Origin of the sequence: Achromobacter pestifer, from assembly GCF_013267355.1 — a bacterium.
In the GTDB taxonomy this organism is placed as follows: domain Bacteria; phylum Pseudomonadota; class Gammaproteobacteria; order Burkholderiales; family Burkholderiaceae_B; genus Achromobacter; species Achromobacter pestifer_A.
This window is the reverse complement of record NZ_CP053985.1, coordinates 2,366,030-2,422,067: the sequence shown is the minus strand read 5'-3', so window position 1 is coordinate 2,422,067 and position 56,038 is coordinate 2,366,030. Positions and strand designations below refer to the sequence as shown.

Below are 56,038 nucleotides of genomic sequence, written 5' to 3'. Positions count from 1 at the left end.
CTATCAATGGAAGTGGGGCTACGAATACCTCGACGGCTCGGCCACCGGCATCAAGTTCCTCTCCACGCTGTCGACGCCGCGCGCCCAGATCGAGAACCGCGAGCCCAAGGGCGAGTTCTACCTGATGGAAGTGGACAACCATCTGGTCGTCCCCGCCAACAAGAAGATCCGCATCGTGCTGACCGCGGCCGACGTCATCCACTCCTGGATGATTCCCGACTTCGGCGTGAAGCAGGATGCCATCCCCGGCTTCCTGCGCGACACCTGGTTCAACGCCGACAAGCCCGGGATCTACCGCGGCCAGTGCGCGGAACTGTGCGGCAAGGATCACGCATTCATGCCCATCGTCGTGGAAGTCATGGCGCAAGCCGACTACGACAAGTGGGTTGAAGACCAAAAGAAGAAGATGGCGGCAAACGCCGACGATCCCAATAAAGAGTGGACGGAAGCCGAACTGGTTGCCCGCGGCGAAAAGGTTTTCGCGGCGAATTGCGTTGCCTGTCACCAGGCCAACGGCAAGGGCATCCCGGGCAGTTTCCCCCCGCTCGACGGAGACAAGGTTGTTCTGGGCCCCAAGGCGGAACAGATCAACACCGTGCTGAAGGGCAAGCCCGGCACCGCGATGGCGGCATTCGGCGGGCAGCTCAACGATGTCGAAATCGCAGCGGTCATCAGCTATACGCGCCATGCCTGGAGCAATGCAGGCAAGGGGCAGGACCCGACGGTTCTACCGAAGGACGTGGCGGCTGCGCGCTGATTGCGCGCGCCTTGCCACACTCTCGTAGAACCGGTTCCGTTTAGTTAGAGATACCCTGCCGGCCCCGTCGATCGGGCCCGGCACTCAGCAGGAAGGAGTCCATCATGAGCAGCGTCACTGTAGACCACGTGTCGCCGGGCCACGGCCACGGTCACGATGACCACCACCACGCCATCCCCACCGGCTGGCGCCGCTGGCTTTTCGCCACGAACCATAAAGACATCGGGACGATGTACCTCATCTTCTCGTTCGTCATGCTGCTGGAAGGCGGCACGCTGGCGCTGCTGCTGCGCACCGAGCTCTTCGAGCCGGGCCTGCAGTTCTTCCGCCCTGAACTCTTCAACCAGTTCACCACCATGCACGGCCTCGTCATGGTGTTCGGCGCGGTCATGCCGGCCTTCGTGGGCTTCGCCAACTGGATGATCCCGATGCAGATCGGCGCTTCCGACATGGCGTTCGCCCGCATGAACAACTTCAGCTTCTGGCTGCTGCCGGTGGCCGCGATCATGCTGACCGCGTCGTTCTTCGTGCCTGGCGGCGCCACCGCGGCCGGCTGGACGCTGTACGCGCCGCTGTCGCTGCAGATGGGCCCGGGCATGGACCTGGCGATCTTCGCGCTGCACATCATGGGCGCCTCGTCCATCATGGGCGCGATCAACATCATCGTCACCATCCTGAACATGCGCGCGCCCGGCCTGACGCTGATGAAGATGCCGCTGTTCTGCTGGACCTGGCTGATCACCGCCTTCCTGCTGCTGGCCGTGATGCCGGTGCTGGCCGCCGCCATCACCATGGTGCTGACCGACCGCCACTTCGGCACGGGCTTCTTCAATGCCGCCGCCGGCGGCGACCCGGTCCTGTACCAGCACGTGTTCTGGTTCTTCGGGCACCCCGAGGTCTACATCATGATCTTGCCGGCGTTCGGCATCGTGTCGGCCATCGTGCCCGCGTTCGCCCGCAAGAAGCTGTTCGGCTACGCCTCGATGGTCTACGCCACCGCTTCGATCGCCGTGCTGTCCTTCATCGTGTGGGCGCACCACATGTTCACCACCGGCATGCCGGTGACGGGCCAGCTCTACTTCATGTACGCCACCATGCTCATCTCCATCCCGACCGGGGTGAAGGTGTTCAACTGGGTCGCCACGATGTGGCGCGGCTCCATGACGTTCGAAACCCCCATGCTGTTCTCGATCGGCTTCATCTTCGTGTTCACGATGGGCGGCTTCACCGGCCTGATCCTGTCGGTGGCCCCGATCGACATCCAGGTCCACGACACGTATTACGTGGTCGCGCACTTCCACTACGTGCTGGTGGCGGGCTCGCTGTTCGCGCTGTTTGCCGGCGCCTACTACTGGGTGCCCAAGTGGACGGGCCGCATGTACAGCGAAAAGCTGGGCAAGCTGCACTTCTGGTCGACGCTGATCTCGTTCAACGTCACCTTCTTCCCGATGCACTTCCTGGGCCTGGCAGGCATGCCGCGCCGCTACGCCGACTACGCCGGCCAGTTCACGACGTTCCACCAGATGGCCACCATTGGCGCGTTCTGGTTCGGCCTGTCGCAGCTGATCTTCCTTTGGGCGATGGTGCGCTGCTACAGGGGCAAGGGCGACGTCGCCTCGGCCAAGCCGTGGGAAGGCGCCGAAGGCCTGGAATGGACCGTGCCGTCGCCGGCGCCGTTCCATACTTTCGAAACCCCGCCCGAAGTGAAGTGAAGCAGCCTTTCATGTTCCAGGTAGCACAGCAATGACACCCGAGCAGCGCCGCCGCAACAAGATCGCAGGTCTGGTCCTGCTGGTTTTCGTCATCGCCGTGTTTGCCTGGACCGTGCTGCGCGGCTCGGCCCTGTTGTCCGGCGTTGCCGTCAGCTAGGCGCAGGCCATGAGCGACGATCTCCGCGAAACCTCTCAGCGCAAGCTGAGCTTCCTTCAGACCATGAAGGCGGTGGCGTGGGGATTCTTCGGCGTGCGCAAGGGCGCGGGCCACCGGGAAGACGTCGCCAAGCTCAACCCGGTCCATGTGATCGTGGCGGGGCTGCTGGCAGCGGCCATCTTCGTTACTGTGCTGGTATTAATTGTGCGTTGGGCCGTTTCCAGCCTGACTTGAATCACTTAATTCTATAAATCTGTACCAGGGAGAAAGCCATGAGTGCAAGCCACTCGGTTCAAGGTAAAGAGGCACCGTACTACTTCGTGCCCGCCGATTCGGGTCATCCCGTGCGTACGGCTGTGGCGCTGCTGTTCATGGGCCTGAGCGCCGCGGCCTGGATCAACGGCGTCAGCTGGGCCAAATGGACCCTGCTGGGGGGCTTCATCGGCCTGATCGTGGTGTTGTATTACTGGTTCGGCGACGCCATCCACGAATCCGAGATCGGCCTGAACAGCAAGCGCATCGACGGTTCCTACCGTTGGGGCATGAGCTGGTTCATTTTCTCGGAAGTCATGTTCTTCGCGGCGTTCTTCGGCGCCCTCTGGTACACGCGCACCATCACCACGCCGTGGCTGGGCGACATGGATCACCGCCTGATGCTGTGGCCCGACTTCCAGGCGGTGTGGCCGAACTTCGGCCCGGCCGGCGTGGTCGAGCACTTCCAGACCGTCGGCCCCTTCTGGCTGCCCACCATCAACACCGCGCTGTTGCTGAGCTCCGGCGTCACGCTGACCATCGCCCACCACGCACTGCGCGAAAACCATCGCGGCAAGACCATTTTCTGGCTGCTGGCCACGGTCGTCCTGGGCTTCCTGTTCGTGACCTGTCAGGCGTACGAGTATCACCATGCCTACACGGAACTGAACCTGAAGTTCAATTCGGGCGCGTACGGCTCGCTGTTCTACATGCTGACCGGCTTCCACGGCTTCCACGTGCTGCTGGGCGCGACCATGCTGACGGTCATCCTGATCCGCCTGATCCGCGGCCATTTCACGGCCGATCATCACTTCGGCTTCGAGGGCGCCGCCTGGTACTGGCACTTCGTGGACGTGGTGTGGCTGGGCCTGTACCTGTTCGTGTACTGGTTCTGAGCGTTACGCGGAACAAATGAAGCGCGCCAGTTCTTGTGCGAGAACTGGCGCGTTTTACTCATCTGTGATCGTCATGCATTGCCGGGAACCCGCAGCCCGGATGCCTATCTAAGGCCTGTGCTTTCGATCCAGCCCATGTGGTGGGCGAACAGCACGAACAGGAACAGGGCCACCGATAATCCGATGCGCACCGTCAGCGCGTTGACCGTGCGGCTGGTGGTTCCCTTGTCCCGCATCAGGTAGACCAGGGCCGATGCCAGACTGGCCAGAATCCCGATAAAGGCCAGGACGACGAAAACGCGCATGGTGGTCTCCGGACGAATCAGAGTAGTTATTGTAGAAATATGGCCCGACCGCATTCAACCCGATACACGGTAGCCGCCTTGCTGTTGCTGGGTGTCGCCGTTGTCATCCTGGCATCGCTGGGGCAATGGCAATTGCGCCGCGGCGATGAGCGACGCGCCATTCTGGCCGCTATCGAAGCGGGCCGCAAGCAAGCGCCGCTGCCCTTGACCCCGGCCACCGACCCTGCCGAGATGACCGCCTGGCGTTCGGCCCAGGCCAGCGGGGTCTGGCTGCCGCAATTCAGTGTACTGCTGGACAACCGCAACCACGACGGCAAGCCCGGCTACTGGCTGGCCACGCCGCTGCTGCTGGACGCCGATGCGCGCCGCGCCGTGCTGGTGTTGCGCGGCTGGGTCCCGCGCGTCATGGGGATCCAAGGGCAGGGTCCCGCGCAGCCGCCGCTGCCCGCCACGCCCGAAGGGCCGCAGACGGTGACGGGCGAGCTGTCGCCGCGCGTGCCGCGCCTGTTCGAGATCTGGTCGCTGGGCGGGTCGGAGCAGTCCGCCTTGCCGGCGTCGCTGCCCGTGGCTGGCGACGCCTTGCCGCAGGTGCAGAACCTGCCGCTGGACGCATACGCCAAATCCACTGGTCTGACCCTGTTGCCCACGGTGCTGTCGCAATCGGCGGGCAACGCGGACGACGGCCTGGTGCGGGACTGGCCGCAGCCGTCCGTGGACTTCCAGCAGAACACGTCCTACGCCGTACAGTGGTTTGCCTTTGCCTCGATTGCCGCCGTTGCATGGCTGGTGGTGCTGGGGGGCGCCATCCGGCGCATGCGGCGCGCGCAGAACGCGCCCGGCGCCTGACCGGGACGCCGACTCTTAACCCGCAAGACGACAGGATACAAAGTGGCTCGCGACCTTTCCTCTACCAAGCCCGCACGCAAGCGCTCCTTGATGCCGATGCTGCTGGTGTTCCTGTGCTCGCTGGCGCCCATCGTCGCGGCGGTCGTGGTCTACATGAATCCGCAGTGGTGGCCCGACGAATCCAGCAATTACGGCACGCTCCTGAGTCCGCAGCGGCCCATGCCCGTGGCCGAGGCATTGCGCCTGACCACGCTGGACGGCCAGCCTTTCGACCTGCAGAGCCTGAAGGGCAAGTGGCTGCTGGTGGCCGCCGATGGTGGCGCCTGCCCGGAGAGCTGCGCCCGCAAGCTCTTCATCGCGCGCAACAGCCACGCCAGCCAGGGCAAGAACGTCGACCGGCTGGCACGCGTCTGGTTCATCACCGACGATGCGCCCGTGCCGGACAAGGTGCTGGAAGCCTACAAGGGCACGGTCATGGTGCGCGTCAATCCCGACCAATTGGCGCGGTTCCTGCTGGCGCGCGATACGGCCGCGGGCCAGCCCGGGCTGGAGGCGCCGATCTGGGTGATCGACCCGCTGGGCAACTTGATGATGCAGTACCCTGCCGAGGCCGATGGCGTGAAGGTGCGCAAGGACATCAGCAAGCTGGTCTACAGCTCGAGAATAGGCTAGGCCGCGGGCCGGCATGGTTTTAATGCGCCGCGCGTGGAGCGCGCGGCGCTGCAGATTGGATGTTTATGGAAATCGAACGCATCAAAGCGCGTTATCGCAAGCTCGTCTTCTTTACCTGGTTCCTGACGCTGGACCTGATCATGTTCGGCGCCTTCGTGCGGTTGACGGACTCCGGCCTGGGCTGCCCCGACTGGCCCGGCTGCTACGGCAGCGCGACGCCGCTGGGCGCGATGGGCGATATCCACGAAGCATCGCAGGCCATGCCTTTCGGCCCGGTCACCTTGTCCAAGGCCTGGATCGAAATGATCCACCGCTATGTTGGCACCATCCTGGGCATGCTGATCATCGGCATCGTCTACATGGCCTGGCGCTACCGCAGCCAGCTGGGCCGCTCGCCCAGGTTGGCGGTCGTGACCCTGATCGCGGTCTGCGTGCAGGGTGCGTTCGGCGCCTGGACCGTGACCCACAAGCTGATGCCCGTCGTCGTGACCGCGCACCTGGTGTTCGGCCTGTCGGTGCTGGCGCTGATGACTTGGCTGTCCGCGCGAGAACGTCCGCATCTGGCCGTGGCCGCGGCGGCCGCGCGCTGGAAGCCCTGGGTGGCCGGCGGCTTTGCCCTGCTACTGGTGCAGGTGACCCTGGGCGGCTGGGTCAGCACCAATTACGCCGCGCTGGCCTGCATGGATTTCCCCATGTGCCACGGCGCATGGGTGCCGGAAATGGATTTCCATGGCGGCTATTCGATCATCCGAGCCCTGGGCGAGCTGCCGTCGGGCGAGATGATTTCCCAGCCGGCGCTGACCGCGATCCACTGGGTCCACCGCAACTTCGCCTTCGTGGTGTTCCTGTACCTGGGCATACTGGCCTGGCGCCTGCGCGCCGAGCCTGGCCTGCGCGGCCCGGCTACGTTGATGCTGGCGCTGTTGGGCGCGCAGTTGCTGACCGGTCTGACCACGATCTTTTTCCAGTGGCCGCTGTTGATCGCGGTGCTGCACAATGGAGGGGCCGCCGGCCTGACCCTGGCCGCGGTGGTTTTGATGGTGCGTTTGTCCACAGCTGGACGTGCGCCCGCCGGGGGCTACGGCCCCAATTCGGTGCGCGTTTAAAATAGGGCCCACTATGACCAGTATTGCCGCTCCTCAGCCCGGATTGTTCCGCCAGTATTTCGTCCTCACCAAGCCGCGCGTGACGCAATTGGCGGTGTTTTGCGCCGTGATCGGCATGTTCCTGGCGGCGCCGGGCATTCCCGACATGCGCCGGGTGTTGTTCGGCACCCTCGGCATCTGGCTGCTGGCCGCGGCCGCCTTCGCCATCAATTGCCTGATCGAACAGGAAATCGACGCCCGCATGTTGCGCACCGCGCGCCGCGGCACCGCACGCGGCACGATTTCGGCGTTCCACGTGCTGAGCATGTCCGGCCTGCTGGGCGGCGCCGGCATGTTCGTGCTCTATCACCTGGTCAACCCGCTGACCATGTGGCTGACCTTCGCCACCTTCGTGGGCTACGCCGTCATCTACACCGTCATCCTCAAGCCGCGCACGCCGCAGAACATCGTCATTGGCGGCCTGTCGGGCGCCATGCCGCCGGCCCTGGGCTGGGCCACCGTGGCGGACTCGGTGCCGGCCGAGGCCTGGATCCTGGTCCTGATCATCTTCATCTGGACGCCGCCGCACTTCTGGGCGCTGGCGCTCTACCGCAACCACGACTATGCCAAGGCCGGCCTGCCGATGCTGCCGGTTACGCATGGCAACCAGTTCACGCGTCTGCACATCCTCTTGTACAGCGTGGCGCTGGTCGCCACGACGCTGCTGCCCTACGCCATCCGCATGAGCGGCGAGCTCTATCTGCTGTCGGCGCTGGCGCTGGGCGGCATGTTCGTTTCCTACGCGTGGCGGCTGTACCGCGCCTACAGCGATGAGCTGGCGCGCAGCATGTTCCGTTTTTCCATACTCTACCTGGCGCTGCTGTTTGGCGCCCTGCTGGTGGACCACTGGGTCGGCCTGCTGCGCTGATCCCCTGGAGGTTGTCGATGTCCGTGTTTTCCACCAGCCGCCGGCTGGTTCTGCGCCTGGGCGCAGCCGCCGCTGTCACCGCCGCCCTGGCCGCCTGCGGCGACAGCAAGCCCGTCTTCAAGGGCAGCGACATCAGCGGCACCCAATTGGGCCGCGCCATGGAGCTGGTCGACTACAACGGCAAGACGCGTCAGCTGTCCGATTTCGCCGGCAAGGTAGTGGTCGTGTTCTTCGGCTTCACGCAGTGTCCGGACGTGTGCCCGACGTCGCTGGCCGAGCTGACCGAAGTCATGAAGAAGCTGGGCCCGGACGCCGACCGCGTCCAGGTGCTGCTGATTTCGGTGGATCCCGAGCGCGATACGCCCGAGGTCCTCAAGCAGTACGTCACCGCCTTCGATCCGCGCTTTCTGGGGCTGACCGGCACGCCGGACCAGGTCAAGAAGGCCGCCGCGTCCTTCAAGGCCTATTACGCCAAGGCGCCGACCAAGGACGGCAGCTACACCATGGACCATACGGCCGCGTTCTACCTGCTGGACGGCAAGGGCGAATCGCGCGTGCTGGCCAATAACAACATCGGGGTGGAAGCCCTGACGCAGGACATCAAGGCGCTGCTCAAGGGCTGATCGGACGGTCGCCCTGGCTTACTTGCCGGCGGCGGCCCAGCCGGCCAGCGCGGCGCGGGCCGGCTCGCTCAGTTCTGCGACGGGGATCTCGCGCCGGTGCGCCATGATCATCAGCGCGTAAGGCGTGGCCAGCGCGGCAGCCTCGGGGCACAGGCGGGATTCGTCACCCACCGACGGCGAGATATTGCGCCAGTAGTTGATGGCCTGTTCGAGCTGGGGCAGGGTAATGGGATCCATCCGCCTATTGTCCACGAATGGGAAAGGCTGTCCACCGGCCCGCGTCCTGCAAAGAAGCGTCACCATCGCAACACGCCGAAACCGTGCCCGGGTGCTATACCACTGCCGGTTAGTAACGATGGAGCATCGTCATGAATACATCCGCCAAAATTGAATCCACGCGCCGCGCCATCCATCCCCTGGTTGCCGCGGCCGCAATCGCCGTCATCGTCATGTGCACGGTGGGCGTGGCCGCCGTGATGGGCTGGCTGCCCTCGCCTTCGGCCAATCCGCATGCCGACGAGCCGGTGGCCGAGGCCGGTCCGGAAGGCGCCAATCTGGCGCCCGCGCCGCAGGCCGCCATGCCGCCCGCACCGGCCCAGCAAGGGGCGCAGGCGTCCGCCGCGCCGCGTCCTCAGGCTCAGACCCAGGCCCAGCCGCCTGCGCCTGCCCAGCGCCCTGCGCCTCAATCGCCCGCGCCGCAAGCCTGCGCGAGCTGCGGCGTGGTGGAATCGGTCCGACAAGTGCAGGTACCCGTCAAGGACAATAGCGACCACCTCATCGGCACCATCGGCGGCGGCGTGGTCGGCGGCGTCGTGGGCAACCAGTTCGGTGGCGGCAGCGGCAAGACGGCCCTGACCGTGCTGGGTGCGGTGGGCGGCGCTTTGGCAGGCCGTGAAGTTGAGCGTAATATCAGACAGCAACAAACGGTGACGCACTATGAACTCACGGTGCGCATGAATGACGGCAGCACGCGCCAGTTCCGCAGCGCGCAGCCGTTCGCTTTTGCGTCCGGCGATCATGTGCGCGTGGAGAACAATCAGCTGCTGCGCGGATGATCCCGCCTGCCGGCGACCATCATATGTCTTAGGGGAGACCAGGAATGAGCGACCAACACACGAACCCGTTCGTTCTGCCCGGCATGGGCCAGCATTCCGACCTGTCGGGCAACCCGCTCCTGGCCAGCATGGAAATGATGCGCCAGGCCTGGGCGGGCCTGACCGGACCTGGAGGCCTGGCCAGCAGTCTGCCCATGGCTCCCCCGATGAACCTGGAAGACCTGGACCGCCGCATCGCCGAGTTGCGTTCGGTGGAAAGCTGGCTGCGCATGAACCTGTCCATGCTGTCCGGCACGATCCAGGGCATGGAGGTCCAGCGCTCCACCATCAGCACGCTGCGCGCCTTCGTGGATAGCGCGGCCAATCTGGACATGGGCGCCTTCCAGGACAGCGGCGCGGCCTCGCCGCTGGAAGTGGTGCTGGGCCTGAAGCCCGGCCCCAAGTCCGCAGCCAAGGCGGCGGCTTCCGGCCCAGCCGCCGAAGGCGGCAAGGCCAAGGGCGATGAGGCCGCTGGCGCCGCGGGGCAGCAGCAATCTGCCGCGCCCGGCATGAGCGAGCAGATGGGCGCCGCGGCGCAATCGGCTTCCAAGGCCTGGTGGGACCTGTTGCAGCAGCAGTTCAACCAAATCGCCACCGCCACCGCGGCCTCCATGCCGGCGGCGCCTGCCGCTCCCGGCGCCGATGCCAAGCCCAATCCCAAGCCGGGCGAGTCCAAGGCCGCGGCCGCGACCGCGGCCAAGGCGTCCAAGCCGGCGGCCCGCAAGTCTGCGGCGCCCCGCAAGGCCGCCAAGAAAACCGGACCGGACGCCAACTAGCGGCGGTCCTCTCTTTAAATCGTCGGGCGAGACAGCCGCAAGGCTTCTCGGCCGCCACTCAACATACTGGAACTTATGCTTAACGTAGTAATTCTTGCCGCCGGACTGGGTAAACGCATGCAGTCCGACCTCCCCAAAGTTCTGCACACGCTGGCCGGCAAACCGATGCTGGGCCATGTGCTGGACAGCGCGCGCCAGTTGAAGCCGGCGCGCATCGTCGTCGTGGTCGGCCATGGCGCTGACCGCGTCAAACAGGCTTACGAAGGCCAGGCAGACCTGCATTTCGTGTTGCAGCAGCCGCAGCAAGGCACCGGCCACGCCGTGCAGCAGGCTGTGCCGCTGCTGCTCGAAGGCGATGGCAAGGATGACGTGACCCTGGTGCTGTATGGCGACGTGCCGCTGGTGCAGCCCGAAACCCTGCAGCGCCTGCTGGCAGCGCGCGGCGCGGGCGCCGCCGTGCTGACCGAAGTGTTGGATGATTCCACCGGCTACGGCCGCATCGTGCGCGATGCCAGCGGCAACGTGTGCCGCATCGTCGAGCACAAGGACGCCTCGGCCGCCGAGCGCGAGATCAAGGAAGTGAACACCGGCATCCTCACCGCGCCGACCGCGAAGCTGAAGGACTGGCTGTCCCGCATCGATAACAACAACGCCCAGGGCGAGTACTACCTGACCGACGTGGTCGGCCTGGCGGTGGTCGACGGCGTGGCGGTGGGTGCGGCCCAGCCGGGCGCGTCCTGGGAAACGCTGGGCGTGAACAGCCGCGTGCAGCAGGCCGAACTGGAGCGCCGCTGGCAGGCCGAACAGGCCCGCCGCCAACTGGAAGCCGGCGTCACGCTGGCCGATCCGGCGCGCTTTGACGTGCGCGGCTCGCTCACCTGCGGGCGCGACGTGTTCATCGACGTGGGCTGCGTGTTCGAAGGCCAGGTGTCGCTGGCCGACGGCGTGCGCGTCGGCCCGCATTGCGTGCTGCGCGACGTCAGCGTCGGTCCGGGCACCCATATCGAGGCCTACAGCCATCTGCAGCAGGCGCAGGTCGGCCGCGACGCGCGTGTCGGTCCCTATGCGCGCCTGCGTCCCGGCGCCGAACTCGGCGACCGCAGCCACGTCGGCAACTTCGTCGAGATCAAGAAGAGCGTGCTGGGCGCAGACAGCAAGGCCAACCACCTGGCCTACATCGGTGACGCCGACATCGGCGCACGCGTGAACGTGGGCGCGGGCACCATCACCTGCAACTACGACGGCGTGAACAAGCACCGCACCGTCATCGAGGACGACGCCTTCATTGGCTCGGACACGCAGCTGGTGGCGCCGGTGCGCGTCGGCCGCGGCGCCACGCTGGGCGCGGGCACCACCCTGACCCGCGACGCGCCGGCCGAGAAACTGACGGTGTCGCGCGCCAAGCAGCTCACTGTTGACGGATGGCAGCGCCCGGTCAAGAAATCGTGACGGGGCAGAGCGGAGAGGCGCCGGGCAACGGCGCCAAGCCCGCCGCCCCTGACGGTCTGCCTACGCCGCGCCGCTATTGGGCGGCAGCCACGGTGATGACAGGCATCAGCCTGTCTGTCCTGGACACCACCATCGCCAACGTGGCGCTGCCCACGATCGCCGTCGACCTCAACGCGTCGCCGGCCCAGGCGGTCTGGATCGTGAACGCCTACAACCTGGCGGTGGTGATGATGCTGCTGCCGCTGTCGGCGCTGGCCGAGCGCATCGGCTTTCGCCGCATGTTCACCTTCGGCCTGATGTTGTTCACCCTGGCCTCGCTGGGCTGCGCGTTGGCCGGCACGCTCTGGCAGCTGACGGCGGCGCGGGTGTTCCAGGGCATAGGCGCGGCATCGCTGATGTGCATGTTCGGCGGGCTGGTGCGCAACATCTATCCGCTCAAGCTGCTGGGACGCGGCATCAGCATCAACGCCACCACCGTGGCCATCATGTCGGTGCTGGGGCCGACCATCGGTTCGGCCATCTTGTCGGTGGCGCCCTGGCCCTGGATCTTCGCCGTCAACCTGCCGATCTGCGCGCTGGCGATGCTGGGCCTGCGCCATCTGCCGGAAGTGCCGCGCAACGACGTGAAGCTGGACTGGATCAGCGCCCTGCTGTGCATGCTGACCCTGGGCGTCTTCATTTCGGGCGTGGACATGATGGGCATGGACCTCTTGCGCGGCATCGGCCTGGTGGCGATCGCCACGGTGGTCGGCTTCGTGCTGGTGCGCCGCGTCGGCAAGCAGCCGGCGCCGCTGGTGCCGGTGGACCTGTTGCGCATCCGTCCGCTGGCTTTTGCGGTGGGCGCCTCGGCCTGCACCTTTGCGGCGCAGATGGCGTCCTATGTGTCCCTGCCGTTCTATTTCCAGCAGGTGCTGGGCCGGCCCTATCTGGAAGTGGGCATGCTGATGGGCGCCTGGCCCGTGGGCACCGCCATCATCGCCCCGCTGGCGGGGCGGCTGTCCGATCGCTATTCCGCCGCCACCCTGAGCGGCATAGGCGCCGCCGCGATGGTGGTCGGCATGCTGTGGCTGGCGGCGCTGCCGGCCACGGTGTCGAACTGGCCCATCGTCGCGGGCATGTTCGTGGCGGGGATGGGTTTCGGCTTCTTCCAGACGCCCAACAACCGCGCCCTGCTGTCGGCCGCGCCCCGTTCGCGCAGCGGCGCGGCGGGCGGCCTGCAGGCCACCACCCGGGTATTCGGCCAGAGCTTCGGCACGGCGCTGGTCGCGATCGCGTTCAGCATCAGCCTGGCGCATGGTCCGGGCCTGGCGCTGGTGCTGGGCACCATTTGCGCCGGGTTGGCGGTGGTGGTCAATACGGTCCGCTTCAGTAAGCTGCGGACCTAGGGCGGTCCCGAGGGACCGCCTTTGCGGCGCCGGCGGGCCCGGGCCCCGGCCGCTTCTATAATGACGGCCGGCGCCGGGTTTCAGTCACCCGGCGCAACGATTACCTATTTTGAAGGCGTTCAGGCATGAAGATCACGGTCGTGGGTACCGGTTACGTGGGGTTGGTGTCGGGGGCGTGCCTGGCCGACATGGGCAACGACGTCATGTGTCTGGACGTGGACGCGGCGAAGATCGCCCTGCTGCGCCAGGGCGGCATCCCCATCTACGAGCCCGGCCTCGAAGACCTGGTGCGCCGCAACGTGCAGGCGGGCCGCCTGCATTTCACCGACGACGTCGCGCAGAGCGTGGCCTTCGGCGACGTGCAGTTCATCGCCGTGGGCACCCCGCCCGGCGAGGACGGATCCGCCGACCTGAAGTACGTGCTGGCCGCCGCCCAGAACATCGCGCGCCATATGACTTCGCGCAAGCTGATCGTGGACAAGTCCACCGTGCCGGTGGGCACGGCCGACAAGGTGCGCGCCGTGGTGACCCGCGAACTGGCCGCGCGCGGCGTGGACATTCCCTTCAGCGTGGCGTCCAACCCCGAATTCCTCAAGGAAGGCGCCGCCATCAACGACTTCATGAGCCCGGACCGGGTCGTGGTCGGCGCGGACGACGACTACACCATCGGCGTCATGCGCCGCATCTACGAACCCTTCCAGCGCACCCACGACCGCTTGATGGTCATGGACGTGCGTTCGGCCGAGCTGACCAAGTACGCCGCCAACGCCATGCTGGCCACGCGCATTTCCTTCATGAACGAAATGGCGAACCTGGCCGAAGCGCTGGGCGCCGACATCGAACAAGTGCGCCGCGGCATCGGCGCCGATCCGCGCATCGGCTACCACTTCCTGTATCCCGGCGCGGGCTACGGCGGCTCCTGCTTCCCCAAGGACGTGCAGGCGCTGGTCAACACCGCTGCCGAGAACTCCCTGCCCATGCGCGTGATCGAGGCCGCCGAGGCCGCCAACCACGCGCAGAAATTCCGCCTGTCCGAGAAACTGGTCGCGCGTTTCGGCGAAGACCTCAAGGGCCGCAAGATCGCGCTGTGGGGCCTGTCCTTCAAGCCCAACACCGACGACATGCGCGAAGCGCCCAGCCTGACCGTCATTGCCGAACTGACGCGCCGCGGCGCCGAGGTGCGCGCCTATGACCCCGTCGCCATGCACGAGGCCGCCCGCGCGCTGGCCGGCAAACCCGGCATCAGCTTCGCCACCGACATGTACGACGCGCTGGACGGCGCCGACGCGCTGCTGATCGCGACCGAATGGAAGGTCTTCCGCGCGCCCGACTTCGACCGCGTCAAGGCCCTGCTCAAGACGCCGCTCATCATCGACGGCCGCAACCTCTACACGCCCGCGGATGTGCGCGGCCTGGGCTTCGAGTACTCGGGCATCGGCCGCGCATGAAGATCCTGCAGCTGAACTTCGAGAAGGGCTGGCGCGGCGGCGAACGGCAGACGCTGTATTGCATGCGCGCGTTCCGCAAGGCCGGCCACGACGTCGAAGTGATGTGCCGCGAAGGCGCGCCGCTGGCCGAGCGCGCGCGCCAGGAGGGCTTCGTGGCCCATACCTGCCGCAACGTGCCCGGGCAGCTGGCTTTCCTGGCCGGCGCCGGCCGCTATGACATCGTCCACGCCCAGACCGCCAACACCATTACCTGGGCGGTCCTGACCAAATGGCTGCACCGCCGTCCGGTGGTCTTTTCCCGCCGCACGTCCTTCGTGGTCAAGCCCGGCGACGAATGGAAGACCGGCTTCAAGTGGCGCCACGCCGACCTGTTCGTGGCAATTAGCGAGATGGCCGCCGGCGAGCCACGCCGCCTGGGGATCGAGCCCGTCATCATCCGCAGCGCCGTCGAGCCGCACCAGATCAACGCCGAAAACGTCGCCAACCTGGTGCGCGAATTCGGCCTGACCGGCAAGAAGGTCATGGCGACGTCCGCTGCGCTGATCCGCGACAAGGATCCGGTCACCCTGGTGCGCGCCGTGGGCGAACTGGCCAAGACGCGCCGCGACTTCGTGTTCCTGCACTTCGGCGCGGGCGGCGACCGCGAACAGCAGGCCAAGGACGAGGCCCGCCAGCTCGGCATCGAGGACGTCTACCGCTTTGCCGGTTTCCGCAAGGGCGTGGAAGACTTCTACAGCATCCTCGACGTGTTCGTCATGAGCTCCGAGGAAGAGGCCCTGGGCAGCAGCGTGCTGGACGCCTTCCTGCAGCGTGTGCCGGTGGTGTCCACCGACGCCGGCGGCCTGAAGGAAAGCCTGGCCGACGGGCGCGGCGTGCTGTGCGCGGTGGGCGACTTCCAGGCCATGGCGCAAGGCATGGCGCGCTGCCTGGACGACGCGGCCTTCCGCCAGGAAGTCACCGAGCGCGCCTACGAATACGTGCGCAACGAGCATGACGTGCAGAAAATGGGCAACCGCTACCTGGCGCAATTCGAACGCCTGACCGCCCGCCGCTGATCCATTTCGGCGCCTCAGGCCCGCAGGTCTATCCGGGTCTCGAACTTGGCGCGATGCACCGAGAAGAACGTGCGCACGTTGCGCACATTGGCCTGTGCGGTAAAGGCCCGGTGCACCAGCGCGTGATAGGCCGGCATGTCCTTGACCTGCGCGATCACCACGAAATCCGGTCCGGGCGACACCCGGTAGCACTGCAGCACCGCGGGCTCGGTCAGCATGCTCTGCTCGAACGCGTCCAGGCTTTCAGCGGCCTGCACGTCCAGCGTGATCTCGACGATGGCGGTCAGCGTGCTGCCCAGCTTCTCCGCCGACAGGATGGCCACCTGCTTGTCTATCACCCCTTCGTCCATCAGCCGGCGGACCCGCCGCAGGCAGGTCGGGGGCGAGGCATGTACCCGCTGCGCCAGATCCTGGTTGGTCAGCGAACTGTCTTCTTGTAACTGTTCAAGAATGCGCCGGTCCAGATCATCCAGCTCGGGCAGGGGAATTTGTGTGTTTTGCATGATAAATTTCAAAAAACACGTATTGGAGAAATATTATTTAATCACATTCATGTAAGGGAATTAACTTCCATTTCTTGTCTTAGAAAGAAATCAAATTTCTTGCGGGGACGAGCACAATGCGTCGGTACACGAACTTACCGGAGCACTCTCCTATGTGCGGCATTGTTGGCGCCGTCGCCCAGCGCGACATCACCCCGATCCTCGTTGAAGGCCTCAAGCGCCTTGAATACCGCGGCTACGACTCCTGCGGCGTCGCCGTCTACGCCGACGGCCATCTGCGCCGCACGCGCAGCACGCAACGCGTGGCCGAACTGGCCGAACAGGTTGCGCAGGACAAGGTCAGCGGCTTCACCGGTATCGCCCACACCCGCTGGGCTACCCACGGCGTGCCGGCCACGCACAATGCCCACCCGCACTTCTCGCACCTGGGCAACGACGAGCCGCGCATCGCGCTGGTCCACAACGGCATCATCGAGAACCACGACGAACTGCGCGCCGAGCTGCAGGCCGTGGGCTATGTCTTCGAAAGCCAGACCGACACCGAAGTGATCGCGCATCTGGTCAACCACCTGTATGCCGGCGACCTGTTCGAAGCCGTGCAGAACGCCGTGCGCCGTCTGCATGGCGCCTACGCCATCGCCGTGTTCTGCCGCGACGAACCGCACCGCGTGGTCGGCGCGCGCCAAGGCTCGCCGCTGGTGGTGGGCGTGGGCCAGAACGAGAACTTCCTGGCTTCCGACGCGCTGGCCCTGGCCGGCACCACCGACCAGATCATCTATCTGGAAGACGGCGACGTCGTCGACCTGCAGCTCTCGCGCGTCTGGATCGTGGACGCCAACGGCAAGAACGTGGACCGCGAAGTCCATACCGTGCACGTGCATACCGGCGCGGCCGAACTCGGCCCCTACCGCCACTACATGCAGAAGGAAATCTTCGAACAGCCGCGCGCTGTCGGCGACACGCTGCAAGACATCGAAGCGATCACTCCCGAACTGTTCGGCGACCAGGCCTACAAGATCTTCAAGGACATCGATTCCCTGCTGATCCTGGCCTGCGGCACCAGCTACTACGCCGGCCTGACCGCCAAGTACTGGATCGAGTCCATTGCCAAGATCCCCGTGGCCGTGGAAATCGCCAGCGAATACCGCTATCGCGACAGCGTGCCCAACCCGCGCTCGCTGGTGGTCACCATCTCGCAGTCCGGCGAAACCGCCGACACCCTGGCTGCTCTCAAGCACGCCCGCTCGCTGGGCATGGAAAACACGCTGACCATCTGCAACGTGTCCACCAGCGCCATGGTGCGCGAGTGCAAGCTCTCGTACATCACGCGTGCCGGCGTCGAGATCGGCGTGGCGTCCACCAAGGCCTTCACCACCCAGCTCACCGCCCTGTTCCTGCTGACCCTGGCGTTGGCGCAGGTGCGCGGCCATCTCAGCGAAGAGCAGGAAGCCGAACACCTGAAGGCGCTGCGCCACCTGCCCGTGGCCATAGGCTCGGTGCTGGCCCTGGAGCCGCAGATCATGGCCTGGGCCGATCGCTTCGCCTCCAAGGAAAACGCCCTGTTCCTGGGCCGCGGCATGCACTACCCGATCGCCCTGGAAGGCGCGCTCAAGCTCAAGGAAATCAGCTACATCCACGCCGAAGCCTACCCGGCCGGCGAACTCAAGCACGGCCCGCTGGCCCTGGTGACCGAGCACATGCCCGTGGTCACCATCGCGCCCAAGGACGAGCTGCTGGAAAAGCTGAAGTCCAACATGCAGGAAGTGCGCGCCCGCGGCGGCGAGCTCTACGTTTTCGCCGACGCCGACAGCAAGATCCAGAGCGCCGAAGGCATGCACGTGATCCGCATGCCGGAAAACTACGGCAAGCTCTCGCCCATCCTGCACACCATCCCGCTGCAGCTGCTGTCGTACCACACGGCCTGCGCCCGCGGCACGGACGTGGACAAGCCGCGTAACCTGGCCAAGAGCGTGACGGTCGAGTAAGGCCGGACAGCCGCAGCAGTATCAAGCAAAAGCCCATCCCGCCCGGTGGGCTTTTTGCTTTTGGGGCGGTGAGTGTGCGAATACTTACTTGTGCGGCGGGCGGAGTCAGTCTTTGTTATTTCTGAATAATGACTGTAGCCAGGCTGTTTGGGAATATGACATTGCCTCGGGCTATTAATAAATAACCCCGCGCCAATATTATGTTTTTTCATTTTTGTTAAACCGGACCAACAAAAACCCTTTTATATATTTACTAACAATCTCATTGGCAGGCCATGTTGCGGTTTGTGTAATGAATGTAATTGTTTGAGGGATTTCCCTGGGTTTATTGCGACGAATTCGACTTAATTGCACAGCAATAAAAATATTTAGAAAGAATTTTGCTGTTTGCCCCCTATACGATTCGTTGGCTCGCAGCTAGGTACGTTTATTCAAGTATCTAGCTGTAAATATTCTTAAGCAATACGCCCGCCCGAACCGGGGCAAACATATTCGATTCCGCATCGATTCCATGTCCCCCCGGGCGTCAATTTCTAGTGTCTTCGACACGACGAAACCAGTGAGGTCCCCCGTGGTAAAGAGAATTGCAGTGTGTGGCCTTGGATATGTCGGCCTGCCCGTAGCCGTCGCATTTTCCAAGCGCTTTGATGTCATCGGCTTTGATGTGGACAAGCGCAGAATCGCACGGCTGAAAGAGGGTGATGACTGGACCGGCGAGATCGAACGCGACGTGTTGCTTGCCTCCCCCATGCAGTTCACTGACCAGGTCTCGGAACTGGAAGGCTGCGATTTCTTCGTGGTCGCCGTCCCGACCCCCGTGGACGAAAGGAACAACCCCGACTTTTCCCTGCTGGTGCGCGCCTGCCGCTCGATCGGCCCCGTGCTGCGTCCCGGCTGCATCGTCGTATTCGAATCCACCGTCCATCCCGGCGCCACCGAGGAAATCTGCGGACCGGAGCTGGAGAAAGTGTCCGGCCTGCGCTGCGGCGTCGATTTCAAGCTGGGCTACAGCCCCGAGCGGATCAATCCGGGTGACCGCGAACATCCGCTGGAGAAGATCGTCAAGATCGTGTCCGGCCAGGACGAGGAATCGTTGGAAGTCATCGCCGGCGTCTACGAGCAGATCATCGACGCGGGCGTGCACCGCGCTTCCTCCATCAAGGTCGCCGAGGCGGCCAAGGTGCTGGAAAACACGCAGCGCGACATCAACATCGCGCTGATGAATGAAATGTCGAAGATCTGCGATCTGGTCGGCATCCGTACCTCGGAAGTGCTGGCGGCCGCGGGCACCAAGTGGAACTTCCTCAAGTTCTCGCCCGGCCTGGTGGGCGGCCACTGCATCGGCGTCGATCCGTACTACCTGACGTCCAAGGCGCAGGAGCTTGGCTACCACCCCGAAGTCATCCTGTCGGGCCGCCGCATCAATGACGGCATGGCCAGCCACGTGGCCTCGCGCATGGTCCAGACCCTGGCCCGCAACGGCCGCCTCAACGCCACGACCCGCGTCGGCATCCTGGGCATGACGTTCAAGGAAAACGTGCCCGACATCCGCAATTCCAAGGTGGTCGATCTCTACAACGCCCTGGGCGCATACGGCATTACCCCGGTCGCGTGCGACCCGATGGCCGATCGGGAACAGATGGAGCATGAGTACGGCATCAAGCTTGTCGAGCGCGACCAGTTCCGCGACATGGATGTGCTGATCCTGGCGGTGCCGCACCGCGAAACCATGGACACCTTTTGGGACGACCTGCCGACGCTGGTCAAGAGCGACGGCATGGTGTGCGACCTGAAGTCCGTGCTCGACAGCAAACGGCTTCAGTCCGACCTCCTGTACTGGACTCTGTAAGTTCAGGCTCACTATCGATCACTAGAGGAGAGCCTCCGAATGGCTGCTTTTACCACCGCTCCGATTGGAACCTGCCGCATCCATACGCCGCTGCGCGATGCCGTGGGCCGCTACCCGATCAAGCTGCAACTCGGGCGCAACTACGGCTTCGTCCACACCAGCGCCGAGGCGCTGCAGCAGGCGCGCTTCATGTTCGGCCAGGGCGATATCCCTACCGACGTCCAGCCCGTGATCTTCCGGCCTTCGAATGGCGAGCAGGCGCGTAAAGGCGCCCACAAGCCGGCTGACCTCTACGTGGTCGAACTGTCCTCGCGCAAGTTGCTGACCATAGACGGCTATCCCATCCAGTCCAACTATCTGGTGCGCTATTTCAGCGAATTTTTCGCCGACCGCACGCGCACCCGCATGTTCTGGTCCATGGCGCATGCCGACCGCCTGGCCGAACGGCGCGCCTTGCTGGATCAGGACCCGGTCTTCAAGGGACTGTCCGCGGAAGACCGCGACCTGCTGGCCCGCATCGTCAAGCGCGACCAGACGGACGAGGAGATCGAGCAGGAAATGAACCAGCTGGTCGACCTGCTGGGCCGCGACAAAGTGGTGTTCGTCACGCACGTCAACGCCATGACGCCGGACAACGCGCCCATCGAACAGCGTCAGCAGCTGATCGCCGCGGTGCTCGCCAGCGCGCAGCGCATTGGCGTGCCTTGCTACGACCCGACGCTGCTGATGAACAAGATCGGTCAGGCCGAAGCGATGGAGGACGGCGGGCTCGACCTGACCCACTACACGCCGGCCTTCGCCGAACGCCTGTGCGGCGAATGGTTCAAGACCTACATGCGTCCGCGGATGGACGCCTCGACCACGCAGCCTGCCGCGCCCAAGCTTGCCGCCGACGAAAGCGCCGACCGCATCGAGAAGCTGTGGGACTCGGGCGAACTGCGCGAAGCCTCGCGCCGCGTGCGCGAGGTATTGCGCCGCCATCCCGGCCTGCCGGACCACACGCTGCTGTTTGCGCGCATCCAGCAAGAGCTGGGCGACTATGAAGGTTCGCTGGCGCTCCTGGGCAGCGCCGATGGAGCCATGGCGTCCGGCAGCAAGGCCGAACAGATCCTGATGCGCAACCAGTTCAAGCTGGGACGCCATGACGTGGCGTACTCGCTTGCCGCCGGCTTGTTGGGCGATGAAATCGAAACTTCGGAAATCGTGCGCATCGCGGCGATTTCCGCTGGCCAACTGGGCTACGTGGACGAGACCCTGGGCAACTGGAAGCAGTTGTTCCGTATCTCCTCCCCGGAAGACGCAGTTGCGGTGGAAGCCGCCGACACCGTGCTCGCGCTGCTGCAGGCCAGCGGCGACATGGAAGCCGCCATACGCTGGGTCCACGAGGTTCGCGCGGCCATGCCTGCGTACGGCCGCGGTTTCGCCATGCTGTGGCGCGACCGCCTGCTGGCCGGCGACCGCGCTGGGTTGCGCAACCTGGCGTCGGAATCGCCGGCGCTCAATGAGGTCGATGCGCTGGAACTGGTCAAGGAAGCCTCATGGCGCGGCTGCATCATGGCAGCCGCCACGCTGGCGGTCTCGAGCAAACTGGCAAGCAGCGAGCAGGAAGAAGCGGCTGCCTGGCTGAATGCGCAATCGCAGGCATGGGCCGAAGAAGGCAATCGCGCGCTGGAAGAGGGACGCCTGCGCGATGCGGCGGAACGCATCTGCGCGCATCGCCTGCTCACGCCCGATGCGCTGGCCGGCGTGCGCGCGCAGCGCGCGTTTGAACGCGCCATGCGCCTGGGCGTGCGGGCCGCGCTGGTCGCGGGCAATCACAAGGAAGTCATCGACCTTACCGATATCGCGCTCGACACGCAGATCGATTTTCCCGAGCTGCATGCGATGCGCGGACGCGCGGCCGATGCGCTGGGAGACAAGCAGACCGCCATGCGCCACCTCGAACAGGCCGCGGCGGGCGATTCCACCTCGTTCAGCACGCAGCTGCACTTCGCACGGGTCGCCTTCAATGGCGGCTGGTACGGCGAAGCCATCGACGCCTACAAGACGGTTCTGGGCCACGAGGGCGCCGACCAGGGCGCCCGCGACGAGGCCGAGCGCCAGCTTGGCAGGCTCGGGCCGCGCGCGATCCGCGGCGCCCGCGAGATCCTGTCCGCCGGCGATCACCAGGCTGCCTGGAACCTGCTGGACCGCGTGGCGCAGTCCTGGCCCGCCATGACCGAAGTCGACCATGAGAAGCGCCGCATCCTCGCCGTGCTGTACGCGGAATCGCGTGCGCTGGATCCTGCGAGCGCCACCGAGCGCCTGGCCCTGGGCGAGCGCATCGTGAAGCTGGTGCCTGACGATCCCATCGGCCTGCGCCTGGCCGCCGTGGGCGCCATGCGCCTGCACCGCTTCGAGCAGGCCCTGCCGTACTGGCGCAAGCTGCAGGAACGTTCCGAGAATCCGGCGCAGTTCGATCACTACATCCAGCGCTGCCAGGTGTGGATCGAGAAGATCAATCGGAGGAAGGCAGCATGAATCCGCCACTGACTACCGAGAGTGCGGAGGCTGCATCCGACCTACAGGCGGTGCAAGCCCAGTTGGAAGAGATCGTCACGGCGTCGGTGCGGGTTCAAGTCGCGCAGGAGAATCTGCCCCGCGCCCAGGCGCTGGCGTGCGATCACCTGGCAGACTCGAAGGTCCGCTTCCTGCTGCTCAGGCTGAAGGAAGCGGCGGGCCTGAACGAAGGCATGGCCGGGCAGTGGGCCACGCTGCTGCAAGAGTGCCCGGACGACTTTCTGATCGTCCGCTACTGCGCGACCCGGCTGGTGAAGGAACGGCAGATCGATGAGGCCTTGTCCCTGGTCGACCGCCATTTGCCGCCCTCTACGCAGAACCCCGACCGCCTATTCGCCCGGGCCAAGCTGCTTAGCGACATCCGTGCGCACCAGCAGTCCGACGAACTGTTTCGCCGGCTGATTTCGGAGAACACCGATCGCAACATGCGCGTCGAGTTCGCCAAGCGCCTGCGCAAGCGCGGGCTGCTGGCCGATGCGTTCGACGCGATCGCACCCGTCATGAAGCACTTGACGCCGGGCAGCAAGGCGGCGGAACTGGCCAACGACCTGGCCAGCGACTACGCCTTCTACCAGCGCTTTGAATCCGAAGAGGGGTTGGTGGGCAAGGATGTCAGGATCGTGTCGATGAAGCATGCGATCCTGCACTTCCGCGACCGGAAGATCGCCGAACATTCGACGGAGAAGCCGGTTTCCGTGGCGCTCGTGACGGGCAGCCTCGGCCCTGGCGGCGCCGAACGCCAGCTGACGCGGCTGGCGGGCGAGCTGACCCGCCTGGCGGAGTCTCCCGAGCGCCGGCCGGCCGATGTCATCATGATGCCGAAGAAAGTCGAAGTCATGGTGAAGCAGCACACCGAGCCCGCGGGCTCCACCAAGAAGCAGGGGCTTGATTTCTTCCTGCCCGTGCTGGCGAAGGCGCAGATACCGGTCACGGAGATCAACAAGCTGCCGGCGGTGTCGGTGTCCCATCAATCCGTGCCGGAGGGCAGCCTGAGCCGTCTGCTGGAGCAATTGCCGCCTCCGGTTCACTACGGCGTGACGCGGCTGACTCCCGTGTTGCGGGAGAACCCGTTCGACGTGGTGAGCCTGTGGCAGGACGGCACTTGCCTGTTCGGCGCGCTGGCCGCGCTTCTGGCCGGCGCCCCGACCATCCATCTGGTCTTCCGCGGACTGCCGCCGAACATCCGCAAGGACCGCTTCCGCGAAGAGTATCCCGAGCTGTACCAGGCCCTGGCCTTGGTGCCTGGGGTGGTTTTCGTCAGCAACAGCTGCAAGGCCGCGGAGGCCTATTCGGAATGGCTGGGCATCCCGATCACGCGCTTCCATATCCTGTACAACGGCGTGCCCGATCTGTCGACGGATGCGTCGGCCGTGGATGAGGAAAAGTGGCAAGCCTTCCAGGAAAGCACGAACGACGCCACGGAAACGATAGGCGGCGTGTTCCGCCTCGAGCCGGACAAGCGGCCGCAGCTGTGGATCAAGCTGGCGGCCATGTACCTGAAGGACCGTCCGCAAGCGCGCTTCGTCATCGTGGGCGATGGACGCCTGCGCGAAAACATCGAGGCCTTGGCCGAAGAGCTGAGCGTGACGGACAGGCTGTTGCTGGTCGGGCTTTCCAACCACGTCGGCTATTGGTATTCGCAAATGGATGCCAGCGTCCTGCTGTCGCGCTACGAAGGCTTGCCCAACGTGCTGATCGAAGCCCAGCTCGTGGGCGTGCCGGTGATCTCGACCCCTGCCGGCGGCGCTGGCGAATGCTTTGTCGAGAACGAGACCGGCCATCTGCTCAGCTGCGTCGATCACCCGGATCTGCACGAGGCCTGCGAGAAAGTCGCGTCCATGGTGGATCAGGTGCGTAGCAACGAGCAGTTGAGGGAGCACAGCCGCCACCGCGCGCAAAAGCTGTTCTCGCTTGACGCCATGCTGACCAAGTTCATGGGTCTGTGCATGCCTGTGGTGTCCGAGAACGACGAACGCATGGATCTCGAACCCATGCGCTTGATGCAGGCCTGATTGGCGCCCAACCAATCAAGCTGCTGAAACGAAAGGATCTTATGCATATGTACGTCCCGGGTTCGGGGCTGCCGCGCAAGGCAGCCCTGACCATGGTGGTTCTTGCCACGCTGACTCTCGCGGGGTGCCAGCTGCCCCGTTCCGGCCCGATGTTGAGCGAGATGACGGGCGCGCACGATGACAAGGACGTCATCGTGATGCCCGTGTCGCGCGAACTGGTGCAGGCCAGCCGGGTGCCCGACGTGGCCGACTTTCCCGTGCGCTACCGCGATCTGACGCAGGCTGGTTTTGACCGCCTGGTGCCCGGCGACGGCATCAACGTGAAGGTGTGGGAGCGCGGCGGGCTGGGCGTGTTCGCGGCGGATCCCTCGGGCGTGAGCGACCTGGGCAACCAGGAGATAGACACGGCGGGGAATGTGAATTTCCCCATCCTTGGAAAATTCCACGCCGCTGACAAGACCCTGGGGCAGCTGCATGACGCCGTCGTCGCGCGCCTGGCCAGGCTCGTCGTCGGCGCGGACGTCAGCGTGACGCGCGCCGCGGATGCGCGCGGCCAGATGGTGACGGTGCAGGGCAACCTGACCAAGCCCGGCATGTATCCCATCACTCAGACCTCGCAGCGCCTGAGCAGCGCGCTGGCGCAGGCCGCGCCGGTGCAGACGAATCCCGAGCAGCTCGTCATCAGCCTGCGCCGCGACAACCAGGTGGCGTCGGTACGGCTATCGGACATCTATCGCAACCAGAACAACGACATCCTGCTGCGCGCAGGCGACGTCATCACCGCCTATGACTCGAAAGAGTACCTGACCGTGCTGGGCGCGGCCGGCAACCAGGGGCGCGTGGCCATCAGCAAGCGCAACTACAGCGTGCTGGATGCGTTGGCGGATTCCAAGGGCCTGGACGACAAGCTGGCGGATCCGCGTTCCGTATTCCTCTTCACGCCCGCCAAGGCAGGCGCCGTGGGTAAGCCCGATCTGCTGCCGGTGGTCTACCAGTTCGATCTCACGCGTCCGGAGCAGGTGGCGCTGGCGCGCGAATTTACCGTGCATGAAGGCCAGGCCATCTATATCTCGGATGCGCCGTTCACGCAGGTACAGAAGGTCTTGTCGGCATTCCGCGTCACCATGAGCGCCGGCTTCAGCGCCACGCGCGCCATCGACAGCGATTCGGGCGGCTCGTCCGGCATAAGCCAATAGCGTGTCGATGAGCAACGAGGACAGGATCAAGGGCTGGCGCTCGCGCCGTAAGGACAGTAGCTACTCAGTGGGATCCGGCGTCGCGGCCTGGCGCCTGGATCCGGCGGCATTGTTTGAAGCAAAGGCCCCGCCGGCCGTCCTGCTCAAGCCTCTGGTCGCGCGTCTGCAGGGCGAGCCGCACGATTCCGTGGCTGCCCGGCGGGCGGTCTACGAGGCCGTGCAGGCGGAGCTGGATGCGGAGATCGCGCGCAGCGCCGTCGACGAGACGCTGGCCGATTTTTCGCGGCGGCGCCTGCGCGTCATCGTGCGCCTGCTGGAGATGGACATCCGCGACGGCGTCGAGGTGTTCGCGCCCGGCTACATGCCGGCCAGGTTGGCGGCGGAGGACGAGCGCCTGGCCATGGCGCATGCGCGGCGCGTGGAGCGCAGGAAACAGGATGAGGCGCGCGAGGCGCGCCGCCATGCCTCGCGCAACGACATAGCGTTGGAAGTCGAGGTGCCGCAGGACGAGGCTGGCGATCTGGCGATTCTGCGGGAGCGCTTGCAGGATCTGCATCAAGGACACGATCCTAGCCATTCAGTGAAGGTCCGGCCGGTCGGACGCACGTTGTTGGCGATGTTCATTTACCAGCTGCGCGTGATGCATGGCGAGAGCCGGATCGCCCTGGTATGGGCGCTGGTGGGCCCGGTCGTGCTGCTGACGCTGATCTCGTCGCTGTACATCCTGATGGGCACGCACTACATCATGGGCATGGACGTGCAGACGTTCTCGCTGTTGGGGGCCACGACCTGGATCATGTTCCGGCAGATCGCCTTCCGGAGCAGCACGGCCTACGTGTCGGCTCGTGGCCTGCTGAACTTCCAGGGCGTCACGCCTCTGATGTGCGCGCTGGTGCAGGCGCTCATCTACGTGTCGGTGTATCTGGTGGTGTTCCTGGTGCTGATCAGCGCCGGCCATGCCTTGGAGCTGGTGACGCTGCCCAAGAGCTGGCCGGGGTTCCTGCTCTTTGTCGTACTGATGGGATGTTTCGGGGCCGCCCTGGGCGTGCTGTTCGGCTCGATCGCGACCTTCTGGCATTTTTTCCTCAGGCTGGCGCCGATCATTGAACGGTTTCTGCAGATCTTTGCGGCCGTGTTCTTTGTTTCGGAGCAGTTGCCGGAGAATCTGCGCCCGTGGATGCTGTGGCTGCCGTTGGCGCACGGCATGCAGCTGCTGCGCTCGGCCTACTTCGAAGCCTACACCTCGCATGATGCGAGTTTGGGGTACTTCCTGACCTCTTTGGTTTTCTTGATGGTGCTTGCGTTGGCGGCCGAGCGTCTGGCCCGTCCCAATGTTCAGCCGATGTGAGGGAAGAAGATGATCCATCTCAATGGCGTCACTGATGAGCCCTATGCATTCGGCAGCAGGCAGGCGCTGCTTTCCAACGTGGATCTCGAGATACCGGTCGGGCGCTATGCCTTGCTGTCGCCCGCGCCGGAACTGCATCGCCAGATCGTCGATGTGCTCTGCGGCCTGCGCCCGCCGCGCCAGGGCTTCGTCAAGCACGATGGCAACGTGTCGTGGGCGATAGGCCGGCAGGGCTTTATTCGTGGCAAGGCCAACGGCCTGAGCATGATCGACTTCGTCAGCGAGATGTACGAGATCGACGCGGACGCCACGCATGAACTGGTCGCGGACCTGGTCAGCGATCCCGCAACCCTGGCCAAGCCGATGGAGCACTGGCCGCTCTACGCGCGGCAGGAGTTTTCCTTTGCGCTGGCGCTCGCGCCGGCGTTCGATGTCTACGTGATCGAAGGGGCCATCCCTTTCGAGCCTTGCCGTTTCACCCGCCTGTGGCTGGCTCTGTTCGAAGAGCGCCTGGTCGGCCGGACACTCATTCTTTCCAGTTACCGCCAGAATCAGTTGGCGGACTATTGCTTCAAGGGTTTGATTTATGAACGAAGCGCACTCAGCATCGAAGTCGACCTCGACCAGTGCATCCGCAGGTTCCCCCCAAGACGGTCAAGGAACGAATCCGGCAGCGCAGGCGACGACGTCCTCGGAGGCGGCTTCGAGGAAACCGGGTTCGGTATCTGAAGGCCGCTCGGAAATCGAACGCCGCCGCCGCGAGCGTCAAGCGGCGCTGCGCGAGCGGCGCCGCCACCGCTGGATCAACGCGCTCATCGTGCTGGTGCCGGTCGCGTGCGCTCTGGTCTATCTGCTGCTCTTCGCCACGCCCCGCTACGAGGCGGAGTCGCGCTTCTTCGTGCAGTCGGCCTCGGGTCAGCAAGGCGGCGGAGGGGCTGCGGCCAGCCTGCTGACCACGGGCAACGCGGGCGGCATGCTGGGCGGTTTCGTGGATGGCTGGGCAGTCGCCGATTTCCTCAAATCGCGCGACGCCATGCAGCAGCTCGACAAGAAGGTCGGGCTGCGCCAGTACCTGATCCGCGCGGGCTTGGACCCGGTGAATCATCTTGCCGAGGATTCCAGCGAGGACGATCTTTTCCGTGCCTACCAGGCCTCCGTGAAGGTCTCCTTCAATGCGCTGGAGCAGATCGACGTGCTGCGCGTGAGCGCGTTTTCCTCGGAAGACGCCGCGCTGCTGTCTCGGGCGCTGATCGAGCTGGCCGAGAGTTTCGTCAGCTCAATGAACGAGAAGGGCGTGGCCGATAAGCTGAAGGTAAGCGAAGAAGCGGTCAAGCTCGCGGAACAGAAGGCGCTAGCCGCCAGAGAAACGCTGACTGCGTGGCGGACCACCCACGGCAACATCGATCCCACGGCCACGGTGACGATGCTGCTGAATCTTTCAAGCCAGCTGGAAGGAGAACTCAATACCGCGCAGATCAATCTCGACAAGATCCGAGCGCTGGGCAATAAGGATCATTTCATGCTGCGGCCCGCCGAGATGCAGGTGACGTCCCTGAAAAAACGGATTGCGGCGGTGCGCCAGCGCCTGAGCGGCGGTGGCAATACGGAAGCGAAGCAGCTCAAGTCGTACGAGGCGCTGCGCAACGCCCAGGCGTTCGCGGATTCGAACCTGACCCTGGCGCAGCAGACCTACCAGCAGGCCATGACGGACACGCTGCGCTTGCAGCGCTACTTGTCCATCATCGCGCAGCCGGTGCCGACGGACCGCCCGAGCAGTCCGCGCACGGGGCTCCTGTTGCTGCAGGCGCTGGCGCTGGGTTTTGTGCTGATGTTCATCGCTCGCGTGGCGTTGGCGTTGTTGAGGGGATTGCGTCATGGTTGATATGGCAATTGCGGATCGTCCCGCCGGTCTTGATGCCACGGCACGCTTGCGTGACGTGATCAAGCAGATTCATTCCTCGGCCGAGCCGCTGAACGACATGCCCATGCTGGAGCCGGCGCTGCGGCAGGCCGCGGATGGCTGGCGCGATGCGCGCCGCCTGCTGGTTTCGCCCTTGGTGCGGGAAGGCAAGCTCGTTCCCGCGATCGCCGCGCTGGAAATCATGGTCGCGGTCTATCCCGCTCGCGCCGATGAACGCCGCCTGCTCGCCAGCCTTTTCGGGCGCACCGAGCAATGGGACCGCGCCATCGCCGAAGCGGACGCTGCCACCGGCATCGAGCCCGGCGCCGCGGCCCTGCATGCGGCGCGCATCCAGTTGCGCGTGCAGGCAGGCAGAACGGCCGAGGCCGCCGAGGTCGCCCGCGCGACCAGGAGCCTGGCGGAAAACGAACCTGGCGAAGCCTATCCCTGGCTGATGGCCTTCGTGCGCAACGGCGATGCGGCCGAGGCGGCCGATATGGCGGCGGCGCTGGATCCCCGCGAACTGCCCAACGAGCGCGTGGCGACGATGGCGGTGCGCGCCCTGCTGGAAGACGGCAGGGTCGAGGCGGCGATCCGGTTCGGCGACGCGGCCTTGGCCGCGGGCCATGACTGCGCGGTCCTGCGCTCCTCCCTGGGCCTGGCGCACTTGCGGCGCGGCAACGAAGAGGACCGCAAGGTGCATGCCCTGGCCCACTTCGAGGCCGGCCTGAGCGCGGCGCCCGCGGACGTGAGGCTGTTGACGCTGCATGGCGAGACCCTGCTGCGCGCCGGACGCTACAAGGAAGCCCTGACGCCGCTGAAGCAGGCCATCGACCTGGCGCCGGATCTGGAGCAGACGCGGGCCTTCTATGCGCGCGCGCTGCGCTACACGCTGCAGTACGATGCCGCGGCCGACCAGATGATGCATCTGCTGGAGAAGTCGCCCGAGAAGCAGCTCTGGCAGCGCGCGGCCATCAGCGCACTATCGCAGGCGGGGCGCAAGCAGGAGGCCGAGGCGCTATTTGGCCAGTACGTGGCGCGACGCGGCCAGCGGCTGCCGGAGACCTTCCAGGAGGCCATGGCGCAGCTGGAGGAACGGCTGGACACCGCCCCGATACCGCAGGCGCGCCTGGACTGGGCCTGGTCGATGCGCGGCGACGTCAGCATCGACCGCGCGCAGTGGGAACGCCGCGCGCGCTGGGGCCACCTGGTGGACCACCTGCTTTTCGACTGGCTTGAGTGCCGCGAGGAGAGCGTCGAAGATGCCATGCAGGTGCTGGGAGAACTGGATACCGGCGAGCGCTTCTTTGCGCCGCTGCTGGCGGGGGGCAAGGGCGTGGTGGTCGCCACGGCGCACGTCGGCCCCATGTATGCCGGGTTGATGGCGCTGGAACTGGTAGGCATCCCGTCGCGCTGGCTGGCGACCGCGCCCAGCATTGCGCAGAGCAGCTATTCCGCTGCCTTGATCTCCACCGCGGACCAGAGCGAGGCGCAGGTCGCCAAGGCCTGCATGCGCGCGCTGACCTCGGGCTATGTGCTGTGCCTGGCGATAGACGGCGCGGCCAATCCGGCGGCGCCGCGCACCACCTTCGAAGGGCAGGACGTGACGTACTCCAGCTTCGCGTCCCACCTGGCGCATCGCATGGGTGTGCCCTCGGTGTTCTACGCGCCGCGCTGGGAGAACGGCCACGTCGCCTATACGCTGGAAATGCTGCCCGCAGCCCAGCCCGGCGAGGATGCCGACGCGTATTCCCTGCGCTGGCGGCAGGCCTATTTCGAACGGCTCAGGGAGCATCTGGCCGGCCCGCCGGAGAACCTGCGCCTGAGCGGTGGCATCTGGCGCCACGTCACGACCGCGGACCGGTCCGCGCAGCAATAGGAGAAAGCGTCGATGAAGGCTGCAATGAATTCCGCGCGTTGGCTGCTTGCCCTGGCCATGCTGTACGGCGGGACGGCCGCGGCTGGCGAAGCGTGCAGGAGCCCGGACGAGCACTGTCCGTCCATCGCGGCGCTGCTGCAGCAGCGCGAGGGCTACGGCGCCCAGGTCACGGGGGGCCTGGGCGGAAAGTTCATCGACGTCACGTCCGACCAGGACTCGGGTCCCGGAACGCTGCGCGCCGCGCTGGCGCAGGCGAAGAAAGGACCCACCTGGATACGCTTCGCCTCCGACATGACCATCGTCCTGGATACGCAGCTGCGCGTGCCGTCCAACACGACCATAGACGGACGCGGCAAGCGCGTCACCTTGATAGACGACGGGCTGGGCGTGTATGGCAGCCGGAACGTCATCCTCACGCATCTGACGATAGACGGGCGCCTGTCGCGGCTTACGCAAGCCGTGAACGTGGCCAACAACAGCCGCGACGTATGGGTCGACCACATGGATCTTTCGCGCATGTCGGACCGGCTGCTGAACGTGAAGAACGGCTCGACCGATGTCACGATCTCATGGACCAAGTTCCATAATTCGAACAAGGTCATGCTGCTCAACAACATCACCTCGAAGAACCTCTACGCGAATTACGACCGCGATTCCATCGCGCGCGTGACGTTGCACCACAATTACTTCCTCAACACCGTGCAGCGCAATCCCCGGGCGCAGTTCGGCACCTTCCATCTCTTCAACAATCTGCTGGAAGACTGGGACTTCTACGGCATGAGTTTCAGCCTGGAGGCCCGGGCTCTGGTCGAAGGCAACATCTTCAAGAACTCCACGCAGCGCAAATGCGTGGAGCCCGAATTCTTTCCGACAGTGGAAGGAATCAATGTGAATTACTGCCACTACATTCCCATCGCCGCCCAGCGCAGCGCGCTGGAAAATGGCGAATCCGATCGCGGCGCCTATGAGAAACTGAAGTCCCAGCATGGCTACACCCGGGACTACAAGGCCTTCCTGCGCCTGAAGGACAATCTGTATCTGGGCGATGCGAAACCGGTGCTGCAGGATTACCGACCCGAGTCCGCGCCGACGCCGCCTTATTGCTACGGCTACGAAAAGCCTACGCCTGAGCTGGCGGAGAAGATTCGCAAGTTCGCGGGGAACACGGGCGGGGATACGCCGTTGCCGGTGTCCAGGATCGGGTCGGGTTGTCCTGGCTGAGCTTGCCTGGATTGCGCACCCGCGTGGATCGGCGATGCATACAGCCTGGGATTTGTATTATGGAAATACAGTCTGTGGTTTGTACGGCGGGGAAAGGTATCGCCCCGGCGTCTCTCCTGTCATTTGCCGAAAGTACGCGATGAACGCGCTGTCGCTGGCAAAGCCCAGATCGAATGCCACCGCGGTCACGCTCTGGCCGGCGGCAAGCAGATCCACCGCGCGCAGCAGGCGCCAGAGTTGCCGCCAGGCCTGATAGCTCATGCCAGTCTCGCGCTGGAATATCCGAGTGATGGTGCGAGCGCTTGCGCCCGCGCGCCGCGACAGCGCTTCGAGTTCAGGCGGCAGTTCATCCAGATCCAGCACGGCCAGGCGGCGGTCCGTGGGCAGGGGCAGCAGCATGGGTTCCTGCCTTGCCGCGCGCAGTTCGTCCATGCAGACGGCCAGCAGATTGCGCGGCGCGCCCTGGGACCAGTCGGTGCCGAATGGCTCCAGGCTGATGCGCTCGAATACCTCGCGCAATAGCGGCGTCATCGAAAGTATGGCGGCAGCGGCCGCGGGCGCCGCGACACGCGCCAGGTCCAGATAGATCGAGCGGTACTCGACCTCGCCGCGGATCAGGACGCGGTGCTCGGTTCCGGGCGGTATCCACGCCACGCGGATGGGAGGCAGCACGGCGATCTGTCCTGGCATCGCGAGGCGGATGGAGCCCGCGTGGGCAAAGAGCAGTTGGCCCCGGCCGTGGCTATGCAGCCCGGAGTCGTGGTGTATCAGGCGCGACGCAATGCCCGTCACCGGCTGCGCCATGGTGTCGGGGTTGAACGCGTCGGTGGGTGCAAGCCTGGCCATTTGTCCGGGTTCCGATATTTGTTGTCGTCCGAGCTACAACGGCGATGGCGGCGTCCGGCTAAAAAACGGGCTCTCCGTTTACCGATGCCGCCATGTTCCGCCGCCCGCCCCTGCCGCTAGTCATCCTGCTGCTGAGTTTTCCGCAGATCGTCGAGACGATATACAGCCCCGCCTTGCCGCTGATCGCAGCAGCCTATCAGGCCGCGCCCGAGGACGCGGCGCAGACGTTGTCGCTCTGGTTTGTGGCCTTCGCCTTTGGCGTGGTGGTCTGGGGCCGCCTGTGCGATCTGTGGGGCCGCAGGCCGGCGCTGCTGGCAGGGCTGGCGCTATACGCGCTGGGCGCGGGCTGGGCCATGGCGGCGGGCGATTTCAGGCAGCTGCTTGCGGCCAGGTTGATCGCCGCCTTCGGTGCGGCCGTGGGCTCAATCGTAACGCAGACAGCCCTGCGGGACAGTTATCAGGGCCTGGAGCTGGCCCGCGTCTTCTCCATGCTGGGGATGGCTCTGGCCGTGAGTCCTGCTGTCGGCATGTACGCCGGGCAGGAGATCGCGGCGGCGGGCGGGGTACGGGGCGTCTTTCTCGCGCTCGCCATGCTGGCAGTCGCGCTGCTCGGCGCCAGTGCGTGCCGCTGGCCCGAAACCCGGCCAGAACCGCGCGCGACGCCGCCCTTTTGGCCGACGCTACGCGCCATGCTGCAAGACCGGGCAATCTGGCGCAGCGCGGCGCTGATCGCCATTTTCAATCTCGCGATCTTCGGGTACTACCAGCTGGGTCCGTTCCTTTTTGCCAGGTTGCAGGATTCCTGGCTTGGCTTCGGCGAAAGCGGCCTGGCGCTGGCCGCGGCGTCGCTATGCGGCGCGTTCCTGAACACGGCATTGCTGCGGCGCGGATGCGGGTCTGAACGTCTGGTGCGGTTGGGAATTTCTCTGTTGGCGCTGGGCGCGGCGGTGGTTGCCGTGCTTATCGGGAGCCCCGCGTTTCTCATCGGCATGGCGATTATTTCCGCCGCCTACGCGATCGCGATTCCCAACATCCTGGCCCATGCCTTGCGCGCCCATGCCAATGCCGCAGGCACCGCTGGCGCGATTCTGAGCTTGATCTACTACAACCTGCTGGGGGTTGCGCTGGTGCTTGCCGGACTGGGGCAAAGGCTGGATGTGGTGCTGGGCTGCTGCGCAGTGCTGGCGGCCGCAGCATATGCGATGAAGGCGCGGAAAATCCAAGATCAATGATGGGGCCGCTGCCGGTGGTGCAACCGGTCCCGTTCAAACAACGGCCGTCGGGCTCTCAGCTCAGATGCACCGACGATGCGATCCCCTGATCCGCCATCTTCGAATAAGGACAGATCGATTCGGTCTCGTGGACCAGCGCCAGGGCCAGGTCCTTGGTGATCCCCGGCAGGGAAATCTCCAGCCGGGCCTTGATGCAGAACAGGCCGTCGAACGCTTCGCGCGCGAAGGTGGTGGTGCAGTGCACGGCGAAATCCGCGGGCAGCGGGACACGGTTCTTGAGAGCAACCAGCTTCATGGCGCCATGAAAGCATGCGGCGAACCCGGCCGCGAACAATTGCTCGGGATTGGTGCCGCCGCCATTTCCGCCCAGCTCCTTGGGCAGCCTGAGTTCGAGTTCCAGTTCACCGTCATTGGAGATCACGCGGCCGGACGATCTGCCGTGTCCGGAGGCGCCGCCGGTTACGGAGACAGTGGTCGTGTACAGGGGAAGGTCTTCTGTGCCGACATAGGGTTCCAGAAGCGAAACAGAGGGTGCGGTGGGGGCTTTCATGGGGGACTCCTCAAGTGCGGAAAAGCGGGTTGTTGTTTTTGCCGCGGCCACTATAGAGTTGTCCCCGCCGGGCGAAAAGACAGAATTTCTGTTCTGGCCGGCATCTTTTTTTATACCGGTTACCCTGGTTTCCTAGGCGCTTTTGTTGACCTTGGCTAGCCTGTGCAGCTCGTCCGCATCGAGGATGGCCAGCCCGCCATAGTAGGTCTCCAGCACGCCCGCGCGGGCGAGCCTCGCAAGCGCGGCATTGCAGCGTTGCCTTGAAATGCCGCACAGGCCTGCGATTTCCTCCTGGGAAACCTTCAGGCGTCCATTCGTGTCGGAATGCTTTTCCGCGTTGAGCTGCGCGGCGACGGCGCGCGCGACCGTCGTGTCGACGTCGAGCAGCACGTTGGATGTGAAGCTGCTCATCAGCCAGTCCACGCGCTGCGCCAGGTGCATCATCAGCGCCTTGGTGAATTCGATGTTGTTGTTCCAGAGGCGTTCACAGGTCTCGCGCGGCAGTATCACGATCAGGCTGGGCCTGAGCGCGACCACCTCGTACTCGAACCGCTCGCGGCGGATCATGGTGGCTTCGCCGAACCAGCTGCCGGTGCTGAATCCCGCGAGCGAAAGCGATTTGCCGTCGGCGCCGGGCGAGGACCATTTCACCAGCCCTTGCACCACGCCATACCATCCGGGCGACCGATTGCCCGCGCGGAACAGGAATTCGCCCGCGTCCAGCGACACGACGCGCAACTCCGCGCGGATCAGGTCGCGTTCGAGTTCCGGCAAGCCCTTGTACCAGGGGACGACGTCGAGCATCTTGTCCACCGCGCCTTGCGCGCGCCGCCGCCGCGCGCTCAAGGGTTCGTCGCCGGCGTTGGCAAGCCGTTCACGCATGTGTGCCTCCTTCGTAGCCGTTGTGATGCCGCTCAGGTAAACCCTAGGGTGCTTTGTCACCATGATGACTGTCCGCTGTCTTGGGCCGGCACCAGAATAGTCGAGGTTTCAAACGCCAAAACCCACAAGAGGAGACAAGCATGTTGCCCATGCAAGGCATGATGTTCCGCGGCGCCCTGGCCTGCGGCCTGGCCGTGTCGCTGCTGCACGCCCCTGCGGCCCAGGCGCAGATTTCAGACGATGTTATTCGAATCGGCTTCATCACCGACATGTCGGGCGTGTACTCGGGGCCGGATGGCCCCGGCGGCGCCGAGGCCATCAAGATGGCGATCCAGGAGATGGGCGGCGCGATCAACGGCAAAAAGATCGAACTGCTGACCGCCGACCACCAGAACAAGGCGGACATCGCCTCGGCCAAGGCGCGCGAATGGTTCGACCAGATGGGCCTGGACATGCTGATAGGCGGCACCAACTCCAGCACGGCGCTGGCCATGTCCAAGGTCGCGGCCGACAAGAAGCGGCCCATCATCGTGGTGGGCGCGGGCGCTCCGGCGCTGACCAACGAACAATGTACGCCGTACACGCTGAACTACGCCTACGACACCGTGGCGCAGGCCCGCGGCACGGGAGCGGCGGTCGTCAAGGCTGGAGGCAAGAGCTGGTACTTCCTGACCGCGGATTATGCCTTCGGGCACGCGCTGCAGGCGGACACGACCACGGTGGTCAAGGCCGGCGGCGGCACGGTGGTGGGATCGGTCAAGCATCCGCTTTCGGCCAGCGACTTCTCTTCGTTCCTGTTGCAGGCGCAAAGCAGCAAGGCCGAGATTCTCGCCCTGGCGAATGCCGGCGCCGATGCGACCAACTCGATCAAGGCGGCCAATGAATTCGGCATCACCAAGACCATGCGCCTGGCCGGCCTGATCATGTTCATCAACGACATCCACGCCATGGGGCTGACCGCGTCGCAAGGCATGTACTTGACGGATAGCTGGTACTGGAATGCGTCGGATGAGACCCGCGCTTGGGCGCGCGCGTTCTTTGAAAAACGCAAGGCCATGCCTTCCTCGCTGCAGGCGGCCGACTATTCCGCGGCGCTCCAATACCTGCGCGCGGTCAAGGCCACGGGTACGGATGACGCCGATCGCGTGCTGGCCTATCTGCGCGAGAACAAGCTGAACGACGTCTACATCAAGAACGGCGTGGTCCGGCCGGATGGGCGTGTCGTGCACGACATGTACCTGCTGCAGGTCAAGACGCCGGAACAGTCCAAGGAGCCTTGGGACTACTTCAACGTCGTGCAGACCATCGACGGCAACCAGGCATTTACCACCAAGGAAGAGAGCCGCTGCGCGCTCTGGAAGTGAACCTCATGAGCAAACGCAAAGTCATCGTGACCATCGCCCCGACCGGGGGCATGGCATTCAAAAGCCAGAATCCGCACCTGCCCACGCAGCCGCTGGAAATCGCGGAGGACGTGTATCGCTGCTATAACGCCGGCGCCAGCGTGGTGGCGCTGCACGCGCGCCGTCCCGACGACCAGGCGACCTGCGATGCGTCGGTGTATCGGGAAATGAACCGGCTGATTCGCGACCGCTGCGACATCGTGCTGAACAACTCCACCGGCGGCGGCGTGCATGGCGACATGGTCAAGGAGACGTCTCCGGGCACATGGGAGATCCTGTGGGAAGAACGGCTCAAGGGCATGGACGCCGGCGCCGAGATGTGCACGCTGGACGCCACGACCTTGAACCTGGCGTTCGGCGACCGTGAATACCTGATGAATACGCCGCTCACCAAGGCCCGCGAACTCGCTGTCGGCATGCAGGCGCGCGGCATCAAGCCCGAATGGGAGGTCTTCAGCCCCACTCACATCCTGCAGGACGCCACGACGCTGATCGAAGAGGGGTTGGACGAAGGCCCGCACTTCATCAACCTGGTCATGAACGTGCACCGCAACTTCCAGAACGCCATGCCGTTCTCTGTCCGGCATTTGCAGATGATGGTGGATCTGCTGCCCCGGAACAGCATCTTCTGCGTCAGCGGCATCGGGCCCGCGCAGCTGGAGGCCAACATCGCCGCCCTGCTCCTGGGCGGCCATGCGCGGGTTGGCCTGGAAGACAACCTGTACTACCGCCACGGAGAACTGGCCACCAATGTCCAGCTGACCGAGCGCATCGTGCGCGTCATCCGCGAAATGGACATGGAGCCCGCCACGCCCGCGGAAGCGCGCGAGATCCTGGGCTTGCCGCTGAAGAGCGGGGTCCGTCCCGAGTTCGCGCTCTGAAAAGGAAATGCCATGAGCCATTCGTTGCAAGGAAAACACGTCCTCGTCACTGCGGGCGCACAAGGCATAGGCCTCGCGATCGCACGCAAGTTTCTGGAGTCGGGCGCCGAGGTGCATGTCTGCGATGTGGATGAAGCCGCGTGCAAGGCGGCGGCGGCCGCGCATCCGCGCCTGGGCGTCAGCGTGACCGACATATCCAGCGAAGCGCAAGTCCTGGCCATGTTCGGCGAGCTGTCGGATAGGTGGGGCAAGCTCGATGCGCTCATCAACAATGCGGGCGTGTCCGGTCCGACCAGCCGTCTGGAGGAGACTGCGCTGGATGCGTGGCAGCGCACGCTGGATGTCAATCTGACCGGAACCTTCCTGTGCGCGCGCAGCGCGGTGCCGTTGCTGCGCGCGGCAGGCGGCGGATCCATCGTCAATATCTCGTCGGTGGCGGGCCGCCTGGGCTTCTCGCTGCGCTCGCCCTATAGCGCCAGCAAATTCGGACTGGCTGGCCTGACGCAGACCTGGGCGATGGAGCTGGGGCCGTCGAACATCCGCGTCAATTCCGTGCTGCCAGGCGTGGTGTCTGGCGACCGTGTCGAACGGGTCATCGCAGCCCGCGCCACTGCCGGTGGCGTGAGCAACGACGCGATGCGCGCGCAGCTTGTGGATAAGGTGTCGTTGCGCCGCATGACCAGTCCGGAGGACGTGGCCAATCAGGTCGCCTTCCTGTGTTCGGATGAAGGCGCCATCATCAGTGGGCAGAGCATTTCGGTCTGCGGCAACGTGGAGTATCTGGGCTGAGCCGCCGATCGCGCCATCGCCGATGACGCGATCGGAACTCTGCTGCGCTACTTGCCGCTGCGCTGGAAGTCACCCGGCTTCCAGCTCTTGTCGAAGGCGGCCGCCTCCGGCCCGTAGATACGGAAGTAGGCGAACCAGCCCTGGCCGGGATTGGTCTTGATCCAGCGGCTTTCCTGGCCCGCCGGGGCCTTGGGTCCGAAGTAGAGCGTAAGCGGCTTGCTCTGATCCACGTCCTTGAGCTCGAACAGCGAGCGCAGCGCGGCCTTGTCCTGGTCGGTCTGCACCTGTGAACGGGTCTTGCTGTCGTACAGCGTGATCGACCAGAACAGCTTGCCCGGCACCGGCTGCGGCACGACCAGCGTGTATTGCTTGCCGCCGTCCAGGTAGGCGCCTTGCGCGTCGCGCGCGCCCAGCCAATAGAGCGAGCCCGCGCCGGCGTCGCGGCGGAACATGGCGGGCGAGGCCACGATGGCCTGCGCGAACCAGCGGTCGCGGGCGTCCATGTCCATGCCGGATGTGGTCTCGAACTGCGCGCTGCCTGGCACCAGGCCGACCCATTCCCAGCGACGGTCGGGCCAGGCCTTGCGGTCGGCGCGGTCGCTGTCGAAGGCGGTCACCAGCATCTGGTCGCGCCCCAGGCGGGCGGCCTTGGTCAGCGTTTCCTTGAGCTTCGCGTCCGGCTTGAAGGGCTTGCCCTTTTCAATGCCCAACTCGCCCAGCAGCCCATACATGGGTCTTGCGGCAATTGCGACCGGCTCCTCCTGAACGATCTTGTTCAGCACCTCCCAGAACTGGAAGTTGTCTTCCCATTTCAGCGAGGAACTGTCCATGGCCATGCGCGTCGTGTCCACCGCAGCCAGGGGCTGGCCGGCCGCGCCTTGTTCGGTCCAGGGATGGATCTTGACCGCGCGCAGGGCGTCCAGCGCCTTGGGAACGTCGCCGCCTATCGGCATGGCACGCAGCGCGAGCAGGTTTTTCAGCGAGGGCGAACGGCCTACGTGATAGCCCTCGGGTACTTTTCCCTCATATCCCGGCGGGAGCACCAAGTGTTTGCCGCCCTTGCCTGCGTCGGGCCCCGGCAGGCCCAGGTCCTGTACCCAGCCCTGATTGTGGTCGTTGACCAGGCCGATGTAGGGGCCGGGCGGCAGCTCGATGACCACGGGGCCCTGGCTCAGGTCAATGACGGCCGAGCCGTAGGGGGTGTCGGAGTTGAGCGTGAAGCCGACCTGTCGGGGGCCGGCCGCGGCGATGCCCCATTGCTTGCCGTCCTCGATACCGACGGCGCGGTTGCCGTTGAAGATGCCTTCCACCGAGACTGTGGGATACCAATAGCGGTACGCAATCAGGGCGCGCTGCAGCGTTTGGTCGGCGCGCACCTGTTGCGAGGTCTGCGGCGTGGGATAGCCGCGCTCGTAGCGGTAAGGCGTTGCGTCCTTGGCATGCGCCGCGCCGGCGCATGCCAGCGCCAGCGCGACGGTCAGGGTACGGTTCATCATGGTGTTCCGGTCTCCAGACTTCAGGTTGGGGAGAAAAAGGCGGGTTGTCGTTCCAGGTAAAAATGTCCAGGGAGACCTAGCGCGCGGCCTCGATGTCGTTGAGTTTCCAGGTCTTGTCGAACCAGGCTTGCAGGGGGCCATAGAGGCGGAAGATCACCATCCAGCTCTTGCCGGGTATGGTCTGGATCCAGTTCTGTTCCTTGCCCGCGGGCGCCTGGGGACCGAAATACAGATCGACCGAACCGTCCGCGTTGGCGTGCAGCTGCTTTTCGCTGGACAGGCTGGGGAACGGCTGGTCCGTCTGCAGCATGGAGCGCGTCTGCGTGTCATAGACCACCACGGACCAGAAGTCCTTGGCAGGCACGTTGGGCGGAACGCGCAGCACGTATTGGCGGCTTCCATCCAGCGGCTTGCCTTGCGCGTCATAGTTGGCCGCGGCGTATTGCGATCCGATGCCCGGCATGGCAACGGCCATGGCCGGGGTGTCTATGGTCGCGGCATAGAAGAACATGGTGCGGGCGTCGAAATTGCGCGCGCCGTCGTTCAGCCATTCATAGCTGCCACCGACGAATGGCGTGTTCCAGTGCCGGTCTGGATAGATGCGCGTGGCGGGATCGCGGTTGGCGAAATCGATGGCGCGCGCCGTGGCGTTGCCCACGGCCACGGCGTCGGTCAGGATGGCCTTCATGCGCGCGTCGGGTTCGAAAGGTTGGCCCTTGCGCATCCCGATCGCCGCATACAGACCGGTCATGTCGGCACCGTAGGCGCCTGCCGGCTCTTCCTGGATGATCTGGTTCACCTCGTCGAAGAATGCGTAGTTGTTGGCGTGAATGGTGTTCATCACCTTGCCGGAAAGGTTGATGAAGCGCGTCGGCGGTGGCGCGCCTGCTTGGCTGTAGGGATAGACGCGCAGGCCGGCCTTGACGCCCTGCACGCCGGGCGCCGGATCGCCGTTTTTCATGAAGGCCCGGCCGAACAGCAGGTTGCCGTAAGTGGGGGAATGCTGCACGAAATAGCCTTGGGCTGGCAGCGGGCCCTTGTAGCCGGGCGGCACGAACAGGTACTTGCCGCCTTTGCCCTTGTCGGGTCCGGCATTGCCCATGTCGGTCACGTAGCGGAACCAGAAGTCGTCGACCACGCCCAGGATGCCCGGCGGGGTCTCCACGACCACGGGGCCGTTCTTCAGGTCCATCCAGTTCCAGAAGTACACGGTCTCGGTGTTGGCCGTGAGGAACAGGGAGCGCGAGTCCATCAGCGTTTCGAAAATGCCGACAGTGCTGCCGGTGGCGCCTGCCTCGCGCAGCCCGGCGCGGATCGAGACCATGGACGCGCCGGGGATGCCGTTCAGAAACGCCTCGACGCCGCGCAGGAAGTCGAGATTGTCATAGACCTTGCGGGCGGTGTCCGGGGTGGGCACGCCATCGAAGAATTCCAGGCGGCCGATGCGGGTCTCGACGTTGGCCGGCGTCAGAATCTGCGGCGGCGTCGGCGTGCTCATCTTGTAGCCGGCGGAATGCTCCGGCGGCCCGGCGCAGGCGGTCAGCAGGGCTACGGCGGCCATGGCCAGGACGCGCGGACAATTGCGGCGGGCAGTAAGCATAAGGTCTCCACGAACAGGAACGCGGGAAGACACTGCCGTCCACAACACGGCGGCGCGACCTCGTTCCTTGCGTTTCAGTACAGTTCAAGATGACCAGCACGAGCAAAGCGACGAGCGTCGCATGTCGTTCAGTTTCCGATCAAACAGGGACGGCGTCAATATCCCGGATCGGGAGCGCTCAGCCCGCCCGCGCCACGCCGCCGGCGGGGTCCGGGCCGCCGGGATCCGGTCGCGGTTGCGAGCCTGTCATTCTGTCGGCGAAACGCTGTGTCAGCAGGGGGGCGCCCAGCGAGGTCAGGACGACCAGCATCAGGATCACGTTCAAAACCGGCAGGTCTATCAGTGGCCGCCCGGCCGAATTGACCGTCTTGTAGGCGACGGTGGCGGCTGCCAGCGTGGCGGCGACCTGCGGCAATGTCAGGCTCCACACCAGCCCGATCTCGTTGCGGCTGTAGCGGAACGGCAGTCCCACCCCTATCGCCGCCAGGAGCTTGGCCAGCAACAGGGCGGCCAGCAGGCCGAACGCCAGCAGCGGCTGTTCGACGAAGGTGCGCAGCGCTTCGATGGGATGCAGCAGCATGCCGGTCACCATGAAGAACGCGGGAATCAGGAAGGTATCGCTCAGCACTTTGAGCACGCCGGCGTTGCTTGGGTGAGGCGTGGCCTGGCGTGCCGCGATGCCAGCCAGAAAGGCTCCCACGATGCCGTCCAGGCCGAACAGCTCGGCCGCCTGCGTGGCGCACGCTACGGCCAGGAACAGAATCATCAGGCGCGATTCGTCGCGATGCATGCGGGCCAGCAGCCAGCTCAACACCCAGCGCCCGCCGAAGATCACCAGCGGAATGAAGATCGCCACTTGCAACATCTGCATGTCCAACGCCGCCACCGAGAATCCGCGGCGGTGCGTCACCAGGCACACGGCCAGCACCAGCATGGCGGCGATGTCGGTGAACACGGTGGCGCCGGAGGTCGCCATGACGCTCAGGCGCTCGCCCAGTCCGAGGCGCGCGGCCACCGGGTAGGCCAGCAGTGTGTGGGAGGCGATCAGCGATCCGATCAATAGCGAGGCGTTGACGGTATAACCGCAGCCGCGGGCGATCGCATAGCCCATCGCCAGGGGCAGGCCGAAGGTCAGCAGGCCGAACCAGAGCACCTGCGCTTTCGCTTGCCGCAGCTTGGAAAAATCGATGTCGTAGCCGATGAAGAACAGCAGCAGCGCCACGCCCAGCTCGGATATCAGCTGGGTCAGCGGCGTGTCGGGCCGCAGCAGCCCGATGCCGGCAGGGCCCAGGATCAGTCCGGCGATCAGGAAGCCGATGACGCCGGGTATGCGCGCGCGCTCGCAGAGCAGCGGCACCAGCAGGAACAGCAGCAGCCACAGCAGGAAGCGCGTAAAGGGCGCCAGATGGGTGAAGAATTCGACCGCCGTTTGCGTCCAGGGCATGACCGGCTCCGGCTAGGACTCTTTGGGACAACCGCGACAGCACCCGCGTCTTGCTGCGCGAGTTTGTGCCGGAAGCGGAAAATGGTCAAGAAGCGCGGCGCGGCCGCCGCAAGGACCATGCCGGAACGTTCCAAAAAACCTGAACGTCAGTTCGATCCGGGCGAATTGTTTGGCGCATCCGGAAGTTCTAGACTGGATCCGTACATGCATTGTGTACCGCTGGCTGTCGCATAGCGGTTTTGCAGCGACGGCGGGAGGTCCTGATGAATCAGGTCGAGACCTTTGCCACCATGCCGATGTGGGCGGGGTTCGTAGGCTTTGTGCTGGTCGTGCTGGCGCTGGATCTCTACGTGCTGGGCGGCCGGCATGCGCATCGCGTGCGGCCGCGGGAAGCGCTGTTCTGGGTAGGCGTGTGGATGACGCTGGCCGCGTTGTTCGGCGCCCTGATGTGGTGGTATCTGGACGCCACCCTGGGGCGCGACATTGCGCACCGGAAAACGCTGGAGTTCTACACCGGCTACCTGATCGAACTGTCCCTGTCCGTGGACAATATGTTCGTGTTCTCGCTGATCTTCGGCTACTTCGCGGTGCCGCTGGAATTGCAGCGCCGGGTACTGTTGTACGGCGTGCTGGGCGCCATCGTGATGCGGGTCGGCATGATTCTGGCGGGCGTCTGGCTGCTGTCGAAGTTCGACTGGCTGTTCTACGTGTTCGGCGTGCTGCTGGTGGCGACGGGGGCGAAGATGCTGGCCCGGGCGGACCATCAGCCGGACATCGCCCGCAATCCGCTGGTGCGCCTGCTGCGCTCGTCCATGCGCATCACCAAGGACTATCACGGCGAATCGTTCTTCGTGCGCATAGGCGGCCTGCGGCATGCCACGCCCATGTTCGTCGTGCTGCTGATGATAGAGGCGAGCGACGTGGTGTTTGCGGTCGACAGCATCCCCGCCATCTTCGCCGTCACCACCGACCCGTTCCTGGTCTTTACTTCCAACATCTTCGCTATCATGGGCCTGCGGGCGCTGTACTTCCTGCTGGCCGACATGCGGGAGCGTTTCCGCTACCTCAAGCACGGACTTGCCGCGGTGCTCATCATCATCGGCGGCAAGATGCTGGCCGCGCCATGGTTCCATGTGCCGGTGCAGTGGTCGCTGGTGGCGGTAGGCCTGATCTTGCTGGCATCCGTGGGCGCCAGCCTGATTCTGCCCAAACGGGCCGCGGCCAGGGCCGCGCGCCACAAGGGTTGAGCCCCACGAACCGGAGATCTGTCATGAACACGATCATTCTTGCCACCGATGGGTCCAGCCACAGCGATGCCGCGGCGCGCTATCTGGTTGATGGACCTTTGCTGAACCGGGATTTCACGGTGCACGTATTGCATTGCGAGCCCGATGTGACCGGCGACGTCAAAGCCTTCATCGGTCAGGCCGACATCGACGCCTGGCATCACGAAGAGAGCGACAAGGCAATGAAGTCCGTGGTCGAAATCCTGAGTGCGGGCAACATTGGCTTCGAATGCCACGAGCTTACGGGCCACACGCCGGACAAGATCGTGGCGCACGCGGTCAAGGTGGGCGCCGCGGCCATCGTGATGGGTTCGCACCATCGGGCGCCATTCCTGGACGCCCTGTTGGGGTCGGTGTGCTCGCGGGTCATCGCCCACGCGCCCTGCCCCGTGCTGCTGATCTGAGGGGCCGCGGGGGGCGGCGCCGGGCCGGGCAGTGTTATCTTCAGCGTATTTTCCTGCAATACGCATGCGCTTCATGCCCGACGACGTCTCCCTTTCCCCCGATACCGCGCCCGCAGGCGAGCCTGCGGCATACCTGCGGCCTTTCGTCCAGAACGCTGGCACCCGGCGAACCCTGCATTTCACGCAGCAGGAAATCCAGAGCAGCATGTCCACGCTCAATCCCGATGCGCTCGAACTGGAGTACACGCGGATGATGATGGGCTTCGTGCTCTTCAAACCGGACCCCGCCCGCATCCTGATGGTGGGGCTGGGGGGCGGCTCGCTGCCCAAGTTCTGCCATCGCTACCTGACGGACAGCGCCATCGAGGTGGTCGAGATCGATCCTGCGGTCATCGCCTTGCGCGACGCCTTCATGGTGCCGCGCGACGACGAACGGTTCCGAGTGGTCCAGGCGGACGCCGCAGACTACATGCGCGGCTTGTCGGGGCATGCCGACGTGATTTTCCTGGACGGGTTCGGCGTCGGCGGGATACCCGGTCCGCTGTGTTCGGCCGGGTTCTATGCCGATTGCCTGCGCGCCCTGCGCGAGGACGGCATCCTGGTGATCAACTTCCACGTCAATCACCCGGATCATCATGAGTACATGGACCGGGTGCGCGCCTCGTTCGGCTCGTCCATGTTCGAGGTGGTGGACGACGACATGACCAACAGCATCGTGTTCGCCTGCAAGGGCGATCTGCTGGACGATCCCGCCGCGGCGCAGCTGCGGCGGCCGGCGTCCATGCCCAAGGACGCCTGGCGCCAGTTGATGCCGACGATGAAGGTCATCGGCGCGACGCTGGTGCTGAGATAGCGCTCCATGCTCAGCTGCGGCGTAATGGCGCCAAAGCCCTAGTCCCAGGCCGCGGCCAGCCCTTCTGGACTGACTTCGCGCCCGTTGCGCTCCAACGCCGCGATTTGCGCCATGTCCTCGTCCGTCAGCCGCAGATCCTGGGCCAGCAGGTTGCTGGCCAGGTTCTCGCGCTTGGTCGATGACGGAATGACGGCATGGCCCAGCTGCAGGGCCCAGGCCAGCGCGACCTGCGCGGGCGTGGCGTCGTGGCGTTGGGCGATCTGGCCGATGACCGGATCCTTCAGCACCTTGCCGTAGGCCAGCGTCATGTACGACGTGACCTGGATGCCTTGTTCCCGCAGGAAGGCGGCGAGCTTGCGGTTCTGCAGGTAGGGGCTGAGTTCGATCTGGTTGGTGGCGATCTGCTCGCGGCCCACCGCGGCGATGGCGGCGCGCGTTTCGGCGATGGGGAAGTTGGAGATGCCGATCTGGCGGGTCAGGCCCTGCGTCTTGGCCTCGGCCAGCGCGCTCATGAATTCCTCGACGGGCACGCCGTTGCCGGGCGCGGGCCAATGGATCAGGGTCAGGTCCGCGTAGTCGCTGCGCAGTTTGGCCAGGCTGTCCTTCAGGCTGGGGATGAGCTTGTCGCGGGCGTAGTTCGGAACCCAGATCTTGGTCGTGGCGAATAGTTCATCGCGCGGCACGCCGGATTCGGCGATGGCATGGCCGACCTCGGCTTCGTTTTCGTAGATCTGCGCGGTGTCGATGGCGCGGTAGCCGAGATCCAGCGCGTTGCGCACGGAATCGATGACGGCCTGGCCCTGCAGGCGGAAGGTGCCGACGCCAAAGGCGGGAATGCTCATGGGTAACTCCTGGGGAGGTTCGCGGATCCGGGCGCGGGGCCCGGGAATGCTTGCAGTGTGCCCGTCGGATACTTGCGGAAAAAGTCCGGTATGCACGAAAGACTTTTGATATAAATGCAAGAATGAAGACGACGCTCGACGAAATGCAGGTCTTTATCGCCATCGTGGACAGCGGTTCCATCACCGCTGCCGCGGACGTGCTGGGACAGACCGTTTCCGCCGCCAGCCGGACCATGAGCCGGCTGGAAGAGAAGTTGCAGACCACGCTGATGCGCCGGACCACGCGGCGGCTGGAACTGACCGAAGAAGGCCGGGCCTATCTGGAGCAGGCGCGCAAGATCGTGGCCGCCGTGGAGGAAAGCGAGGAACTGATGAGCCTGCGCCGCGACCAGCCGGCCGGACTCTTGCGGGTGGATGCGGCGACGCCCTTCATGCTGCACGTGATCGCGCCGCTGGCGCCGGGCTATCGCACGCGCTATCCGCAGGTGGAACTTGAACTGAACAGCAACGAAGGCAACATCGATCTGCTGGAGCGTCGCACGGACCTGGCCATCCGCATCGGGCACCTGAAGGATTCCTCGCTGCACGCGGTGCGGTTGGGCCATAGCCGCATCCGCGTGCTGGCCAGCCCCGGCTATCTGGCCGCGCACGGCACGCCGAGGCGGGTGGCCGATCTGGCCTCGCACACCTTGCTGGGCTTCAGCCAGCTGGAGGCGCTGAACGAATGGCCCTTGCTGGAGGCCGATGGCCAGGCCCTGCACGTCAAGCCGCAGGTGCGCGCGTACAGCGGCGAAACGCTGCGGCAGCTGGCGCTGAACGACGGCGGCGTCGTTTGCCTGTCCGACTTCATGACGCGCGGCGACCGCGATAGCGGCGCCTTGCAGCAACTGCTGGTGAAGCAGACGCAGGACGTGCGGCAGCCGATCAACGCGGTGTACTACCGCAACACCGCGATTTCGTCGCGCATCAAGTCCTTCATCGACTACATGGCGCAGGCGCTGGGCCCGCGCGGCTTCGAATAGCGGCGCGGGCGCCGCCGGTTCAGGCGCGTTCGCCGCTGACCGATTCGTACACCAGCGTTGCCAGCGTCAGGTCTTCCAGCGCGCTGCCCACGGCCTTGAATACGGTGATTTCCTGGTCGTTGCGGCGGCCCGGCAATTGGCCGGCAGCCAGCTGGTGCAGGTCGCCGCGGATGTCCTCGCGCTTGAGCGCGCCGGCTTCGAAGGCGGCAAGCAGGTCGCCGGACTTGGTGGGGGCCTCGCTGGTATCGACGTAGACCGAGGTGCCGTCGAAGCAGGCCGCGTCCGTCTCGCGCATTTCGGGCTTGAAGCTGCCGATCAGGTCCAGGTGCACACCGGGGCGCAGCCAGGCGCCGTGGATCAGCGGCACGGTGGACAGGGTGGCGCAGCTGATGATGTCGGCCTGGCGCGCGGCGCTTTCCAGGTCGGCGGCGACTTCGGCGTCAAAGCCCTGCGCGCACAGCTCGCCGACCAGCTTTTCGGCGCCGGCCGGACGCACGTTCCAGACCAGCACGCGCTGGATCGCGCGCACGGTGCGCATCGCTTGCGCCACCAGGCCGGCAATGCGGCCGGATCCCACGATGAGCAGCGTGCTGGCGTCGGCGCGCGCCAGATAATCCGCGCCCAGCGCGGCCGCGCCCGCCGTGCGGTACACGGTGACGATGTCGCCATCCACCTGGGCGATCGGCACGCCGGTGGTGGCGCTGTACAGGTTGTAGGTGGCGTGCAGGCCGGGCAGGCCCAGATGGGTGTTCTCGGGGAAGATGTTGATGATCTTCACGCCGAAGTAGCCGCGGTCGCTCCAGGCCGGCATGATCAGCGAGGTGCCGTGCGCGTTGCCCGACTGGATGGCGTGGACGTGCCGCGGCGGCACGGTGGCGCTGCCGCGGAAGGCTTCTCGCAAGGCGGGAATGACGGCGTCGAAGGACAGGGCGTTGCGGGTCTGTTCGGTGTCGATGAAGCGCATGGGTTCTTGCCTGCTGCGGGGTCGGTCTATCTGAGGGCCAACAGGCAGTCTAGCAGCGCAGGCGGCGCTCGCGCCGCGCCGATGCGCGGGCGGGCGCGGTTTCTAGTCGATGGCGGCCGTGGGCAGCGGATCGCCCGCGCCGGTGCGTTCGACGATCAGCTTGTAGTGCTGGGGGTTGCGGTGCTTGGCGAAGTTGAACACATGGTCGCGGAAGGCCTGGCCCATGGCCAGGTCGATGCGGGCGGTGATCACTTCGTCTTCTTCGCCGCTGGAACGCGCCACGATCTCGCCGGACGGCGCGACGATCATGGAGTTGCCTATCATGTGGTGGCCGTCTTCATGGCCGCATTTGGCCGCCGCGCCGACCCAGACCGCGTTCTGGTAGGCGCTGGCCTGCAGCACAATCTCGTGCGTGGTGGTACGCAGGTGCGCGGGCTCGTTCCAGTGGATGTTCAAGGACGGCGTGTTGTAGCCCAGCACGATCAGCTCGGCGCTTTGCAGCGACATGACGCGATACGTCTCGGGCCAGCGGCGGTCGTTGCACAGGCACATGCCGATCTTTACGTCATGGGTTTCCCAGACGCCAAAGCCCAGGTCGCCAACTTCGAAGAATTTCTTTTCCAGGTGCTGGAACGGCGCGCCGATCTTGTGGTCCGAGTGGCCCGGCAGGTGGATCTTGCGGTACTTGCCGATGATTTTGGCGCTGCGGTCCACCAGGATCGCGGTGTTGAACTGGCGGCCTTCGGGCGTCAGTTCGGCATAGCCCAGGTAGAAGCCGATGCCCAGTTCGCGCGCGGTGTCGAACAGCGGCTGCACGTCGGCGTTGGGCATGCTTTTTTCGAAGTAGCGCTCCACGGCTTCGGCGTCTTCCATCCAGTAGCGCGGGAAGAAGGTGGTCAGCGCCAGCTCGGGGAACACGACGAACTCCGCCTTGCGGGCGGCGGCCTCGCGCATCATGTCGACCAGGCGGCGGACCACGGCCGCGCGCGTATCGGCAAGGTTGACTGCGCCCATCTGGGCGACCGCCAGGCCCATCTTGCGGGCGGGGTATGCATTACTCACGGTGTGGATCTCCAGGCTGAAGGCGCCAGCATGCATGCACGGGCGGAAATCCGGAACCGGGCGCCGCGCTTGCACCGCGCGCCGCGCGGAATCGCGCGCTTCACGCTAAGGCCATGATTCAGCGGGGAATTTCGCCGGTCGGGCAGAGGCCGCCGTGGCGCCATGCATAACGCTGCGTCATGGAGGCCGTGCAAAGTTTTATATCGGGTTTCCCCGTATGCCAGCCCTCAAAGCGCCTTGAAGGTCTTGAGATGGATGCTGGTTTCGGTGGCGGCAATGCCCTTAAGGGTGCGCAGGCGGTCCAGCACCTCGGACAGCTGGTCGATGGTGGGCACGCGCAGTTCGGCCAGCAGATCCCAGCGGCCGTTGGTGTCGTGCAGGCCCGCCACGCTGGGCTCGCCCATGAGCAGGCTCACGATCTTGCGGGTTTCGTGGCCTTCGACGGCGATGCTCATCCAGGCGACGATGTCCTCGGTTTCCACTTCCGGGCGCAGGCGCACGGTATAGCCGCGGATGATGCCCCGCTCTTCCAGCTTGCGGATGCGGTTGTCGATGGTGCCGCGCGAGACGTCCAGTTTCTTCGCTAGGGTGGCGACGGACATGCGGGCATCGGCGCGCAATAGGCCGAGCAGGTTCTGATCTAGCGTATCCATTGTTAAAAGTGCTAATTGTTGATGCCAGAATGGCAGAATCTTAGCGTTTTGTGTGGATTGTTGTCACTATTAATTGGTTTGCCCATCCCCCAGAATTTCTGTTCCATAACTCGGGGAGAACAAATTGACGATGCTGCTTTCAACTTCCGACGTGGCCCACATCGTGGCCTTGCAAGGCCCGCAACAGGTCTTTTCCGGTCTGCTGGACTATCTGCTGTCGGACTTTCTTCGATGGCAGGAGTTCGACAAGAGCGCGCGGGTGGCCAGCCACTCGGCAACCGGCGTGATCGAATTGATGCCCACCGCCGACAGCGAGTACTACTCCTTCAAGTACGTGAACGGCCACCCCGGCAATCCGCAGGCCGGCCTGTCCACCGTGATGGCGTTCGGCGCGCTGGCGCAGGTCGACACGGGCGAGCCGCTGCTGATCAGCGAACTGACCTTGACCACCGCATTGCGCACGGCCGTGACATCCGCCCTGGCGGCGCGCGCGCTGGCCCGGCCGGATTCGCGCAAGATGGCGCTGATCGGCAACGGCGCGCAAAGCGAGTTCCAGGCGCTGGCCTTCCATCACATCCTGGGCATCGACACCCTGCACGTCTACGACGTGGACGCAGGCGCCACACGCAAGCTTGAAAGCAATCTGGCTTCAGTGCCCGGCTTGCGCGTGGTGCGCTTCGATAGTGCGGCGGACGCGGTCAAGGGCACGGACATCGTCACCACGGTGACGGCGGACAAGGCCTACGCCACCATCCTGACCGCGGACATGGTCGAGCCGGGCATGCACATCAATGGGGTCGGCGGCGACTGCCCCGGCAAGACGGAGCTGCACGCGGACGTGCTGCGCGCGGGGCCGGTGTTCGTGGAATACGAGCCGCAGACGCGCATCGAGGGCGATCTGCAGCAGATGCCGGCCGACTTCGCGGTGACGGAACTGTGGCGGGTGCTGACGGGCCAGTCCGCCGGCCGCAAGAGCGCAGCCGAAGTGACCATTTTCGATTCGGTGGGCTTTGCGCTGGAGGACTTCTCGGCGCTGCGCTGGCTGCGCGACGCCGCCATCCGCCATGGCGTGGGCGCCCGCATCGAGGTCGCGCCGCAACTGCCGGATCCGAAGAACCTGTTCGAGGTGGTGCGCGCGGCTGCGCTTGTTCCGGTTCGGGCCTAGCGCTTACGCGCGGCGGCATCCGCGCAGGCCATGCAGGAAATGCGCTAGCGCCGGCGTGGCGGAACGCGCCGGCGCTGATGCGGCCCCAGACGTGCTCACGCGCGGCTGGGGGTTTCAGCCGGCGGCGTGCCGTCATGGAATAGCGACTTCAGCTGCGAGCGCAGCTCGGGCGTGTCGGCATGCTTGTGCACCGTGGTGGCGTGCTGCACGGCCGCTTCCAGCAATTCACCTTCGGAATCCGCGGCCAGCGCCACCGTGCAGTTCATTGCGCTGGGGTATTCGCGGCAATCGATGTATTTGCGAGTCATGAACCTCTCCCTGCGCGCAGGCTGCCTGGGCCTGCGCAAGAGCATCCGGCGCGCGGCGCGGGACGCCCGGGCCGTTGGCGCGTCACAGCGGCGGGGGCGGTCCGAAAAGTATAGATCTGGCGCCGCGGCAGCGGCGCAATTCGCAAGCGGCGGTTCGCGCTAGTGCGCAGGCACTGGTGCGGGTGCAGCGCGCCTCAGAAGGTGACGCGCTGCTTCAAGGCCTTGGCGATCATCGAGATGTCGATGTCCTTGCCCGGATTCTTCAGGCAGAAGTCGTACAGCACGGCCACGTAGGCATTGCCCAGCAGCTTGGTGATGGCGCCGGCGGTGGTGGCGGCGATGGTGCCGCCCACCGCGCTGCCCGCGCCTGGAATGAACTTAAGCAGCCCGGAGACCACTGAGCGCCCGATCAGCGTGGCCGCGGACGCGCCCAGCGTGGAGGTGACCAGCGTGGTGATGGCGGCCGTATTCAGTTCCATGCCGAAGGTGATGCCGATCTTGGCGATCATGCCGACCTGGATGGGCACCAGCGCAACGGCGTCCGAGAACGGAATGGGGGCGGCGGCGGCCGAGGCGGCCAGGCCTGCGGCCACGTTGACTTCTATCTCAGCCCGCTTTTTTTTTACTTCCAGGGCTTTCTTGTTGCGGGTGGACAGGGCATTGGCATAGGCGCGCTGCTGCGCCTCGGGGATGTGCAGGGCGGTGGCTTCGATCAGGTTGTCCAGGCCCATGGGCGGCAGCTCCGCGTCCAGTTCCTCGATCCATTCCGGCAGCGCGCGCACCGCCACCACCTGCTTGGCGCGCGGCAACAGCTTGCGCGCCTCGTCGACGAAGGGGCTGTTCTTGCGCGCCTTGGTCAGCACCGCCACGACGGGGATACCGGCATCGGACAGCATATTGCACAGCTCGATTTCCGCGTCTTCCACGCGATGGCTGCTGTCCTGGATGCAGAGCCAGGCCACATGCAGATGCCTGTCCTGGTCGTCGGAGGCCGAACGTTCCTGGATCAGGTCCGCCAGCTGCTGGCGCGAGCGCTCGTAGTCGCCGACTTCCAGCCCGCGCGTGTCGATGATGGTGAGCGGATGGCCGGCCCGGGTGAATTCCTGGGTGGACTGGGTGACGGGCTTGCCTGCGCCGGTCTTGGCCAGGTCGCCGCGGAACACGGCGTTGATCAGCGTGCTCTTGCCCACGCCGGTCTTGCCCGCGACCAGGATGTTCACGCGCCCCGCGCCGCGCGTCGCGGTGCTGATGGCGTCCGCGATGGCGTCCTGCAATTGGGGCGTGTCCATGCGGGGCGTGCTCATGAGGTGTGTGCGAAGAAGGGCATGGGGACGATTCTAGCGAGAAACGCGCGCCGTCATCAGGCGCTGCCCGGCACGCCGTAAAGATGGGCCGATTCGGGGAAAGTCCGCGCGCGGACTTCGCCGGCATAGGTCTGCGCGGCCTGCTGGATGCGGCCGGCCAGGTCGTCGTAGCGCTTCACGAAGCGCGCGGTGCGGTCGAACATGCCCAGCATGTCGTCCACCACCAGCACCTGGCCGTCGCAGCGGCCGGACGCGCCTATGCCTATGGTGGGGCAGGCGACGGCCTCGGTGATCGACGCCGCCAGCGGCTCGACCACGCCTTCGATCACCAGCGAGAACGCGCCGGCGTCCGCCACGGCGGCGGCATCGGCGGCGATGCGGGCGTACTCGGCTTCGCCGCGGCCGCGCGCGCCGTAGCCGCCCAGGATGTTCACGGCCTGCGGCGTCAGGCCCACATGGCCCATGACCGGGATGCCGCGCGCCGATAGATAGGCGACGGTGGCGGCCATGCTTTGGCCGCCTTCCAGCTTGACCGCGCCCGCGCCGGTTTCCTTCATGATGCGCGCCGCGGAACGGAAGGCCTGTTCGGGGCTTTCCTCATAACTGCCGAAAGGCATGTCGACGACGACCAGCGCCCGGCGCGAGCCGCGCACCACGGCGGCGCCGTGCGCAATCATCAGGTCCAGCGTGACGGGCACGGTGGAAGGCAGTCCGTAGATCGTCTGCGCCAGACTGTCGCCCACCAGCAGGGCGTCGCAATGCGGATCCAGCAGCTCGGCCATGCGTGCCGTGTAGGCCGTCAGCATCACCAGGGGCTCCTGGCGCTTGCGGGCCCGGAAACCGGGCACGCTCAGGCGGGGCTGGCTGGCGGCCGCGGCGGCTGCGTTCAGGGTGGCGGTCGTGGACATCGAATTCCTTCCTATCGAGAGTTGCAGTGCTTGATTCGGGATATTGCGATACCCGCATCGTAGCGGAAGGGCACAGGTCAGGCCCGGCGCTTAGCGCACGGCGCGATCTTGGGGGCTAATCTTTGCGGCAAAACGTAATCGAAGTTTGGCGGTCGCGCGCCGGCGTGCTCTGTGGAAACGGTGTGCAAGCAATTTGGGGACGCTTTATGGCGCTGCCTAAAACGTTACATCTGCAAGGGTTCTATCGCTTCTTTGACGGGTGCGCCTGCGTAGAATTCGGCGCTTACAAGGTTATTTCGCGGCTTCCGCGCAACACTGCTCATGCCTAGTCCCGGGCTTATTCCACGCTTGCTGCGTTCGCGTCCGCTGACCAAGGGCTTGCGCTACTTCTACCGCCACACCCGGTCCGCCGAATATCGCCATAACGAAACGCTTTGGCCTTTCGTGACGGTGCAACGCGATTCGCAAGAGCGGCTGACCGGCTGCGAGCTGCGCGGCGTGCAGGGGCCTCCCGTTACGCCGCTGGAGCAACTGCCGCGCGGCATCGGCGCGGACGCGCACCTGATACTCAGCGGCCCTTCCGTCGCCCAGATCGACTATGCGCGTTGCCGGCTGGACGTGGCGATGGGCGTCAACGGTTCGATCGCGTTGCGGCGCCAACATCCGTCCCTGCGTTTCGACTACTACGCGATGCTGGATGCGGGTTTCGTCAACCGCAGGCGCGAACTGGTGGCGGAAGTGCTGGCGCAGGACTTGACGCTGTTCGTCACGCCCGAGGTCTATCGCTGGATCGGCTTCCTGTTCGACCGCAATGCCGTGCGCTGCCGCATCGCGCTGTTCGAAGAGGTGCACCAACGCGCGTTGCAGCCGCGTGCACGGCCGGAGGAGCTGGAAGCGCGGCTGGCCGCCGATCCCGGGCTGGTGCTGTTCGACGCGCGCAATCCGGTGCATGCGCACGGCTTCAGCCTGGACCCGCCGCGCGGCCTGTTCGGCGGCGGCACCGTTGCCTACACGGGCCTGCAGCTGCTGGCGTGGCTGGGCGCGAAAACCATTTACCTGCACGGCCTGGACCTCACGGCCGCGGCGGGCCCCCGATTCTATGAAAGCGCGGCAACGCAGCTGTCCACCGCGCTGGACCGGCAATTCTCTGGACACATCGAACCCGCGTTCCGGCAAGCCAGCCGGCTGCTCGGCGAACGCGGCATCAAGGTCTACAACCTGTCGCCCGCCAGCCGGCTGGGGGACGATGTGTTCGAGAAGCGCGACTGGAGCTGCCTGCTGCCTGCGCAGCCGTTTTCGAGTATGACCCCATGAAGATTCTGTATACCAATTTCCACCAAGGCGATGGCGGCGGCCACACCACCTACGTGATGTCGCTGGCGCGCATCCTGTGCGAGAAGTCTGAGGTGACAGTGGCCGCGCCCGCCAGCAGCCGCCTGTTGGCCGAGGCCGCCGCCCTGCCTGGCGTGCGCACGCTGGCCCTGGAGTTCAAAGGCCGGCCGCTGCAGCAGCTGCGCGCGCTGCGGCGCCTGCGGGCTCTGCTGCGCGACGAACGCTTCGACGTGGTCCACGCCAACGGCTCGGCCGATCACCGCCTGTGCATGCTGGCGACCGTGGGCATGGGCGCGCGGCGTCCCTTCATGGTTTACACCCAGCACACCGACCGCAGCGCCAACAGCCTGGGCGCGCGGGTGCGCGCAAAATGGGGCACCAACCGCGTCATCTGTGTGTGTACTCACACATTTCGCCGCATGAAGCAGTCGGTCTTCCGCAATGAAGACCTGCGGGTGGTGCACAACGGCGTGGACACGGAAAAATGCAGCCCGGCCTCGCGCCGCGAGGCGGCGCAGGCGCGCGACAGCCTGTTGCCCGAGGGCATGCAGGGCCGGCTGGTCATCGGCAGCAATGCCGGCACGGCGGTCTACAAGAACTGGCTGGACATGGTGACTGCCGTGTCCATGCTGCCCGAGAGCAAGCGGCGGCAGGTGGTGGTGCTGATCGCGGGCAAGCTGCCGGACGCGGAGCAGATGCGCCGCGTCAGCGAACTGGGCATGTCGGAGCAGGTGGTGTTCACCGGCCTGTTGGACGACGTCGGCCCCTTCCTGTCGGCGCTGGACGTGGGCTTTGTGCTGTCGTCGAAGCTGGAGACGATTTCCTTCGCCTGCCGCGAGATGATGGCGGCCGGCAATCCCGTGATCGTCAGCGCGGTGGGCGGGCTGCCCGAGAACGTCACCGACGGCCGCGACGGCTGG

At 65.3% G+C, this 56,038-nt stretch carries 53 protein-coding genes (2 of these 53 cut by a window edge); 37 read left to right on the top strand and 16 right to left on the bottom strand.

Annotated features, from left to right (window positions below; all coding sequences use genetic code 11):
- The 5 genes from coxB to FOC84_RS11710 form a co-directional block, all read left to right on the top strand.
- Window positions 1–757 carry the 3' portion of a cytochrome c oxidase subunit II gene (gene coxB / locus FOC84_RS11725; RefSeq protein ID WP_173144565.1) on the top strand. 401 nt of this gene lie to the left of the window's left edge, so the window shows 757 of its 1,158 coding nt (coding positions 402–1,158); the start codon falls outside the window, past its left edge; the stop codon is at window positions 755–757.
- A 104-nt stretch (window positions 758–861) separates the two neighbouring features.
- The gene (ctaD, locus tag FOC84_RS11720) at window positions 862–2,469 is read left to right on the top strand and encodes a cytochrome c oxidase subunit I (RefSeq protein WP_173144564.1); all 1,608 of its coding nucleotides are present in this window, start codon (window positions 862–864) and stop codon (window positions 2,467–2,469) included.
- Window positions 2,470–2,500: 31 nt separating this feature from the next.
- Window positions 2,501–2,626, top strand: coding sequence for a cytochrome oxidase small assembly protein (locus tag FOC84_RS33300; protein WP_217278792.1), 126 nt, complete (start codon window positions 2,501–2,503; stop codon window positions 2,624–2,626).
- Between the two features lie 9 nt (window positions 2,627–2,635).
- On the top strand, window positions 2,636–2,860 hold the full coding sequence (locus FOC84_RS11715) for a DUF2970 domain-containing protein (protein WP_013390978.1): 225 nt from the start codon (window positions 2,636–2,638) through the stop codon (window positions 2,858–2,860).
- A 38-nt stretch (window positions 2,861–2,898) separates the two neighbouring features.
- The gene (locus FOC84_RS11710; protein ID WP_173144563.1) at window positions 2,899–3,774 is read left to right on the top strand and encodes a cytochrome c oxidase subunit 3; all 876 of its coding nucleotides are present in this window, start codon (window positions 2,899–2,901) and stop codon (window positions 3,772–3,774) included.
- A 104-nt stretch (window positions 3,775–3,878) separates the two neighbouring features.
- Here the strand turns inward: FOC84_RS11710 and FOC84_RS11705 are convergent, their stop codons facing one another.
- Window positions 3,879–4,079 (bottom strand): twin transmembrane helix small protein, encoded by a 201-nt coding sequence (locus FOC84_RS11705; RefSeq protein ID WP_006224570.1) that lies wholly within the window; start codon window positions 4,077–4,079, stop codon window positions 3,879–3,881.
- Between the two features lie 39 nt (window positions 4,080–4,118).
- On the opposite strand from FOC84_RS11705, the gene FOC84_RS11700 reads away from it, so the two are divergent.
- From FOC84_RS11700 to FOC84_RS11680, 5 genes are all read left to right on the top strand, one after another.
- Window positions 4,119–4,925 carry an SURF1 family protein gene (locus FOC84_RS11700; RefSeq protein ID WP_173144562.1) on the top strand — a complete coding sequence of 269 codons (807 nt, stop codon included), beginning with the start codon at window positions 4,119–4,121 and terminating at the stop codon, window positions 4,923–4,925.
- 90 nt (window positions 4,926–5,015) lie between these two features.
- A complete protein-coding gene (locus tag FOC84_RS11695) occupies window positions 5,016–5,597 on the top strand; it encodes an SCO family protein (protein ID WP_438800881.1) in 582 nt (193 codons plus the stop codon).
- 71 nt (window positions 5,598–5,668) lie between these two features.
- Entirely contained in the window at window positions 5,669–6,703 is a 1,035-nt protein-coding gene (locus FOC84_RS11690) for a COX15/CtaA family protein (protein ID WP_173150095.1), read from the top strand.
- A gap of 13 nt (window positions 6,704–6,716) precedes the next feature.
- Complete coding sequence (gene cyoE / locus FOC84_RS11685) at window positions 6,717–7,610, top strand: heme o synthase (protein WP_173144560.1); 894 nt, start codon at window positions 6,717–6,719, stop codon at window positions 7,608–7,610.
- A 17-nt stretch (window positions 7,611–7,627) separates the two neighbouring features.
- A complete protein-coding gene (locus FOC84_RS11680) occupies window positions 7,628–8,233 on the top strand; it encodes an SCO family protein (protein WP_088143737.1) in 606 nt (201 codons plus the stop codon).
- A gap of 18 nt (window positions 8,234–8,251) precedes the next feature.
- Here the strand turns inward: FOC84_RS11680 and FOC84_RS11675 are convergent, their stop codons facing one another.
- Window positions 8,252–8,470 (bottom strand): DUF3717 domain-containing protein, encoded by a 219-nt coding sequence (locus FOC84_RS11675; RefSeq protein ID WP_173144559.1) that lies wholly within the window; start codon window positions 8,468–8,470, stop codon window positions 8,252–8,254.
- A 131-nt stretch (window positions 8,471–8,601) separates the two neighbouring features.
- On the opposite strand from FOC84_RS11675, the gene FOC84_RS11670 reads away from it, so the two are divergent.
- The 6 genes from FOC84_RS11670 to FOC84_RS11645 all read left to right on the top strand — a co-directional run bounded on the left by FOC84_RS11670 (window position 8,602) and on the right by FOC84_RS11645 (window position 15,440).
- Window positions 8,602–9,288, top strand: coding sequence for a glycine zipper 2TM domain-containing protein (locus FOC84_RS11670; protein WP_173144558.1), 687 nt, complete (start codon window positions 8,602–8,604; stop codon window positions 9,286–9,288).
- 44 nt (window positions 9,289–9,332) lie between these two features.
- Window positions 9,333–10,103 (top strand): PhaM family polyhydroxyalkanoate granule multifunctional regulatory protein, encoded by a 771-nt coding sequence (locus tag FOC84_RS11665; RefSeq protein ID WP_173144557.1) that lies wholly within the window; start codon window positions 9,333–9,335, stop codon window positions 10,101–10,103.
- A 75-nt stretch (window positions 10,104–10,178) separates the two neighbouring features.
- Window positions 10,179–11,552, top strand: coding sequence for a bifunctional UDP-N-acetylglucosamine diphosphorylase/glucosamine-1-phosphate N-acetyltransferase GlmU (gene glmU / locus FOC84_RS11660; protein ID WP_173144556.1), 1,374 nt, complete (start codon window positions 10,179–10,181; stop codon window positions 11,550–11,552).
- Window positions 11,525–12,937 (top strand): MFS transporter, encoded by a 1,413-nt coding sequence (locus FOC84_RS11655; protein WP_173144555.1) that lies wholly within the window; start codon window positions 11,525–11,527, stop codon window positions 12,935–12,937. The genes glmU and FOC84_RS11655 overlap by 28 nt, the downstream gene beginning before the upstream one ends.
- A gap of 125 nt (window positions 12,938–13,062) precedes the next feature.
- Window positions 13,063–14,385, top strand: a complete 1,323-nt coding sequence (locus tag FOC84_RS11650) for a UDP-glucose dehydrogenase family protein (protein ID WP_173144554.1) — start codon at window positions 13,063–13,065, stop codon at window positions 14,383–14,385.
- Window positions 14,382–15,440 carry a glycosyltransferase family 4 protein gene (locus FOC84_RS11645; RefSeq protein WP_173144553.1) on the top strand — a complete coding sequence of 353 codons (1,059 nt, stop codon included), beginning with the start codon at window positions 14,382–14,384 and terminating at the stop codon, window positions 15,438–15,440. Before FOC84_RS11650 ends, FOC84_RS11645 begins: the two co-directional genes overlap by 4 nt.
- A gap of 14 nt (window positions 15,441–15,454) precedes the next feature.
- Here the strand turns inward: FOC84_RS11645 and FOC84_RS11640 are convergent, their stop codons facing one another.
- Window positions 15,455–15,943, bottom strand: coding sequence for an Lrp/AsnC family transcriptional regulator (locus FOC84_RS11640; protein WP_173144552.1), 489 nt, complete (start codon window positions 15,941–15,943; stop codon window positions 15,455–15,457).
- 152 nt (window positions 15,944–16,095) lie between these two features.
- Between FOC84_RS11640 and glmS the strand changes: the two genes are divergently transcribed.
- The 10 genes from glmS (at window position 16,096) to FOC84_RS11590 (ending at window position 31,892) form a co-directional block, all read left to right on the top strand.
- Window positions 16,096–17,928 carry a glutamine--fructose-6-phosphate transaminase (isomerizing) gene (glmS, locus tag FOC84_RS11635; RefSeq protein ID WP_173144551.1) on the top strand — a complete coding sequence of 611 codons (1,833 nt, stop codon included), beginning with the start codon at window positions 16,096–16,098 and terminating at the stop codon, window positions 17,926–17,928.
- Window positions 17,929–18,517: 589 nt separating this feature from the next.
- On the top strand, window positions 18,518–19,777 hold the full coding sequence (locus tag FOC84_RS11630; protein WP_173144550.1) for a nucleotide sugar dehydrogenase: 1,260 nt from the start codon (window positions 18,518–18,520) through the stop codon (window positions 19,775–19,777).
- Between the two features lie 39 nt (window positions 19,778–19,816).
- Complete coding sequence (locus tag FOC84_RS11625; RefSeq protein WP_173144549.1) at window positions 19,817–22,297, top strand: hypothetical protein; 2,481 nt, start codon at window positions 19,817–19,819, stop codon at window positions 22,295–22,297.
- Window positions 22,294–24,348 carry a glycosyltransferase gene (locus FOC84_RS11620; protein WP_173144548.1) on the top strand — a complete coding sequence of 685 codons (2,055 nt, stop codon included), beginning with the start codon at window positions 22,294–22,296 and terminating at the stop codon, window positions 24,346–24,348. The genes FOC84_RS11625 and FOC84_RS11620 overlap by 4 nt, the downstream gene beginning before the upstream one ends.
- 41 nt (window positions 24,349–24,389) lie before the next feature.
- A complete protein-coding gene (locus FOC84_RS11615) occupies window positions 24,390–25,544 on the top strand; it encodes a polysaccharide biosynthesis/export family protein (RefSeq protein ID WP_173144547.1) in 1,155 nt (384 codons plus the stop codon).
- Between the two features lie 7 nt (window positions 25,545–25,551).
- Window positions 25,552–26,892 carry an ABC transporter permease gene (locus FOC84_RS11610; RefSeq protein ID WP_173144546.1) on the top strand — a complete coding sequence of 447 codons (1,341 nt, stop codon included), beginning with the start codon at window positions 25,552–25,554 and terminating at the stop codon, window positions 26,890–26,892.
- A 9-nt stretch (window positions 26,893–26,901) separates the two neighbouring features.
- Window positions 26,902–27,621 carry an ATPase gene (locus FOC84_RS11605; protein WP_173144545.1) on the top strand — a complete coding sequence of 240 codons (720 nt, stop codon included), beginning with the start codon at window positions 26,902–26,904 and terminating at the stop codon, window positions 27,619–27,621.
- 121 nt (window positions 27,622–27,742) lie between these two features.
- Window positions 27,743–28,774 (top strand): sugar ABC transporter, encoded by a 1,032-nt coding sequence (locus tag FOC84_RS11600; protein ID WP_173150093.1) that lies wholly within the window; start codon window positions 27,743–27,745, stop codon window positions 28,772–28,774.
- Complete coding sequence (locus FOC84_RS11595; RefSeq protein WP_173144544.1) at window positions 28,767–30,671, top strand: Vi polysaccharide transport protein VexE; 1,905 nt, start codon at window positions 28,767–28,769, stop codon at window positions 30,669–30,671. The genes FOC84_RS11600 and FOC84_RS11595 overlap by 8 nt, the downstream gene beginning before the upstream one ends.
- 12 nt (window positions 30,672–30,683) lie before the next feature.
- Window positions 30,684–31,892 (top strand): pectate lyase family protein, encoded by a 1,209-nt coding sequence (locus FOC84_RS11590; protein WP_173144543.1) that lies wholly within the window; start codon window positions 30,684–30,686, stop codon window positions 31,890–31,892.
- 57 nt (window positions 31,893–31,949) lie between these two features.
- Here the strand turns inward: FOC84_RS11590 and FOC84_RS11585 are convergent, their stop codons facing one another.
- Window positions 31,950–32,738 carry an AraC family transcriptional regulator gene (locus FOC84_RS11585; protein ID WP_173144542.1) on the bottom strand — a complete coding sequence of 263 codons (789 nt, stop codon included), beginning with the start codon at window positions 32,736–32,738 and terminating at the stop codon, window positions 31,950–31,952.
- A 173-nt stretch (window positions 32,739–32,911) separates the two neighbouring features.
- On the opposite strand from FOC84_RS11585, the gene FOC84_RS11580 reads away from it, so the two are divergent.
- Window positions 32,912–33,970: an MFS transporter gene (locus FOC84_RS11580; protein WP_254241960.1), complete on the top strand. Its 1,059-nt coding sequence runs from the start codon at window positions 32,912–32,914 to the stop codon at window positions 33,968–33,970.
- 55 nt (window positions 33,971–34,025) lie between these two features.
- On the opposite strand, the gene FOC84_RS11575 is transcribed toward FOC84_RS11580, so the two are convergent.
- Window positions 34,026–34,520 (bottom strand): Ohr family peroxiredoxin, encoded by a 495-nt coding sequence (locus FOC84_RS11575; protein WP_173144540.1) that lies wholly within the window; start codon window positions 34,518–34,520, stop codon window positions 34,026–34,028.
- 132 nt (window positions 34,521–34,652) lie between these two features.
- On the bottom strand, window positions 34,653–35,402 hold the full coding sequence (locus tag FOC84_RS11570; RefSeq protein ID WP_254241959.1) for a Crp/Fnr family transcriptional regulator: 750 nt from the start codon (window positions 35,400–35,402) through the stop codon (window positions 34,653–34,655).
- A gap of 140 nt (window positions 35,403–35,542) precedes the next feature.
- On the opposite strand from FOC84_RS11570, the gene FOC84_RS11565 reads away from it, so the two are divergent.
- From FOC84_RS11565 to FOC84_RS11555, 3 genes are read left to right on the top strand one after another with little or no spacing between them, the layout of a single operon-like run.
- On the top strand, window positions 35,543–36,766 hold the full coding sequence (locus FOC84_RS11565; RefSeq protein ID WP_438800869.1) for an ABC transporter substrate-binding protein: 1,224 nt from the start codon (window positions 35,543–35,545) through the stop codon (window positions 36,764–36,766).
- 5 nt (window positions 36,767–36,771) lie between these two features.
- The gene (locus FOC84_RS11560) at window positions 36,772–37,686 is read left to right on the top strand and encodes a 3-keto-5-aminohexanoate cleavage protein (RefSeq protein ID WP_173144539.1); all 915 of its coding nucleotides are present in this window, start codon (window positions 36,772–36,774) and stop codon (window positions 37,684–37,686) included.
- A 12-nt stretch (window positions 37,687–37,698) separates the two neighbouring features.
- A complete protein-coding gene (locus FOC84_RS11555; protein WP_173144538.1) occupies window positions 37,699–38,475 on the top strand; it encodes an SDR family oxidoreductase in 777 nt (258 codons plus the stop codon).
- A 47-nt stretch (window positions 38,476–38,522) separates the two neighbouring features.
- Here the strand turns inward: FOC84_RS11555 and FOC84_RS11550 are convergent, their stop codons facing one another.
- The 3 genes from FOC84_RS11550 to FOC84_RS11540 all read right to left on the bottom strand — a co-directional run bounded on the left by FOC84_RS11550 (window position 38,523) and on the right by FOC84_RS11540 (window position 43,015).
- The gene (locus FOC84_RS11550; RefSeq protein ID WP_173144537.1) at window positions 38,523–39,971 is read right to left on the bottom strand and encodes a DUF1254 domain-containing protein; all 1,449 of its coding nucleotides are present in this window, start codon (window positions 39,969–39,971) and stop codon (window positions 38,523–38,525) included.
- A 76-nt stretch (window positions 39,972–40,047) separates the two neighbouring features.
- Window positions 40,048–41,571 (bottom strand): DUF1254 domain-containing protein, encoded by a 1,524-nt coding sequence (locus tag FOC84_RS11545; RefSeq protein WP_254241958.1) that lies wholly within the window; start codon window positions 41,569–41,571, stop codon window positions 40,048–40,050.
- Between the two features lie 178 nt (window positions 41,572–41,749).
- Window positions 41,750–43,015 (bottom strand): cation:proton antiporter, encoded by a 1,266-nt coding sequence (locus tag FOC84_RS11540; RefSeq protein WP_173144536.1) that lies wholly within the window; start codon window positions 43,013–43,015, stop codon window positions 41,750–41,752.
- Between the two features lie 263 nt (window positions 43,016–43,278).
- On the opposite strand from FOC84_RS11540, the gene FOC84_RS11535 reads away from it, so the two are divergent.
- From FOC84_RS11535 to FOC84_RS11525, 3 genes are all read left to right on the top strand, one after another.
- Window positions 43,279–44,262 carry a TerC family protein gene (locus tag FOC84_RS11535; protein ID WP_173144535.1) on the top strand — a complete coding sequence of 328 codons (984 nt, stop codon included), beginning with the start codon at window positions 43,279–43,281 and terminating at the stop codon, window positions 44,260–44,262.
- Between the two features lie 23 nt (window positions 44,263–44,285).
- Window positions 44,286–44,705 carry a universal stress protein gene (locus FOC84_RS11530; RefSeq protein ID WP_173144534.1) on the top strand — a complete coding sequence of 140 codons (420 nt, stop codon included), beginning with the start codon at window positions 44,286–44,288 and terminating at the stop codon, window positions 44,703–44,705.
- 64 nt (window positions 44,706–44,769) lie between these two features.
- Window positions 44,770–45,558 carry a fused MFS/spermidine synthase gene (locus tag FOC84_RS11525; protein ID WP_173144533.1) on the top strand — a complete coding sequence of 263 codons (789 nt, stop codon included), beginning with the start codon at window positions 44,770–44,772 and terminating at the stop codon, window positions 45,556–45,558.
- A gap of 38 nt (window positions 45,559–45,596) precedes the next feature.
- Here the strand turns inward: FOC84_RS11525 and dkgB are convergent, their stop codons facing one another.
- Entirely contained in the window at window positions 45,597–46,400 is an 804-nt protein-coding gene (gene dkgB, locus FOC84_RS11520) for a 2,5-didehydrogluconate reductase DkgB (RefSeq protein ID WP_173144532.1), read from the bottom strand.
- Window positions 46,401–46,522: 122 nt separating this feature from the next.
- Between dkgB and FOC84_RS11515 the strand changes: the two genes are divergently transcribed.
- Window positions 46,523–47,422, top strand: a complete 900-nt coding sequence (locus tag FOC84_RS11515) for a LysR family transcriptional regulator (protein ID WP_173144531.1) — start codon at window positions 46,523–46,525, stop codon at window positions 47,420–47,422.
- Window positions 47,423–47,441: 19 nt separating this feature from the next.
- On the opposite strand, the gene FOC84_RS11510 is transcribed toward FOC84_RS11515, so the two are convergent.
- The 3 genes from FOC84_RS11510 to FOC84_RS11500 all read right to left on the bottom strand — a co-directional run bounded on the left by FOC84_RS11510 (window position 47,442) and on the right by FOC84_RS11500 (window position 50,101).
- Complete coding sequence (locus tag FOC84_RS11510) at window positions 47,442–48,386, bottom strand: ornithine cyclodeaminase family protein (RefSeq protein WP_173144530.1); 945 nt, start codon at window positions 48,384–48,386, stop codon at window positions 47,442–47,444.
- Between the two features lie 102 nt (window positions 48,387–48,488).
- Complete coding sequence (locus FOC84_RS11505) at window positions 48,489–49,421, bottom strand: N-carbamoyl-D-amino-acid hydrolase (RefSeq protein ID WP_173150085.1); 933 nt, start codon at window positions 49,419–49,421, stop codon at window positions 48,489–48,491.
- Between the two features lie 254 nt (window positions 49,422–49,675).
- Window positions 49,676–50,101 (bottom strand): Lrp/AsnC family transcriptional regulator, encoded by a 426-nt coding sequence (locus tag FOC84_RS11500; protein ID WP_013391031.1) that lies wholly within the window; start codon window positions 50,099–50,101, stop codon window positions 49,676–49,678.
- 124 nt (window positions 50,102–50,225) lie between these two features.
- Here FOC84_RS11500 and FOC84_RS11495 point away from each other — a divergent pair, with 124 nt between their 5' ends.
- On the top strand, window positions 50,226–51,266 hold the full coding sequence (locus FOC84_RS11495) for an ornithine cyclodeaminase (RefSeq protein WP_173144529.1): 1,041 nt from the start codon (window positions 50,226–50,228) through the stop codon (window positions 51,264–51,266).
- A 95-nt stretch (window positions 51,267–51,361) separates the two neighbouring features.
- Here the strand turns inward: FOC84_RS11495 and FOC84_RS11490 are convergent, their stop codons facing one another.
- From FOC84_RS11490 to panB, 3 genes are all read right to left on the bottom strand, one after another.
- On the bottom strand, window positions 51,362–51,574 hold the full coding sequence (locus tag FOC84_RS11490; protein WP_088155269.1) for a DUF1059 domain-containing protein: 213 nt from the start codon (window positions 51,572–51,574) through the stop codon (window positions 51,362–51,364).
- A gap of 194 nt (window positions 51,575–51,768) precedes the next feature.
- A complete protein-coding gene (locus FOC84_RS11485) occupies window positions 51,769–52,878 on the bottom strand; it encodes a YcjF family protein (protein ID WP_173144528.1) in 1,110 nt (369 codons plus the stop codon).
- A gap of 56 nt (window positions 52,879–52,934) precedes the next feature.
- Window positions 52,935–53,786 (bottom strand): 3-methyl-2-oxobutanoate hydroxymethyltransferase, encoded by an 852-nt coding sequence (panB, locus tag FOC84_RS11480; RefSeq protein WP_173144527.1) that lies wholly within the window; start codon window positions 53,784–53,786, stop codon window positions 52,935–52,937.
- 321 nt (window positions 53,787–54,107) lie between these two features.
- Here panB and FOC84_RS11475 point away from each other — a divergent pair, with 321 nt between their 5' ends.
- Window positions 54,108–55,100 carry a hypothetical protein gene (locus tag FOC84_RS11475; protein ID WP_173144526.1) on the top strand — a complete coding sequence of 331 codons (993 nt, stop codon included), beginning with the start codon at window positions 54,108–54,110 and terminating at the stop codon, window positions 55,098–55,100.
- Window positions 55,097–56,038: the 5' portion of a glycosyltransferase gene (locus tag FOC84_RS11470; protein WP_173144525.1), read on the top strand. It continues 183 nt past the right edge of the window; the window shows 942 of its 1,125 coding nt (coding positions 1–942); its start codon is at window positions 55,097–55,099; its stop codon lies off the right edge, out of view. Before FOC84_RS11475 ends, FOC84_RS11470 begins: the two co-directional genes overlap by 4 nt.

Bases quoted from the DNA above. Each gene is read 5' to 3' on its own strand.
- ctaD (WP_173144564.1), top strand. From the start codon at position 862: ATGAGCAGCGTCACTGTAGACCACGTGTCGCCGGGCCACGGCCACGGT.
- FOC84_RS33300 (WP_217278792.1), top strand. From the start codon at position 2,501: ATGACACCCGAGCAGCGCCGCCGCAACAAGATCGCAGGTCTGGTCCTG.
- FOC84_RS11715 (WP_013390978.1), top strand. From the start codon at position 2,636: ATGAGCGACGATCTCCGCGAAACCTCTCAGCGCAAGCTGAGCTTCCTT.
- FOC84_RS11710 (WP_173144563.1), top strand. From the start codon at position 2,899: ATGAGTGCAAGCCACTCGGTTCAAGGTAAAGAGGCACCGTACTACTTC.
- FOC84_RS11705 (WP_006224570.1), bottom strand. From the start codon at position 4,079: ATGCGCGTTTTCGTCGTCCTGGCCTTTATCGGGATTCTGGCCAGTCTG.
- FOC84_RS11700 (WP_173144562.1), top strand. From the start codon at position 4,119: ATGGCCCGACCGCATTCAACCCGATACACGGTAGCCGCCTTGCTGTTG.
- FOC84_RS11695 (WP_438800881.1), top strand. From the start codon at position 5,016: ATGCCGATGCTGCTGGTGTTCCTGTGCTCGCTGGCGCCCATCGTCGCG.
- cyoE (WP_173144560.1), top strand. From the start codon at position 6,717: ATGACCAGTATTGCCGCTCCTCAGCCCGGATTGTTCCGCCAGTATTTC.
- FOC84_RS11680 (WP_088143737.1), top strand. From the start codon at position 7,628: ATGTCCGTGTTTTCCACCAGCCGCCGGCTGGTTCTGCGCCTGGGCGCA.
- FOC84_RS11675 (WP_173144559.1), bottom strand. From the start codon at position 8,470: ATGGATCCCATTACCCTGCCCCAGCTCGAACAGGCCATCAACTACTGG.
- FOC84_RS11670 (WP_173144558.1), top strand. From the start codon at position 8,602: ATGAATACATCCGCCAAAATTGAATCCACGCGCCGCGCCATCCATCCC.
- FOC84_RS11665 (WP_173144557.1), top strand. From the start codon at position 9,333: ATGAGCGACCAACACACGAACCCGTTCGTTCTGCCCGGCATGGGCCAG.
- glmU (WP_173144556.1), top strand. From the start codon at position 10,179: ATGCTTAACGTAGTAATTCTTGCCGCCGGACTGGGTAAACGCATGCAG.
- FOC84_RS11655 (WP_173144555.1), top strand. From the start codon at position 11,525: ATGGCAGCGCCCGGTCAAGAAATCGTGACGGGGCAGAGCGGAGAGGCG.
- FOC84_RS11650 (WP_173144554.1), top strand. From the start codon at position 13,063: ATGAAGATCACGGTCGTGGGTACCGGTTACGTGGGGTTGGTGTCGGGG.
- FOC84_RS11645 (WP_173144553.1), top strand. From the start codon at position 14,382: ATGAAGATCCTGCAGCTGAACTTCGAGAAGGGCTGGCGCGGCGGCGAA.
- FOC84_RS11640 (WP_173144552.1), bottom strand. From the start codon at position 15,943: ATGCAAAACACACAAATTCCCCTGCCCGAGCTGGATGATCTGGACCGG.
- glmS (WP_173144551.1), top strand. From the start codon at position 16,096: ATGTGCGGCATTGTTGGCGCCGTCGCCCAGCGCGACATCACCCCGATC.
- FOC84_RS11625 (WP_173144549.1), top strand. From the start codon at position 19,817: ATGGCTGCTTTTACCACCGCTCCGATTGGAACCTGCCGCATCCATACG.
- FOC84_RS11620 (WP_173144548.1), top strand. From the start codon at position 22,294: ATGAATCCGCCACTGACTACCGAGAGTGCGGAGGCTGCATCCGACCTA.
- FOC84_RS11615 (WP_173144547.1), top strand. From the start codon at position 24,390: ATGCATATGTACGTCCCGGGTTCGGGGCTGCCGCGCAAGGCAGCCCTG.
- FOC84_RS11610 (WP_173144546.1), top strand. From the start codon at position 25,552: ATGAGCAACGAGGACAGGATCAAGGGCTGGCGCTCGCGCCGTAAGGAC.
- FOC84_RS11605 (WP_173144545.1), top strand. From the start codon at position 26,902: ATGATCCATCTCAATGGCGTCACTGATGAGCCCTATGCATTCGGCAGC.
- FOC84_RS11595 (WP_173144544.1), top strand. From the start codon at position 28,767: ATGGTTGATATGGCAATTGCGGATCGTCCCGCCGGTCTTGATGCCACG.
- FOC84_RS11590 (WP_173144543.1), top strand. From the start codon at position 30,684: ATGAAGGCTGCAATGAATTCCGCGCGTTGGCTGCTTGCCCTGGCCATG.
- FOC84_RS11585 (WP_173144542.1), bottom strand. From the start codon at position 32,738: ATGGCCAGGCTTGCACCCACCGACGCGTTCAACCCCGACACCATGGCG.
- FOC84_RS11575 (WP_173144540.1), bottom strand. From the start codon at position 34,520: ATGAAAGCCCCCACCGCACCCTCTGTTTCGCTTCTGGAACCCTATGTC.
- FOC84_RS11570 (WP_254241959.1), bottom strand. From the start codon at position 35,402: ATGCGTGAACGGCTTGCCAACGCCGGCGACGAACCCTTGAGCGCGCGG.
- FOC84_RS11565 (WP_438800869.1), top strand. From the start codon at position 35,543: ATGTTGCCCATGCAAGGCATGATGTTCCGCGGCGCCCTGGCCTGCGGC.
- FOC84_RS11560 (WP_173144539.1), top strand. From the start codon at position 36,772: ATGAGCAAACGCAAAGTCATCGTGACCATCGCCCCGACCGGGGGCATG.
- FOC84_RS11555 (WP_173144538.1), top strand. From the start codon at position 37,699: ATGAGCCATTCGTTGCAAGGAAAACACGTCCTCGTCACTGCGGGCGCA.
- FOC84_RS11550 (WP_173144537.1), bottom strand. From the start codon at position 39,971: ATGATGAACCGTACCCTGACCGTCGCGCTGGCGCTGGCATGCGCCGGC.
- FOC84_RS11545 (WP_254241958.1), bottom strand. From the start codon at position 41,571: ATGCTTACTGCCCGCCGCAATTGTCCGCGCGTCCTGGCCATGGCCGCC.
- FOC84_RS11540 (WP_173144536.1), bottom strand. From the start codon at position 43,015: ATGCCCTGGACGCAAACGGCGGTCGAATTCTTCACCCATCTGGCGCCC.
- FOC84_RS11535 (WP_173144535.1), top strand. From the start codon at position 43,279: ATGAATCAGGTCGAGACCTTTGCCACCATGCCGATGTGGGCGGGGTTC.
- FOC84_RS11530 (WP_173144534.1), top strand. From the start codon at position 44,286: ATGAACACGATCATTCTTGCCACCGATGGGTCCAGCCACAGCGATGCC.
- FOC84_RS11525 (WP_173144533.1), top strand. From the start codon at position 44,770: ATGCGCTTCATGCCCGACGACGTCTCCCTTTCCCCCGATACCGCGCCC.
- dkgB (WP_173144532.1), bottom strand. From the start codon at position 46,400: ATGAGCATTCCCGCCTTTGGCGTCGGCACCTTCCGCCTGCAGGGCCAG.
- FOC84_RS11515 (WP_173144531.1), top strand. From the start codon at position 46,523: ATGAAGACGACGCTCGACGAAATGCAGGTCTTTATCGCCATCGTGGAC.
- FOC84_RS11510 (WP_173144530.1), bottom strand. From the start codon at position 48,386: ATGCGCTTCATCGACACCGAACAGACCCGCAACGCCCTGTCCTTCGAC.
- FOC84_RS11505 (WP_173150085.1), bottom strand. From the start codon at position 49,421: ATGGGCCTGGCGGTCGCCCAGATGGGCGCAGTCAACCTTGCCGATACG.
- FOC84_RS11500 (WP_013391031.1), bottom strand. From the start codon at position 50,101: ATGGATACGCTAGATCAGAACCTGCTCGGCCTATTGCGCGCCGATGCC.
- FOC84_RS11490 (WP_088155269.1), bottom strand. From the start codon at position 51,574: ATGACTCGCAAATACATCGATTGCCGCGAATACCCCAGCGCAATGAAC.
- FOC84_RS11485 (WP_173144528.1), bottom strand. From the start codon at position 52,878: ATGAGCACGCCCCGCATGGACACGCCCCAATTGCAGGACGCCATCGCG.
- panB (WP_173144527.1), bottom strand. From the start codon at position 53,786: ATGTCCACGACCGCCACCCTGAACGCAGCCGCCGCGGCCGCCAGCCAG.
- FOC84_RS11475 (WP_173144526.1), top strand. From the start codon at position 54,108: ATGCCTAGTCCCGGGCTTATTCCACGCTTGCTGCGTTCGCGTCCGCTG.